The sequence below is a fragment of the Otoolea muris genome (assembly GCF_943193115.1).
GTDB lineage: Bacteria > Bacillota > Clostridia > Lachnospirales > Lachnospiraceae > Otoolea > Otoolea muris.
Genome location: NZ_CALPCY010000015.1, coordinates 1 through 57,671, shown reverse-complemented (window position 1 = coordinate 57,671; position 57,671 = coordinate 1). Strand labels below are relative to the sequence as shown.

The window sequence follows — 57,671 nt, the reverse complement described above, 5'->3', positions numbered from 1 at the left end:
CCTATTTTTTGCAACATATCGTCTGCATTAATAATTTGAAATGGTTTAGAGAGCAGCTCAACATTAAAGACATTTCCTATAATAGATGATTTTGAAAGCACTTCTTTGAGCGTATTATCAAGCCGATTATAGCGCTGCAAAATAAAATCTTTTAAAACGTCTGTCAAAATGCTGGAAGGTAGCTTATCACATATGTATTTCCCCTTTTCAAACCGGATATAATGTTCGCCCTTCAAAAAGTTTATTGCTATATTCAAATACATAATATTTCCAAATGAAGAATCCAAAATATATGCAAGATTATCATTAGATATCTCTATGTCGCCCAAAATATCAAAAAAATAACATTTTAATTCATCAAACAATAGTCTTTTAAAACATATGAAATCCGTATGGCCTGGAGACAGTTTATAAAATGGAATAAGCAAATTTGTATCTTTCTCAATATCAAATTCAAATATAATAAAGGTCTGGCAATGTGGGAACCGACTCAATAACATTTCTGTTGTTTCAAGAAGAAACGTGGATGTCTGAGAATCCAAATATTGAAACTGTTCAACGTAAATGATCATTGGCTCCTTTTTACAAATAGCAAAAAATTCTCTTTTTGTTTGTTCTTCAAAACTTAGATCGGAATCCAGGGACAGACAATCTATATCCAACTGCAACGCATGTAATACTGGTTCAAGTTGGAATCGATTTTCTGTATCAGGAGAAATTTTTATTATTTTTTTCTTGTTTTGTAAAAAATATTGGGTGCAGCTCCGCTTTCCCAATCCTTTTTCTCCATAAACAACAACTACATGCGATTTAGTCTGAAGCTTATAAATGTTTTCCATAGCTTCCAACTTCTCCACATTAATTTTAATATTATAATTTGCAGGAAGAGGTTCAGGGATTTCTTTTTTCTTATAAGCCTCTGTTACATGTTTGGCACCCTTTACCTTTTCAAATATCATCTGTGCGATTTCCTGAGGTTTCTTTTTTCTTGCGTCAATATCAGCAATGCTTCCTGCAATGCCAGGGACTCTCGTGTCATCAAACCGAACCGGAAGAATATATTGCTGGAAATCAGGACGCGATTCGAGCATATTTCTTTCCAAAGCAGATTTGACTTCCAGGTTTGTCCATACTTTTTTAACATATTCTTCTGAAATAAACGGGACGAAATACATGGCTTTTTCAAAATAGACACTATCCAAATACTGAGTAAGGTTTTTGCCCCATATATTAACTTGTTCATTATAATCATAAAAGTGCCTGACATTAAGCTTTGTCAACGCCTCCGATACTTTTTTGACATAATCGCGTTGTTCTCCCGCAAATGAAAGCGCTACTTCATATTCAAAGTTATCTTTTTTCATTTAATCCCCCATATAGTCCATATATTGTGGATAATCATATATTATCCATCACAAATCCAGCTATCCCCCGCTCCCCCTCTCACTCAATCGCCCCCAGCAGCCGCCTAACCATCAGCCTGTGATTCACATTATAAAACAGTCCCTCATTCAGCTCCTTCCCCCAGGGATTCAGATCCGACCATCCATTCCCGGTAATCCTCTCAAACGCGTACTCGCTGGAGCGCCCTCCCACCGTGCCGACCAGCGCCACCGGCACGTTTACATTCCTGGCCAGCGCTGCCTCCGCATCCACTCCCTGTTGTGTTTTATCGACTTTTATCTTCCCTCCCAGACAGATTAACAGCTCGCTTTTCTCCACACAAATCATCCGTTCCCGCATCTCCTGCAGCCCGTCTGATAATATAAGCGTGCATTGCTCCTGCAGCTCCTCCAAATCATAGCCTCCAGCGTACGCCCTGTCCATGTGCATCTCAATCGAATATTTCATGTCTGAAGCATATAATTTACCTATATCAAAAATCAGCTTCTGAAAAGTCGGATGCGCCCCAAATACCAGGGTATAACCGCCCTTTATAATTTCTCTGGCGTAGATCATCACAGCTTCTATCAGCGAATTTTTATATATCTCGTCGCCGTCCGGAAATGCGCCTGAGAGAATAATCCGTTTATTGCGCCTCTGCCTTTTTATCCCGGATACGTTTTCAAGGTTCGTAATATAATCGTCGAAATTTTCTTCTGTCACTTTACTGTCGCTGCATCGTTTTTCCCTCCGCCCATGGTTTGATAACAAAAACAGCCGGTCATTTTTTTCATAGGCGTCTTTTTTCCTAACCTTTTCCAGAAATGCCGCGACGTCCGCCTCTTTCGGATTTCTTCCAAAGCATTGGATGTAATGTTTTCTGATTCCGCTGGCGTAAATATCCTTCATCGTTTCTCTGTACTCTATTTCATACGCCAGTATGGAATCCCTGTCCGCCATCAGTTTGATTTTATTATCATATTTTAATTCATTTAAATATTCGACGTACGAAAATACCTGGTTTGATGAATGCATCATAAGCTGAAAGCATTTTTCCTCTATCTCATCCGCAATTTCGATCAGCCGTTCCTGGCAGTCGAATTCTTCACTTCTGTAATGCAGCGCCGGCTTCTCTCCCGGATGAATCGGCATATCCCTGTACGATGCATTGTCAATTTGAATCCACAAAACGGGGATGTCATTGATAAGGGCATAGCACAATTCTTTCATAATATAACAGGATTGATGCGCCTCTTCTGTCTGCAAAAATATCAGCACATCACTCAGTGATAATTTATTATCAATATCGTGCTGCGCGTCCTCCCCGACTTCGACATTGATGACATCCCTGTATACATTCCGTTCTCTTGTCAAAAGCTTCAGCTCATCGGCAAGCTTTGCCGTGATGTGCTCCCCGTCTGTGCGGCGGTGGCTGATGAAATACAGAACTTCATCGCGGTATAGCGGAGATAATGTCTGAGCGACAATCTTTCGCGCAAAGATCTGGGCGATTGCCCGCATATTGTTCTTCATCGGACTTCTGTTTTCATTGCGGCACGACACGTCAAAGCTCTGCCTGTCTGACACCGGCCCGGGGGGACGCCTGCACTCCGGATTCCTCTCCATTGCGATTGCCCACACTCTGCACTTCGCATCATTACATTTTTTTACCAACTTAAGAAACAGGTCGCAGTACCTGCCATCCAATGCGTTGAAAAATATAAGAATATCATTTCTGTCTATCTCTCCTGACAATAACCGATTGATATGAAACGATGTTGAAATATAGGTCATATCCGTGACATATTCATCTAAAATTTCGCGGCATGACTGAAAAAATCCGGCGGCATCCTTATGATTTCCTATTGTCAATTTTGGATCACAAAAAATAACGTTCATGATTTCTCCTCAGGTATATTACTCCTGCCCTAATAGAGCGCTCTGTTTTTCTGTCAAAAATGAAATGGGGGCTTATTGTTTTTATGCAACTGCACTAAAAATGCACAATCATTTGTTCCATTATAATACATATTCCGCCATATATCTACCTTTTATTTTCAAATATCAACGACAAAAAACAGTAACACAGTGACAGCAAAAGCCGCGGCCGCCGATAACCGTCCCAATCATCTGAACGGTTATCGGCGGCCGCGGCGGTATCGTCAATGCGATATAAGCGTTCCGGACACTCTGTCTTGCCCCCATCCTATGTATCTCACATATCCCCCGGCACAGCATCCATTCCGCGTTGCATCCTACTTTACCGTATAATTTAAACGCACCGTAATAGACGCCGTCTTATCCTTTGCGCTGGTGTTAAACGTTCCCCCATAACTGTATTCCTCCGTGCTGGAATAAGCGCCTGTAATCTGAAATACACCCAGGTTTGCGGTCAGCAGTTCTCCTGCCTCACACCCCGCATTCTGCGCCATGATGTCAATCCGCTCTTTTGCATTTTTCGTCGCTTCCTCAATAAGCTGCAGCTTCAGCTCATCCAGCTTCGTATAATAATATTCCGGCGCATCGGACATAATCTCCACTCCCGAATCGATCAGCTCCGTGCACTCATTGGATATAGCAGTAATCTTCTCCACATCCGGAGAACTCACCTCAAAGGACTGGGTCAGCTCATACCCGTCATCCTCGTAGCCTATGCATTCCCCTTCGGTATTATAGACTTCTTTGGTCAGTTCGCTGATATATATGGCGTAAAATGTCATTTCATCCCCGGATACGCCCTTTTCCTCAAAGTATTTTTTTACTATATCCGCATTTTTCTCAATTTCCCGGTACGCCTCCCTGGACGTATCTCCACGCACAGAAAAATTTCCCCGCCAAACTGCCAGATCAGATTCAAAATCCACACTGGCGGAGCCGGTAGCCGACAGGCCCTCTCCCGCTTTGCCAAGCTTTGCTTCTTTTAAGCCGTTTGTGCCGATCATCACGCAGATAATCGCGCAGATACCTGCAATGCAGGTGATAATCACGGATTTATATGCTTTCATTTTTAACGTTTACCTCCATTTACCGCTGACGTTTGCCTGTGATTTACCTTTTCCTTTATTTATGATATGGCTCTCCATATCATACCTAAGTGCGAAAAATCTCATAATATTATTTCAGGCAGAACACAAAAAATGCTCTGCTTGAAATATTTAACATATTTCTTTTAAGTACGTTTCTGCTGTTTCTTCTGTCAGACCAAACTTTTCACAGATTTGTTTCAGAATAACGTCACTTGATATTTGTAGCTCTTTCAGTGTTAAAATCATAGCTGTTATTCCTTTATCAATTCCCTTTTGAATTCCTTTCTCCTCCACACCCTTACTTAAATTACACATAAGCGACACCTCACTTTCTGAGAATATCAGTTAAAAGATGAAGGCTACGCCTTTTCCACTTCTTTCAAGTATATTTTTGCTGCTTCTTCTGTTACTCGAAATTTTTCCTTTAACTTTTTTATTATTACATCTTCTGATAACATTACATCTTTGTAAGCAGTAATGGCTCCATAAATCTTCCCTTTCTCCTCCACACCCTTACTTAAATTACACATAAGCGACACCTCACTTTCCAATGTCTGAGTCATTCTGATATGAAAATCTTCCTCCAATATCTGGCACTTGTCCTGTGAACCTGTCTCCGTGGACAGAAGCACATTCAACAATTTCAATAAATCTGTACCCGAATCTCCCTCTTTCCCAAGACAAATCATGACAGCCGCCATCAAATCATAATCCGCTTTCCGTTCCTTTACACTGCCCACCAGATTTTCTTCCGCAATGTAATAACGGGTAATGCTGTTTTCACGGCTCTTTGGCGGATTCATACAAATCCATATGCTGTATACTTTTTTGATATTCTCATAGTGGGAATTTGTAAACTCTGTTCCATATTGGGCGGAAATCATCCGGCTGCAGTAATAGATTCCCCTTTTTATCAATGGATAACCCGGATAAAAATCATTTTGGGCTTCTATATTGATAATCAAACGAATCAATTCACCGGATACAGGAGCTATCGCGAAAAAGCGGATATCATAGGTAACAGTTCCCTCCGTCAGAGAAGTGTCCTCGTTTCCAGCTCCCTGTATCATAGAAACACGGTTGGTTTCATCCGCTGCAACTGCCACTTCTCCCACCTGCGGCGTACCTTCAATATATTTTTCCGCAATCTCCTCCACATCACAGTCACGGTATTCTTCCAGGCAGTTCTTCATAATCCATGCCAGAATAATCTTCTCCGAAAGCAGCCGCTTGCAGGCCGCATCATAACTGGCTTTCTCATCAGCCACACGGATGTTTTTTGCTATGGTAGTATCTGTATTCGTGGCCTCACCTCCTGCTTTTACTGATATTTTATCATATTTCATACGAACAGACCACAAAATTTTTCAGTCTTTTAAAATAACCAGCTTATTCTGATAGCACTCCACAGACACGCTGCAGCCAATTTCAAAGCCCCACTGCTCCACCCAGTTCCCCTGCAGGATAATCTGCGGCACATTTTTCCCATTCCTTGTTGTAAATGAGTATGCTTTCATCCTCCGTGTAGCCACGGTATAACCCGAACCCCCATCCTCTGCCACCATACAGTTATTTAACTGAAATCTTTCCATGACCTGGAACATTCTTGACAGCATGGTTTCCTTTCCAAATCTGCACGTTTCCGTGAAATTTTCCCTTCTTCCAGAATCACCATGGATGTTTCCGTCTGTTTTCCACGAAGTTCACATAGCTTCCGGTTTAATTCCTCCCTGCGTGTTAAAAATTCCTCCCTGGAAATCTCGCTGTCTTCGTAAAGTTCATGGTTTCTCTGTTGGCGAACCTTGATTTTTTGCAGGTTCTTTTCCTGGACTTCCCGTTCCTTTATGGCGTTTTCCTTTAAGATTCTATGCTCCCGGTTAACCCTGCCCACAACCTCTTTAAAGAATTTCTCGTCGCTTAACAGTTTATCCAGTTGATTGTACACAAACGTGTTCGCTTTTTCTACCCGTACCATATTGCTGTGGCATACGGTGGTTCCTTTATTTTTCCAGTTCCCACAGGCGTAATAGGTAAGCTTCTGTTTGCTGCCGTCTTTGTTTCGGTTCGTTGTCCTGGAAATCACCATGCCTGCGCCACATTGAGGACATTTTAGGATACCTGTCAGCGGATATTCCCCGTCGTAGATTCTGGCTGGCTTTCCATTCTTTTGGGAAATCATAAACTGAACCTGTTCCCATAACTCCTCCGGTATGATTGCTTCATGTTTTCCGTCTGCAACAATAGGATTGGGATTGATATTGTTCCTTCGTTTTTCATTCCAGTCTCTCCTTACGTCATAACGCACCTTCCCAATATATACCGGATTTGTGAGAATTGATTTTATCTATGCCACTGAAAAAGCGTTATCCAGCTTAGTTCGATAGCCTTCCCTGTTAATCCGTCCCACAATAGCCTTGTATCCCTTTCCGGAGGCATAGAGCTGGAACATAAGGCGCACTGCCTCCGCCTCTCGTTCCACCACCTCCAGTCTTGACTTTCTTCTTCCATGGTTTTCCGTACCCTCCATTGTCACCCAGCAATATCCAAATGGTGGAATCCCACCGCACCATTCCCCGGACATGGCTTTTGCTCTCATGCCCATTTTAACATTCTGGGCAATGGTATTTCGTTCAAATTCGCCAACCAACGCCATCATCTGAAACTGCATTTTCCCGGCTGGCGTGCTGGACTCAAAAGGTTCTGAATAAGATTGGTAGCCGATTCCATATTTCTCTAACGTTTCTACAATTTTAATGGCATCCGATAATTTCCGGCTGATTCGGTTTATCTTCCAGCTCATGACCAGATGGAACTTCTTTTTAGAGGCGTCCTCCAAAAGCTGCTGCATGGCCGGTCGGTGGCGGATATCCTTTCCACTGATTCCGGCGTCTTCATAAACCATTGCCACTTCATAATTCTTCTGCTGGCAGTATTCACGGATTAAACGCTGCTGTTCCTCAAGAGAATACCCTTCTTCTGCCTGTTCCTGTGTTGATACACGACAATAAATTGCTGCTTTTTTTATCATTGTGTCAGACATTTGTTGTCCCTGCCTTTCTATCTTATATTTCAAATCTATAATATATATTCTATCTATCCTTCCAGACCGGGAGCCTGAAACTCCCAGTCTGTATTTTTCTTATGTAATTACGATTCCTTCTCTTTTAAATAGAACTCAACAATAAGCTGTGACAGGATTGACATAAGCGTTTCCAGCCATTCCTCCTGTTTTAACTCATTCATCTTCCAGATTTCTCCAATATACAGGCATGATTTTTTTAAGCGGGACAATAAAGACGGTAAGGACGGTCTTTTATCAAAAAAAATTTTATATATTAAGTAATGCTGCTTTTTTTATCAACAGACTTCTCCACCTTTTTTCTGTTTTTTATCGTCCTTACTGTCCTTATCGTCTTATTCTGTGTTCTCTCTGCTGATTTTTACAAAACGTTTTCCGTTGTTCTTCCCTATCTCCACGGAAATCCCAACATTGTGCAGTCCGGCCTCCAGTTCTTTTAATCTCCTTGATAAGTGGTTTGCCTGTTTGATTTTATTGCTGGCATGCATTCCTTTTTCATAGAGCATATCAGACAATTTTGCGCTCAGTTCGCTCATTTCCCCTTCAAAATTCCCGGATTCCTCCAGATAATCCATGACCGCCCCGGCAACCTCATCTTCTTCCAAAAGCCCCTCGTTCAGACGGGTACGGTTTTTCTGATATGCCTCTAAAAATTTCTCCTGTCCATACCCCATAGCCTCTGCTACGGCACAGCCCCATTTTAAAAAATCAAGAAGTCGGTCGTCTATATTCACTTCTATCAAAGGCTGGGTTTCCATAGCTCTGGAAAGACACTCAAACATTCTATAAAGGATACAGGGCTTATCCGCTTCAAATTCTTCCATGACGTCTTTTTTGCTCCTGCGTTTTTCTGATGATATGGCTTTCATATTCAGAAATACACAGCGGTCAACGAAATCGGAACGGTCGGAAAGCAGATGGATTCCATTCATATACACAACAGACTTTATATTAATCTCGCACAATTCGCTGTCTGAATACTTCTTTCTCTTAACCGCTGTTGCCCCCGTCACTGCCTGGCAGAAAATATTTGCCTGGCTTTTTGTAATGGAATCCATGTTGTCCAGACAGACGATATCCTGTGATTCCAGAAGAAGCAGAAAGTCCTCCTCATTTTTCGGCATGACCGTTACATTGTTGCTGGATATATCCAGACAGCGTTTATCCATTTCCATGGAAGTGGTCTTTGAGGAGCCTTTGCCGCCTTTGTAGATAACGATAGGCTGCTCAATCCCTGTTATGAGCCTGACAACCAATATAACGTTATGAAGAATCCGGTCTGACTTACTGGCAAAATGGTAATATTTACTCATCAGTTTCCTAAACGATTCCCCTTTTGCGGCATAGGCTGTGGGCGTAAGGTTTTTCTTGTTATCAACCTGACCGGCGGCTCATTGCAGCATTTCGTTCCCGACTCGTCAATACAAAGCACAGCGGAATCTTCGTTCGCCAGGTTATAATACAGGCGGCCCTCATGGAAAGCAAACCGATTGTATACCGGATATTCCTTTCCCTGGCAGTGCGCTTTTGCCACAAGAGTTTCCATGACTGCCTGAATCATATCATTCCGGCCGCCCCGGTTGTAGGTCTGATAATACAAATTCCTCAGCCACATCTGGTAATATTCCGATTTAAGCGGATAATTCACAAAACCGCCCTTGTTTGGAATCTGGATAAAAGCCTCCCCTTCTGTGCTTCGGAACGGAATATGCCCCTGCTCCTCTATCAGTCTTAAAAGAACATCCACCGGGCTTTCTTTTTCTGCTGACGGAAGATTCTCTGTCTTTGCTTTTTTTGCTGACGGCATAGGCTTCTCACCCTCCAGCATACGCCAGAGGGTTTCCCAGTTTTCTTCCTTACAGCTATCATGGTGACAGCCAGCCGCAATCCCACCATCATCAAACTGTATGACATAAGCCCCATTGTCCTTGGAATGTTCCTGATTCCATGGGCAGGATTCCAAAACATAGCACATACCATTCTCTACCTGCTTTTCCCTTGCGACGGGAATCTCTTGGGATTCCAGCCATAAACGCAAATCAAACTCCATCCTGCTCCCTGATATGCTTCTGGCAGGCTCACGTTTCTCATTTCTATTCACTGTTTTCTTTTTATTCCCTTTCTCCACACACTGCGCCGCAATCTGCTGTAACAGCTCAATCGCTGCCGGCACTCGTTTCTTTGGTGCGTACAGGATTTTGGAACGCCTGTGTGGACGTTCTTCTGTGGAGTCTCCCTTGCAGGAAACTGTACCATAAAGCTTTGTAATTCTGGCCGCATTATAGGTTGTTGTATCGACCTTTACCTGCTCTGTAGAAAACCTTGAATCCAATGCGCCAAGAAAGCCCTTTGCCAGACTTGTCATTTCCGGTGTATTGGGAAGTTCCACAGGATATAAAAGATAAAAGCCGTTTCCGCTTAATGCGGTTACAGGCTCCGGGAATCCACAGTCTGTTAAATAACCCTGAATTTTCCTACCCAATTCCTCAGACAGCTTTAACTCCTGCTCTGTGCTGGAGATTCCGGCCGGACGTTCCGGGTCTAAGTCAATGAGAATCCATCTGCGGCAACGGATTTCCTTGTCGCTGGTTGTATTCTTCGCATAACTTTTTAGATGGTTCTTGCCTCTGGCCTCAATTCCATCGCTTAAAGCGTTCATTGTGATGTAAATATTGTACTGCCTGTCATAACGCTGGATATGCTCAATCAGCTTATCTACATCATTGTAATAGCCTGAAAGAGTCCCTTGTTTGGTGTTTAATATTCTCACTTCTGTAAATACTCCTGACTCTATCAGGGTTTCAAATGTTTTTCTCACTTCGCTGTGAAGTATATTAGAATCTTTCATTATTTTCCTCCTGTTATTTTTTGTAGCTTTATTTTACAGCCTCCAAAGGCATAATACTCTACCCAAAAATCACTTTTTTATAGAAAAAAGGGGAAGGTTTGACTAACACGTTCTTTATTGTTCTTTATTCCATGTCATTTAACATTTAATTCTCATCTCAGAACAATACATTATAGCACCATTAACAATTTATCCATTTTTAAGGAGGAAGATTGAAGATGAACAATCCAAATGTAAAATTTATAAGTAAGGAAAAACTTCTTAACAGCCCAGAAATTTACCATAAAGTTAATAGTAGCAAAACTGCAGATGAAGGCTGCAATAATAAATGGAAACAAAGTTTATTCCAGTTGTTTTTTGAAATCACAAAAAAAGATAATGACAATTTATCCTTTTTACAGCCCCTGGAAAATTCCGCTATCAATGCCCACCATATTTTTGTAACATTTTTATCTTAACTGCCAATTATTATACTTCAGATAAAATTACCTATAATAAAATCAGAAACGTTTTAAAATATTATGACTCTTCATCGATTCAGGATGTGAAGTTTTTTTCGCCCAGATTATTCATGCCGGAATTTCTGACTTTCCATCGGCACAGCAAATGCGCATACTCCAGATTCGCAGTATTCTTTTAAAGCTATGTACACTTAGCACAAGAATCAATTTTCCATACATAATGAAAATGAAGCATATCGATTTTAAAAAATTAGCAAAAGAATTATTTCTATATATCTTAGATGAGAACAAAGAATCCATTGACTTTGACAATCTCAAGGTTTTTAAAAGTATAGATGATTTTGATACCAAATTAAATTTATGGTAATATTTTAAATCAACAAAAAAAGAATATGTGTTGATTGACCGCCAATCCCCACATATTCTTTTTGCCCCTACTTTCTCCGTGTTCTGCCGCTCTGCTTCGCACACTTTGACGCTGTATAGATGGAAATTCCCAGTCCAACGCCTGCCGTCACGGATTCAATAATAACGGTGGATGCTATGGTACTTCCCACAGCCGCTAAAAATCCTAAAATCATGCTTCGACTCCTTTCCGGTAAATCAATATGATTCCATAATCATTGTTGGTAAGATACAGGGCTTCTACCCACTCTGTGCCGCTGACCGTGACCGTATCAAGATATTCATACATAGATTCCTGGATATAATGCTTCTCCAGTATCTGCCGGCAGGCTTTCTTTGCGGCTTCATCCAGTTTCGGGATAACAGCGCAGAAGCCGCCCATGCCGCCCTGCACATCTCTGTCCGCTCCATAATTGCTGTCCAATATGGCAACCTGTGAAGCAAGGTATTCCAGTATCTTTTCCGGCAGATACGTTTGCAGAACCGGATAAGTTTCCCAGTAGTCCTGTTCCGTTCCAATATAATAATAATCCTTCTCCCTGTTCGATTCCTCCGGCATTGGCCTGAACCGGTTATTTTTGTCTTCTATATCTGATTCATCCACAATTCCATAACCTCCGCACAGATAGCCGCCGTCTCTGTCTTCTTCGCCAACCGCATAGAAAATCATCCGTCCACTTTCTTCCGGCATACGGAATGACCTCACCTCTATGGTATGTTTCTTCCCTGCCAATTCTTCGTAATCGGCAGCAGACAGCATCTTCCGAAGTCCTTCCCATTCATCTGCCTCCAGATAGTCTGCGTCAGACAATATGGAAACATTGCTCCATCCTGCCCCCGGTGTGATGCCTTCTCTGTTCTGCACATAGTACAGAAAATGTTCCCAACTTTGAAATCGAATCCCTGTCACGCTTCATTCCTCCTGTAATCACTCTGTTTTTTTGTTGTATAGATTAACGGAATCTTCTGGCTGCCTATTTTTATGTATGACACATACCAGCTTCGGAGCTTTCCTCTTCTGCTTCTTGTCAGTATCTCATCAATATCTTCCTTCACTTTTATCTTGTTGGGGTACATTCCGACCGCCTCTTCTATTCCATACCAATCGTCATTGAGCTTATCCAAGCACAGAACGAGAAAACCTTTTTTCCCCAGTTCCTTAGAACAAAGGATATAATAAATCTTCCTCATCACTTCTTCCGGTACTTTCCGTTTTCCCAGATAATTATTCAGTTGCTTCAGCAGGCGCCACTGGCTCACTGTTCTGATTCGAACCGCTTTCTTCATCTGTTTTCTTTTCTCCTTCCTCTTTTATGGGTTTTCTTATTTTCTCTGACTGCTTTCCATCTCTGGCCTTTGCTGTTTTTTCTGGCACTTTTTCGCCATCCGCCTTTTTCATGCCGTCTGGCATCTTTTCATCACTCGTTTTTTCCTTCTCAAATACAAACGAACGTAATTTCCATCTGCCAGGAAAATATCTTCCGGCCATCAGGGGATGGATTGCTGTCAGTCTCTCATATTCCCCCTTATCATCCACAATATCCACCACTTTATCTTTATAGCCGCTCAGAAGTTTCCTCAGATATGCCTTTTCCTCTTTCACAAATTTATTTGTCAGGAATGTATTGCCATATCCAAGCAGAATCGTGTCAAATCCACGCTTTAATACCTCTTCCAGATATTTCCTGTTCTCTGTATTGTTTGGCACCTCTGAGGGCTTTAGACGCTGCTTAAACAGTTCTCCATAAAGATTGCAGATTGTTACGGTGGTGTAGCCCATAGGAATTAAATTATTCAGAATAAATGTAGTTGTGGTATCTATTATGCTGATGTCATCACTGGCCGGATTCAGACCAATTACCAGAATACTCTTCTTCTGTCTGCTGTCTTTGCAGGTGAAAGTCAGCTCAAACCGCTTTTTCTGGCTCTTGTCAAATACGCCTTTTCGTTCTACCGTCATTATGTTGGTTGTATATCGTTCCATCTTATGCTCCTTTTTGCACAAAAATAAGGCAGATAACATTTCTGCTATCCGCCGTTTTCGGAAACTGCCACGCTTTTTCTGTTATGCCGACAGTGTTTCCAGTGCCGCCAGTACGCCCACTGTTATGACACATGCGCTCAAAAAGATTCCTGCGTGCATATCTATCACCTCCTGTCAGGTTTTATACATAGAGATAATATATATTTACACTATTTTATTTTCTTAAAATCCGCTTATCTGAAATTTATCTGCAGCATATAATCATAAAATGCACCCTGCAGGCTGTCCGGCATATATTCGTATCTTTCATCTGCCATATATTCATTGATTCGTTCTCTGGCCTCTTCAATCTCTCCGTCTTCTATCAGTTCCCCTACTGTTTCAGCTACTTTGACTCCTTCATTTCCATATTCCTCTAATGATTCCACCCTCTCTTTTAGATTTTCAACATCAGCTTTGAATCTATCATACTTTTTATAGCTCCCATTCATTTCATCCAAAATCGCCTTGATTTTTCCCAGGTTCATTTGGGAATACTTTTCCATTTCTTTTTCAGTGGCTTCATAAAGTTTGACATCTTCAATCAGTTTGGATATTTTCTTAGATATTTTTTCTCCCTTTAGCTCTATCTCATTTGCGTCCTGCAGTGCAGCATAGTAATTGCCCTGCTCCACCTGACTGACAATATCTTTTTCTAACTCACTGGCCTCTCCCGACATGATTATTTTTCCAATCAATAAAAGTATCACTACAACAACAGCAATGGGTAAAATCTTCTTCATATAAAATTCTCCTTTGGTTTCTTATCTACAATGTCTTCATAGTATCTTTTTGGCATATTTACAGTATGAAAGCGGCAAACGCCGCCACTTTCACACTGATTTTTCACTTCTTCGTAGTTCTATATGTATCACTTCCGGCAAAACAGATTATCCGAATTTCTTAACCATATATACAATGCCGGAAATTGCTGCCACCACCCAAAACAGCTCCCATAAAAATCCAATCACATAAGATAACAGCCATACAAGAACCACTATTCCGACGACTGCCGCAAGAATCAACAGTATCTTCTTCATGATTTCTCCTTTTGTCCGCAAGTTTATTTTTTGAACAGCTTTCCAAGCCCTTTTATCATACCCATTCCACTTTTCGGGTTTAAGATTTTATCCTTCTGCTTTTCCAGATATTGAACTGCTTCGGCTGTATCCTCCTGGACTAACCCAAGTTTCGGCAATAGCTCCTCTATACTCTTTCTGACCTCCTCAATTTTTTCCAGAGATGAAGTGTCCGCTTTTTTCATTGCCTTTAACAGTCTGTCTTTTCCGGCCTGCTTGCGGTCTACTTTTTTCAGCAGTCCTGTCGTACAGAATTTTTTGTCAAAATCAGATAAGTATCCGTTTATCTTGTCTAAATACTTCTGCTTTAATTCGGAACAAAACCGCTCTTCAAACTCTGTTCTTCTTTCCAATAAATCAGCCTCGTAGTCAAGCAGCGATTCAGACGTAGGTGGCGCAATCTCGCCAAAGAAAGCCTGTAATGCCTGTAACTCTTCACGGGCGAAATCAGCAGAGTCTCTGGTTGTACAGACAACGCCATCCACTGTCCGATACTGCAGGTCAAAGTCTTCCAGTCTTTGATTGATATATTTCATACAATCCAGTTCGTCTGTAACAGGCAGACTTAAAGTCCCGCAATATTCAATCAGCTTTTCCTTTGCTTTTACGGAATCTTCTTCGGTTTCTCCCTGAATATCTTTTACATATCGGAGTGCCTGACGGTCTTTGGAATCCTGCAGGGCAACGCCATAATAATCTGCCAGTGTTCCCAGTTCTCCGCTTTCATCTCCGAATACAGAAAGCATATTTTCAAACAGTTCCAGATTATATGGATTCAGTGCCAAAATTTCCTGATAGATTTGATTTACTTTCTCTTTTGGAACTGCGCCGCTTTTTATGTTATTCAAAAGTCTTTGTGCGGTCGCTATATCGTTTTCAGACGGTATACTCCAAAGCGTTTCCTGCCTTGCGTCTGAAATAAGTTTTATCAATACATGATGCAGAGCAAATGCCGCTTCAAAAACGCCCTTCTCAATAACTGTCCTTGTTTTCGTGTCTGCAAATATCTGTTTCAGTTCTGAATTTGCCACCATTTTGCTGACGGAATTTGCTCCGGCGTTCCATATACTGTGTCCTATACCTTCTGCAATGTTCATCATTCCCAGTTCTGCCTGATGTGCATAGTTGTCTACAACCGTACCGCCAAAACTGCCGCCTTCCCATCTGGCACGATTATCTTTCCGCTCCTGACGATATTGTTTCTGTGCCTCCAGGTCTTCATTTACAGAAATGATTTTATCACAGACAGAATCCGAAGCCTCATAAAAGGGATTCAGATATCCATGTTCATTTGCATACTGATAAATCGTGTCATAGTCCCAATCATAACGTTCAATACTGATAAGCTCTTTCTTGATTTCATCAATCACAGGACAGATACTCTTTTGAAAGTCAGAAGAAGATTTCCGCAGAATATCATCGCAATTCGTATAGCTGTCATAAAGAGCAGAAAACTGTGAAACAGCTTCTTTTGCCAGATTGCTGTATTTTCTCCGAAGAACCGTATATAGATTTCTCTCTTTCGGAATATTGACAGCCCCAACAGAACATGAATATTCCACGCAATGACTTTCCTTTTCCAACAACTCATTCATTAACATACTCAAATCTCCTTTATCTTTTTCCTGTAAACCTCTTACTTTATATTGAGCATATATATACCCCATATATAAATATACCATACAACTCTCAATCTTACAATTAAATTCTGGTTAAAATATAATAAAAACCGGAGGTGCCGCCATGCCCAAGAAAGAAAATCCTTTACGCCAGCTTCCTGTCAGTTCAGATGGTTATGGCGATATAAAAATTCACTTAGCTGAAATATTAGAAGAAAAAAACATTTCTCTCAATCAGTTATCCTTTCGCACAGAAATGCAGAGAACACAATTAAGAAATTACAGGGATAACAAGATACAACGTCTGGATATTGATATTCTGAAACGCCTGTGTTATGTATTAGAGTGTAATCTGACTGATTTGATAGAATATATCCCGCCAGAAGAAACACAGACTCTGCAATAAAACCTACGTTGTAAGAACTTTATTGTCACGAACAGTAAAACCCCATGGAAGCCTGAAACTCCCATGGGGTTAAAAATATAACTCTTATTCTCTTTTATTCCCAAGAACATCCGTTCCTTTTCGCCTTTACTTATGATATGGCTCTCCGCTCATAATCCTGTAACTCCGGTAAATCTGCTCCAGCAGAATCACCCGCATCAACTGATGAGGAAACGTCATTCTGGAAAAGCTGAGCCTGTAATCCGCCCTTTTTAAAACCTCCGCAGAAAGCCCCAGGGATCCGCCGATTATAAACTGGATATGGCTCTCCCCCCGCACTCCCAGCCGTTCCACAAATCCGGCCAGTTCCACAGAGGACAGCATATTCCCCTCAATCGCCAATGCCACTACATATGCGTTTTCCTTCACATGCGCCAGAATCCGCGCGCCTTCTTTACTGCGTATCTGCTCCTCTAATGCCTCCCCCGCCCCGTCCGGCGTCTTCTCATCCGGCGTCTCCACAATTTCCAGCCTGCAGTAACGGCTCAGCCGCTTTTCATATTCCGCGACTGCTGCCGTTAAGTATTTCTCCTTGATTTTCCCCACGGTTATCAATGTAATTTTCATTTGGAAAGCTCCTGTTTCAGGAAGGACAGCAACGTTTTTCTCGTGCGGTCCTCCGCTTCCTTGCGCCGGGTCTTTACTTTTTTCACAATCGTTCCCTCCGGCTCGCGGCGGATATTGTATACACGGCGCAGATATTCCTCTACCTCGTTCCACGCCTCGCGGCTCTCCGGAATCAGGTCAAGCCCCATCTGGAACACATGGAACATCCCGTCATAAACAGATAAACGCACTTTCACCCCGGCTTCCCTGGCCTTTGCGGCTGCCCCCGCCGTATCGTCCAAAAGCACCTCATAGTTCCCGACCTGCATCAGCATCGGCGGGAATCCGCTGAAATCGCCAAACAGGGGGGATAAGTACGGGTTCCTCGGATCTGCTCCGCCGATATAGCTGCACTGATACAGCATATTCTCCCTGGAATTTCCAAACAGGGGATCAATCTCATAGTTTGTCTCATACGAAGCGCCGCTGAGGCTGACGTCCGTCCAGGCAGACATGGTGATGATGCCTCCCGGCAGAGGCAGCCCGTGATCCTTTGCATACAGGCACAGAGCCAGCGCCAGGCCGCCCCCGGCCGAGTCCCCAGCCACCACGATGTGCTCCGGCTCATAGCCCTGCTCCTTCAAAAGCCACTCATAGGCGTGAACCGCGTCCTCCAGGGCCGCGGGAAACGGGTGCTCCGGCGCGACGCGGTAATCCGGCGTCAGGACATCCGCCCCGTAGCTGATCTTTGAATATTTGACTGCAAAACGCCGGTAAATATTTTTCATGGGGCCAATATAGCCGCCTCCGTGAAGCTGCAGGATCACGCGGCCTGTTACGGCCGTCACGGGTTTTAAGTATTCCATGACAAAGCCGTCCGACTCCACCAGCTCATAAAGATACCCAGCCGGACAGCGCCAGGCCGGCTCCTTTGGATTCCTGCGGAATTCACCTGTCTGTATGGGCTTTTTTAAGGCCGTTTCCATCACATCGCTCATCATATCCCGCGTTAAAATCCCAATTTTACTGACGTTCTTTTTGCTCATATTCATTCGCTCCCTGCTGTCATTATCGTTCGCCTTATTAAAAATAAAACCGCCGCTTCAGCTCCTTTTTTATGCTCCAGTCCCCCAGAATCACCGTGCCGGCCAGAACCGCCACAGACAGGATTACCACGATCACGGACAGAAGCGGCTTCGTGATCAGGCCTCCCCACCAGAGGAAAAGCGGGATAAAGCTGAATACTGTGATCGCAATCTGATACATAAAATAGCTCTGCCAGTTCAAACGGTTTAACAGGATCAGAAACACTATAGCGATCACATCAAACAGTATCAGGCACGGGATCGCATAGTTGACCGACCATCCCTTCATCCCGTACATATAGTCGATTAAAACGAGCAGCGCCTGCGCTCCCAGGGATTGGCGCACCAGTATCCCCGCTATGTTGGCCCTGCGCATCACCGAATACCGCACCGTCATAGCCGCATAGGCGATCCCTCCCATCACGAGCAGGGACCATCCCCGGTTCAGGCAGCCATAGGCTGCGTAATTCGTGATCCCCATCAGGGCCGCGGCTGTCAAAAGCGCCAGATAAAACAGATTGACGATCTTTTTAAGCTTTCCCCTGTCATGGCTGACCGACGGGTAATTTCCCTGATCATGCTCCCTATCCGCCACGCCGTTGCTCTCCAGCTCTGCCTCTACGCCTTTCTCTCTCAAAAAGCGGAAGAAATAATCCTGGAGATCCATATCTTCCATCGCGCTGTTAAACGTAATACACAGCTTTCCATTGCAGGCGATCACGCCGCATTTCATCCGCTGCCTTCCCGACACGCCCAAAAGAAGCTGAAAGCCCCTTACCATACCGGCCAGATCCTCTCTTAACGCCACCGGCCCCAGATTTGACAGCGTCATCGTATAGGCGCGGCTGGTCTTAAAGAAAATCGCGCTCAGCGCAATATTCTTGATCCAGAGCGGAATGATCCGCACATACCATTTCTTTTCATTTGAGACATTATAGGAAATCGTCTCCTCCAGCTTATCCTTTACGATCTTCTCGTCCATCTGCCGGCTGACGTGGCCGAGCAGTTCCTCAAAATCACGCGGCGCAGGCCCGGCCGGCCAGGAAATATTGACCACCGAGAAAAAATTGGCCATGGTATCCGACTCAAAAAAGGTCCGGAGATTGATGGGCAGATTCAGGGCCGCAGGCCGTTTCAGCGTGCGTCCGTCCGTATAAACCTGGATAACGGACCACAAAAGCGCCGCCGCCAGATATTTGGTGATACTGACCCCGGCATGCTTGCCAAGCGCCCTGATGTCATCCAGAGCGACCGTGCCGTGCAGCACGGACTGCCAGTCCAGGGGAAGGCAGTCTCCGGTAACGGCAAGCGCCCGCTCCGTCTCGTAGCGCTTGTGCGGCCGTTCCCTGTAATACGTGAGATAGCTGTCTGCGGACACGGCCCGTTCCCGGATGCGCCGATCCGCCTCCTGACGCGTCCTCTGCCCGCTAAAGGCCGCATGCCCTCTCCCCGCCGGCGGCGTCCTGTCCGCAGCCTCTTTCGCTTCCCCGGGGGCATGCCGTTTCCCGCCGGATAAGCCTGCCTGCCCCTCTCCGCTTTCCCGCTCTTTTTTATACTGTTCCCCCGCCGCCAGCTCCAGATACCGCTCGGTCAGATACTTCATAAAATTCAGCGCGCCCAGCCCGTCGGTCAGACCGTGGAACACTTCAAAATTGATACGGCGTCCGTAAAAGCTTACTCGGAACGGAAAACGCCCGCTGACGTGCGGATCAATAAATTTGCAGGGATACGTCTCCTCATGCTCAACGACCGGATCCCGGTTGTTCGTCTCAAAATAATTCCAGAAAAACCCCTTCCGGAGCTTTACGCGGAAATTTTCAAATTCCGGCAGCGTCGTGTCAAGCGCCTGCTTTAAAAGCTCCGGCGAAACCTCATCCTCAAGCGCCGCCGAAATCCGGAATACCTGGCCAAAATCCTCTCCCGCCACCGCGGCAAACAGCTTTGCCGTATTATCCAGCTTCCTCCATTTTGCACCCTGAGCATGAACTCTCTTTTTTTCTCTCTTCATCTGACCTTCTTCCAGCGCGCCGGGCAGAATTCGCAGCGTCCCGTCTGTCCGGCCCGGCCGCCTGATTAAATAAATAACATGATACCAGGGTCAAAAGGTCTAAAATCCGATGCTGGCTCGCTTGCAGGAGGATTTTTGAACCTGGGACCCGCCAAAAACATGAAAAAGGAGCCCGATCAGGGCGAATTTTGAATGTTTTTGAGGATTGCGGGAGCACAAAGTGCGGAGCAATCCGATATCAAAGGGGGCAAAAGATCTTTTGGCCCCGACATCATAACATGTCCCGCGGGAATAACAGCCGTCTAAACAACCCTGAAATAATACCCCACCCCCCATTTTGTATGCACATATCTCGGATCACTGGGACTCGGCTCGATCTTTTCCCGCAGGCGCCGCACATGCACATCCACTGTGCGCACATCGCCCCCGGCCGCCGCCCGGTTGCCCCACACGCTTCGGAGCAGTTCCTCTCTGCTGTACACCTTGTTGGGATGGCACACCAGAAGCTCCAGAAGATCAAACTCCTTTGCTGTCAGATTGATCTCCTTCTGCGCGATAAACACCCGGCGGCTGTCGCGATCCAGCCTCAGCCCGCCCGCCTCAAACACCTTTGTCCTCTCCCTGTCTCCTTTTCCTGACTTCTTCGCATTCCTCCGCATGATAGCCTTGATTCTGGCCTTAAGCTCTAAAATATTGAACGGCTTTGTTATATAATCATCCGCGCCGTACTCCAGGCCCAGAATCTTGTCCATATCTCCGCCCTTTGCTGTCAGCATGATAATCGGCATCTCCGAAAACTCCCGGATCGCCTGGCAGACCTCAAGCCCGTCGCGCTTGGGAAGCATCACGTCCAGAAGCACGATATCATATTCTTTTTCCTTTGCCATCCGGATCGCCTCCTCCCCGTCGTAGGCGCAATCCACTTCCATATTATCCTGCTCTAAACTGAATCTGAGTCCTTTGACAATCAGCTTTTCATCATCCACAACCAAAACCTTCACCATGTCTCCACCTCAACCTCAAACTGTGATGTCCTCTTTTATCTTCTGAAATGCGGCTTCCTTAATGCCGGAAACCTTCATGATATCTTCAATTTTCTGAAACGGCCCCGCCTCGCGCCGGTAGGCCAGTATCGCGTCGGCCCTCGATGCGCCGATCCCCGTAAGGGTCATCAGCTCTTCCCGGGTCGCCGTATTGATATTGACCCGGCTTTTTTCCAAAGGGCCCGGAACAGCCGCAGCCGCAGCGCCCGGAATCAGGCCGCGGGAAAGAAAGCCTGCGCCCGCTTCCGTGACAGCGCCGGCTCCCAGCTCCTTTGCCTCCTCCTGATCCGGCACATAGACCTGCAGGCCGTCCTCGAGAGGAAGCGCCATATTCAGGCTCTCCTCCGACGCCTCGTCCGTCAGGCCCCCGGCAGCCTCCACCGCCTGATATACGCGGCTTCCCTCTGCCAGCCCATAGACGCCCGGATCCTTTACCTCGCCGCAGACGTGGACGTAGATCAGGCGCGAGCCTTCCGTTTTCTGAAACTGCTCTCCCGCCGCCCCGCCTCCTGCTTCCCCGGCCGGGCTGTAAACGCCCGGATTTTCTGAGCCGGCCGTATTTCCGAAAAGGCCCGCATTCAGCGCGCTGTCCAGATGAGCGCCCGCATCCGGATTCAGATTACTCCCCGGATGCGCTTCCTGCCCGCCGGCTGATACGCTCTCATCTGTCTCCAAATCTACCGCTTCCGCGCGCTCCGGGCCGAACACTCCGTAGTCTTTCGTCCTGTCCTGTTCTCTGCATCCCCCTGCAGAATAACATATGACGCAAACCAGCAAAACTATGCCGACCGCGCCTTTTTTCAGATGCTTTATCTCTCTTTGTTTCATATGTATGTACCTCCCGTAATCATCCGGAAGATACTGTTCTGCCTGTATTCTATTCTAACTAAATACCCGCCTAAAAACAAGCGCAAAATAAAATTAATATCGAAAAATGATGATTCCCGCGATTGCGATCAGAGCGCCGATGGCCTTTCTCCACTCAAAGCCTGTTTTCTCTACGCCGAACAGGCCCATCACCTCAATCGCATAGGCTACGACGATCTGCGAGACTACGATCAGAAGCGCTGATTTGGCCGGCCCTAAGGAAGCCACGCTGCGGATCACGGTATAGGTGATAAACGCCCCCAGAATACCCCCGGCCAGCATATATTTAGGCTCCACCTGGAACAGGGCGCCGATCTCCTGCCGTCCTGTTATAAGCCACATGATCAGGCAGGCCGCCAGGGCGCTGAGCTGGACCCAGCCGGCCGCAACCCATATGCTTGTCTGCTTGGTCACCGCTGTGTTAAAAACACCCTGCACGCTCATCAGAGCGCCGGATATCAGAGCAATCACAAATCCCCACATAATAAAAAAACCTCCGTTTCTTCTTCGTTCAACCTTAATCTTAGTATCCCGAAAAACGGAGGTTTTATTCTCTTTATTCGATTGCAAACTCTGCCGTAATAAACGCTTCTATTTCCAACTGCCCCGGCATCACGGCCATCGCCCCGGCGGCCATATCCATCGCCGCCTCTTCCTTTGCCGTGGAAAATCTTGTATTATACCGGGCTTCCTGGGAATCCGCGTACTCATCCAGCTTCACCAGCGCCCCCAGCTTACAGCCGCCCGCCTCTGCCATCGCCTGGGCCTTGATCCTCGCCGCTTCCACCGCGGCCGCCAGAGCCTCCTGATACGCCTCGTCGTACCTGCTGGACAGATACGTAACCGAATCAATCGAATTGATCCCTGCATCTACGGACTGGGATAAAAGCTCTCCCACATCCGTCAGGGGAATATCGGACACAGTCACGCGCGTCGTCATCTCATACCCGCTGATTGTCTTCCCGTTCTCCCAGTCATAGATAGGATCCAGGCCGTAGCTGGAGGTCTGTACAGACGTGTCGTTCACGCCCTCCTGCTTTAACAGGGCCAGCACCTTCTCCAAATCCGTATTGTTCTGCGTCTGGCACGTCTGGGCGTCCGACGCCTGCGAATACACGCTGTATATCACCTGAGCCATGTCCGGCTCCACCTTTACCTGTTCCCTGGCCGTAACGCTGATCACCTTGCTGTCCGCGCTCTCTACCTGAATCTTATCCGGAACCCCTGTATTGCCCGCCGCGCACCCGCTGAGCGCAAGTGCCCCGCCTGCCAGAATGAGCGCCGCCAGCCCCGTCTTCCATCGTTTCATAATCATCCTCTCCTTTTCCCGGCATAACCGCCTTTCACCTTGACTGATAGAATCATTATACCGGAAAGGAGCCCCGGATGCTTTTCTTTTCCCTTAACATTCCATATCTTATTTCTGAAAAAAGCGATTCAGGAACCGGGCAGGCTGCTGTTCAGGAAACGCTTCCTTACATGGCAAGCCCGCATTCAAACGCGAGAACCATATATTTTTCCGCATTGGTAAGGCCATAGGACATTAAATCTCGGATTTCCCATGTTTCCGAGCTGAGATTATCCGCTCCATATAAAAACTGAATAAACGGAATCCGCCTGTATCTTGAAACCGCCAGCATAGAAGCGCATTCCATTTCCACGGCCAGACACCCCTGCTGCCGGCGTTCGCGGATGGCGGACAGGGTTTCCCTGTAAATGGCGTCCGAAGTCCATGTTTTGCCTTTCACATAGGAGCAGCCGCAGTCTGTTAAAACACGCTCCAATATCTGCACAGAACGCGCGTCTGCTTCGATTTCCGGGGATGGCGCTATATAATGGTAGCTTGTGCCTTCATCACGGACAGCGGAAACAGGGATAATGACGCTGTCTTTTACCTTATCATCGTCCAATACCCCGCAGGAGCCGAATAAAACAAACTTTTTAGCCCCCATGGCAATGATTTCCTCAAAACATGAAACACAGGCAGGCGCGCCTACCATCGAACGGTAAAACGCAATCGCCGTATTCCTGTAATTGATTTTGTAGACAGGCAGTATGCCGTTAGCCGAGCAGAGTTCTCCTATCCTTTCCGCCTTATCCGAAGAGGCAAATTTTTGAATGATGCTGTCGGAAAATGTGGAAATACAGATTTCCGGAAAATTCTCGATCTTTTTTGTCGTGTCAGACGGGCCGAATAAGGCCGGTTCTGATATTTCTGTTCTCTGAAATATGGTATACAATTTACACGCCCCCATTCCTGCTCGTTTTTGTGTGCAAACCAGCGCCCGCCTCCTGCCGCGCCGCGGCCCGGACGAGATGGGCGGCCAGGACGGCCGTCGTCACAGCGCCGATCCCGCCCGGAACCGGTGTCGCGCAGGCCGCCGTATCTGCGATGTCCTCAAAATCCACATCGCCGCACAGACGCCCGTCCTCATCCACATTGATTCCCACATCCAGGACCACCGCCCCGTCCCTCACGAAACGCCTGTCAATCATTTTTGCGCGCCCCGCACAGACGGCCAGGATCTCTGCCTCCCGGCAGGTTTCCTCCAGATTGGCTGTCCGCGTATGGCATATGGTCACCGTCGCATTTTCCCTCAGAAGCAGCATGGCCAGAGGGCGGCCCACAACCATGCTCCGGCCCACAACCACGGCCCGTTTCCCCTCTGCCGCAATGCCTTCCGCCTTTAAGCAGGCGATCACCGCCTCCGCCGTGCAGGGCGCAAAACCCGTCTCGTCCCCGCAAAATACCTTTGCAATATTCACCGGCGATATCCCGTCCAGATCCTTTCCCGGATCAATCAGATGCTCGATCTCCTGCTGGCGGATCTGTTTCGGAAGCGGACGCATCAGCAGGATCCCGTGGATCGACGGATCCGCGTTGAGCCTCAGAAACTGCTCTTTAAACGCCTCATGCGCGATATCGGCCGGGTACACGAAGCTCTCTGCCTCAAGGCCAAAGGATCGCGTCTTCTTTAACGCGCCTGTCTCATAGGAAATATCCGCCGGATTGTCTCCCACGCGCACGATCGCAAGCTTTGGCGTCTGCCGAAGCGTTTTTACTGTTTTCTGCGCCTCTTCCTTTATCTTTGCCGAAACTCCGGCTCCGCGAAGTGTAATCATATGATTTTATTCCCCCTCGTTATATCATTTCCAGAACATATACGGTTAAAATAGCCGCCAGCGCCACAACCACCAGGCTCTTTCCCTTCCAGCCCAGCCACACGGCCACAAGCGTCCCGCCCGCGGCGGAGTACAGGTGTCCGGTTGAAAAAAACACATCCGGAAACGTCAGGGCTCCCAGCACTGCATAGGGCATGCAGTCTAAAAACGAACGGATAAACCGGGATTTGATCTGCTTCCTGAACACCGTCACCGGAAGGACTCTCGGAATATAGGTCACAAGCGCCATTAACGCCACGCAAATCAGCACCCTCTCAAGATCCATTGTCACTCTCTTCCTCCTTTGGAAATAACACCGCTCCCAGAGCCGAGGCCGCTATGGTCGCGGCGATCACCCTGAAGCCTGATGAAATAAAGCCAAACGCCGGGATATATTTTAACAGGCATACCATTGCCACCGCCGCAAGAATCACGCACAGTACGGCAAAGGACTGGCGCGCCGCCGGAATAATCAGCGCGATGAACATGGCGTACAGCGCAATCCCCATCGCATTTTGCAGCGCCTGCGGGAGCAGGGTGGAGATCGAGCCGCCAAACAGGGTGCCCAGATTCCAGCCCAGGATGGGCATCATCATCAGCCCTATCATATAAGAGGCGCGCAGGCTTCCCTTTTTCAGCGAACTGACCACAAAGGTTTCATCCGTGATCCCAAAGGCAAGCGCCATCCTCCCAAGCGTCCCTGTCGCTTTCTCAAGCCTCTGGGACAGGGAAAACGACATCAGCATATACCGCAGGTTGATGACAAAGGTCGCCAGCGCCACCTCAAGATACCCGGCCCCGGCCAGAATCAGGTTCGTTCCCGCAAACTGTCCGGCGCTGGTCAGATTCGTCAGAGAAATCAGACATGCCACCCACACAGGCAGCCCCCCTGACACCGCTAAAAAGCCAAACGTAAACGATACGGGAAAATATCCCAGACCGATGGGAATCCCGCTTTTCAGGCCCTCTGTAAAAGCATCTTTCCATCCCGCCTCATGCGTCATACTGTTCATTCAGCCATTCCACTCCGCTTACGATCCCATCCTCTGTAAACGGAAACTCCTTCCATGTTTTCTGCTCGTCCGGCGTCGCCAAAAAGGCATACGGCTCCGGCCACCACGTCACCCGGAGAACTGTCTCCTTCCCTCCCCCGTCCGCGGCTTCCTCTTCTTTCGCTTCGCGTTCCGCCTTTTCCATGCGGTAGCGCATCCCCTTATAGCTCCCGGTAAACCGTTCCTTTTTCAGGAAATTAATGGGCATCACGTCCCGGCGCTCAATCATTCCCACGCCCCCCTTTCCCTGTCTTTTTATTATCCGTGAAACCGAACCCGGCGCACCACGGCCTGCAGGGTTTTCCTGCCGTTATACTCGTTAATATCCGGATAATATACGATATCCATCACCCGGCGGCCGGCCCGTTCCTCCTCAAATGCGTCCCCGTCCCCGAAATAGATGGCTTCCACCGCGCGCCCCTGTTCCTCCTCAAGCGTCATGCGCACGACATTGCGGTTGCGCCCGATCACCCTGGCATTCCGCACGCGCAGGCCCTTTTCCGCAAAAAGAGGCTTTTCATTGCCCTGCCCGAACGGCTCTAAGCGATCGAATTCCCTCACGAGGCGCTCTGTCACATATCCCATGGGCATCGGCACGTCGATCCACACCTTTGCCTTAAAATCTTCCTCTGTGAGGCCGGAACAGGCGTTTAGCCGCCTGCGGAATTCATCGATATCTTCTTCCTTAAGGGAGAGGCCGGCCGCCATGGGATGCCCTCCGAACTTGAGCAGCAGATCCTTTACCTCCGACAGCTTCCGGAACATGTGGTACCCATCAATCGAGCGCCCGGAACCCTTCACCGCCCCTTCGCTCCTTGTCAGGATAATGGACGGTTTCTGATAGTATTCCCGCAGGCGTCCCGCAATAATACCGGCCAGGGATTCATGGCATTCCGGCAGGAACACCACCAGCACGGAATCGCCCTTATAAAAGGCGTCAACCAGGATCTTCGCCTCCTGCGTCCCCTGCTCGGTCATGTCCTTTCGCGTGTCATTCAATTCCTTTAACTCCACGGCCAGGCGGTCCGCCTCCTCCTCGTCCTCGGAAAGAAGCAGGGACAGGGCCAGCTTGGCTGTCTGAAGGCGTCCCCCGGCATTCAGGCACGGCCCGATCACAAAGCCGATATGGTAGGCTGTGATGCGGTCTATATCGAGATTATTCTTCTCCACCAGCTTGCGGAGTCCCACGCTGCGCGTCCTGGCAATGCGCTTTAAGCCGTATTTTACCAGAATCCGGTTCTCGTCCTGCAGCTTCATCACATCGCCCACCGTCGCAATCGCGGCAAATTCCAGAAGGGCCTCCCGCTCCTCACCGGGGATCCCGCAGTCCCGGTAAAGGGCCTCTGCCAGCTTAAACGCCACCGCGCCGCCGCAGATCTCCGGAAACGGATACCCGCAGCCGGCCTGCTTGGGATTCACCACCGCGTCAGCCGGAGGCAGGATCTCTTCGTCCCCGTCCGTGGGAACCTCGTGGTGATCCGTCACCACTACGGTCATCCCGTACTGTTTTGCCAGCGAAATCTGGGAAAAAGCCGAGATCCCGTTATCGCACGTCAGAATCGTGTCCACACCGTCCTCATGGGCCTGCTCAATGATCGCCTCATTGATCCCGTATCCGTCCTTAATCCGGTCCGGTATCTCATAATCCACAAAAGCCCCCAGGCGACGGAACGCCTGATACAGGATATAGGTCGAGCAAACCCCGTCGATATCATAATCGCCCACAATCCGGATCCGGCTCCCGTCCGCCGCCTTTTTCTTCAAAATCCGCACTGCTTTATCCATGTCTTTTAACAGATACGGATCATAAAAATCCGCCGGCGTCCCGTCCAGATAGCGGCGGATCGCCTCATCTCCCTCGATCCCGCGGTTGCGTATGATCCGCGCCGTCACGGGATCGATCCCGAATTCCGCCGAAATCCGGTTAAAATCCGCCTTTTTTGTCTGAAGCATCCATATCTCTTCCGCCATTTCTCTTCCTTTCTTTTGTGTACCGCTTGGGAACTGCGCTTCAAAATCTGTACTTCTTAAGCTCCTTCCTCCGCTCCCGGTAATCGGGCAGAATCCGCTCCACCTCCGCCCAAAAACGGTCAGAGTGGTTCATCTCGCGCCGGTGCGCCAGCTCATGCACCACCACATAATCCAGAAGCTCCTCTGAAACCAGGGCCAGCCTCCAGTTAAAATTCAGGTTCCCGGCCGCGCTGCAGCTTCCCCACCTGGTCTTCTGGCTGCGGATCGTGATCCTTTTATAATCCACGCCCATCCTCCCGGCATAATAAGCAACCCGATGCATCAGCACCGGGCGCAGGCCGTCTATATATGTATGGATCTCCTCATCGGTAAAGACCGGCCTCTGCTCCTTTTGCTCCATCGCCTCACGGTAATGCGTTCCGATCCACCGCTCATGCTGCGCGGCAAACCGCATCGCCTCCTGTTCCGGCATACGGTATGGCATACGGAATATCAGCCTTCCGTCTGCCGAAACCTCCATGGCCATCGTCTTCCTCGATGAACGCGCCACCTCAAACGGAATCTCCATTGTCTCACCAGAGTCCCGGGGCATCCAGGGGTTCAAAATCCGCAAAAACCGCATATAGCTTCCCCTCCCTTTCTTCCGTCGTCTGAGCCGCGTCCTCCATCACCTTAGCCAGCCGTTTTCCAAACGCCCCCATCGGCGTGTCCGGATCCGCGCGGCGCGCCAGCTCCACACAGACATTCTCCTCAAGCTCTGAGCTCAGCATATCATAAAGAGCGTCCAGGTTCTTCCCGTAATGCTCCGGAAAATGAAGCTGTTCCATCAAGAACGCATGAACCTCCTGCTCTGTCTCCATCTCATTTAAATCAATTTTCAATAACCTCATACCATCCCGCCTCCTGCGGATCGTACGGAACGCGCTGCCGGACGCAGCCAAAAAGGGGACCGTAAGCGCTGTGCTAATACAGCTTTTCAAAGCTTTTATAGTGATCCTCCGTATAATAGATCAATCCGTCATTTGAAAAAACAATCCTCTTTGCGCCGCGGTACGTTCCGTCAAAGTCAATATCGCACTCAAACCACACGCGCCCCTTCTGGTCCGGCAAAAGCCCCTCATAGTTTCCAAACCTGCTTCCGCCGATATTCATGCCCGGAGCCACGTCCCAGAGGTTCCCCTCCCTGCTGACCCAACCGGCCGCTTCCGCCTCTTTTTTCGTGATAAAATTCTCCGGAAGCTGCCCGTATGTGTGGAGGTAAAGGGCCACCTCCTCCTTTGTGGTATAATGGCCATCCTCTGATACAGACAGGGACAGATGCCCGCCGTCCGCCTCCTCCGGCCCGGATTCGCCCGGCTGTGAAGCTTCCGCTCCAAAATCAGCTTCATTCTGCGCCTGCTGTTTACCGCTGCCTGAACCGCGTTCCCCCGCATCCGCCGCACGTTCCCCGGCATCAGTGTTCTCCGCCGCCGCGGACGCGCTCTTTGCCGCCGCTCCCGGCGGCGTCTGGTTTGCGGGACGGCACCCAAACAGAAGAAACACCGCCACGAAAAATGGAATCAGCCACTTCATGGCAGCCTCTGCTTTTTTCCAGTAATCCCTTAACATAACTATCCTCCCTGTGAGTCCGGGCGCCCTGTAAATTTTTGTCTCTTTGGCCATGCCCGGCCGCTTTTCCAAAAGCCTTACAGTCTATTTATTATATCGATCCCGGGGGGAAATGTCAATGTATGGAGCTATGGCCGCTGCACTATTTGCTGCAGCCCAGCCAGAAGGCTGAGCTGTAACCACTATTTTATATCCCTTCTCCTGAACACAGAAACAGACACAGCAAATGATATAGCAAGAAGCACGATAAGCAAAAGCGGCGCCGCGTGCGTAAGGCGGATCAGAAACTCCTTTTTGACAGGCAGCGGCCTCCCATCCCTCACCGCCATAAAAACAAGCAGCCACGGAAGCACCCACAGCAGCATATTGACATACCTTGCGCGATTCACTCCGATTGCATAAATCAGCGGAATTGAAATAATCTGCATCAAAAACAGCACTCCCATGATCGCCGCCACAGAAGCGGACAATTCCGGGAAAGCGCCGGCCCCCGCCCATCCCCATGCCCCTGCCAGTATCAGGGATACCGCCGCCAAAGCAATATCCAGCAGAATGATAAACAGATACTTTGCCAGAACCATCTGAAAACGGCTGACCGGCATGGCGGCAATATAATCATTGCAGCGATACTGCTTATCATAGTGAAACGAATTATAGCAGTTCATCAGTCCCATGATGGAAATCATCATAAAAGCAATGGAAATATTCCGGAAGATGCCTGTATACACGACAAAAAACGCCAACAGTACAAGCCAGCTCTTCATCTGCGACTTAAGGACCGCATATTCTTTATATAATAATCCTTTCATATCCCATCATCTCCTCTCCCCGCGCCCCGTTCGCGCACATCTCCCTTTGCCAGATACAATAAGATCTGCTCCAGCCCCGCCGGCTCCAGGATGATATCAAAAGGCGTTCCGCTTATCCCCCGTCTTCCCCGGTCCCACTGTGCATCTTTGTCCGCCAAACGCGCCAGCGCCTCAGCGCCGAAGCTGTTTTCACGAAGCCCCTCTGTTATAAACCGTCCCTCTGCCTCCAGCGCCCGGATCTCCTCGCGGCTTCCCTTAACAATCCGGTATTGCTCTAAAATCCGATCCTTTTCCCCGCAGAGCATCAGCCTTCCGCGGTGCAGGAAGGCCGCATAATCCGCTGTCTTTTCCAAATCACTGATAATGTGCGAGGAAATGAGTACGGAATGTGTCTCATCCATCACAAACTCCCGCAGCATGTCAAGCGCCTCCTCCCGCACCATCGGATCCAGCCCGCTTGTCGGCTCGTCCAGTATCAAAAGCCGCGCTCCGTGGGAAAGGGCCGTCGCCAGCGCCAGCTTCATGCGCATCCCCCGTGAATAATCCTTCAGCTTTTTCCCCGGCGCAATCGAAAACCGTTCCAGATATCTCCCGAACAAAGGCGCGTCCCAGTTCTTATAAAGGCCGCCCATCATTCTCCCAATCCCGCGCGCGTTTAAAAAATCCGGAAGATGCAGATCCTCCAAAACCAGGCCCACATATTCCTTGAGGGCAGGCTTATCCTCGCCCGCCTTCTCCCCGAACATCCTCACTTCCCCCTCGTCCGGGCGGATCAGCCCCATGACCGCCTTAATCGTCGTGCTCTTTCCCGCCCCGTTTTCCCCCATCAGCCCCAGAATGCTTCCGCCCGGCAGCGTCAGGTTTACATGATCCAGCGAAAAATCAGCGTAATGCTTCGTCAGATTCCTGATTTCAAGGACTGCGTCCCTCTCTCTGCATTCATTCATCTCTCTTCACATCCTCCGTTTCCATCATACAGCGCCTCCAGTACCTCCTCCAGCTCTTTCAGGGAGATCCCTGATATCTTTGCCATCTCCACAGCGCTCAGAAGGCTGGCCTCAATCTTTTTAAACTGCTCCTCCCGCATCAGCTCCCGGTTCCTGCCTGTGACAAAGCTTCCCTTGCCCTGAAAGGACTCAATATACCCCTCTTTTTCCAGCTCCTCATACGCGCGTTTCGTGGAAATAATGCTCACGCGCAGCTCCTTTGCCAGAAAGCGCAGAGACGGCAGCGCAGCGCCCTCCGCCAGCCCCCCTGACAGAATCGCATTCTTGATCTGGCCTGCAATCTGTTCATAAATCGGTTGATCACCCGAATTACTGATAATAATTTTCATGGTTTCACTCTTTCCTGCCTGTTATCGATCGAATCTTCTGCACTATGCGGACACCCGCTGACGGACTGAGGGATAAAGGCAAAACAACTGTATATATACTGTTTATATTAATTATATACAGTATATATACAGTTGTCAACTGGTTTTATTATGGTATTTTATGGCTTTAACCCAAAAGCTGCGCCAGGAAATTACAACCGCCCCTCCTGATCCAGAAAGTCCAGAAACGCCTGGCACCCTTCCAGAATATCCTCATACGCCGTGTCAAAATCACCGCTGTACCATGGATCATCGATATTGCGCGGACTCGACGAAAAATCCAGCAGGCGGCACACCTTATGCATCGGATCCCCGCCCAGAATCCGCTTCATATTCAAAATATTCCGCTCTTCCATTCCTAACAGATAATCATATTTCTCATAATCAGCCCTCGTCACCTGCCTCGCGCGCTTTCCTCCGCACGAAATCCCATGCTCCTGCAGCTTACGCCTGGCCGATGGGTACACCGGATTGCCGATCTCCTCGGTGCTTGTCGCGGCCGAGGCGATGTAAAAATGATCCTCTATTCCCTTTTTGGTTACGGTATCCCGAAAAATGAACTCAGCCATGGGGGAACGGCAGATATTGCCGTGGCAAATAAATAATATTTTTATCATCTTGAATATATCCTTTCATAAGCCTTTAAACCTTGATATATCGGGCTTTTTGGCACTTTTCTTCAATTTTGTATTTTGCCCGAAACATACGCAATTCTTTATAATTCTACGCAAATTCACGGGCAAATGGTGTAGTAAGTGGTGTAGTAGATTGATGTATTTTCAACCTGATTTTCTCTTCTTTCCCTGCATATCGGTTTCTTTAAAGTCAATGATTTTCGCCATTTGCTCTGCCGCCCGGTCGAAACTTGCATGAGTGTAAACATTCAATGTAACACCTACATCAGAATGCCCCATTACATATTGCAGGTTTTTGATATCCATATCGGCATTTGCCATGTTTGTACAGAACGTATGACGGAACACATGGGGCGTGATATGGGGCAGCGGCTTATCCGGATGCAGCTTCTTGTATTTCTTCATAGCCCAGCGCATTTCATTTTCGATATGCAGCGCCACTTTAGGCTTATCGTCTTTATCCAGCAAAAGGAAACTGCTGTACCCGTCTACAATGATTTCTGTTTTCACTTTTTTGCGGCGGGCAAGGATATTGCTCAGACTTTGATAAACTTCTTCTGTCATGGGAATGTAACGGCAACCGCATTCTGTCTTGGTTTTTTCGACATAATACTTTCCGCCTCTCTCCCGGACAAGCTGGTGATCCACTCGGATTCTCCGGTTTTCAAAATCCAAATCTCTTTTTGTCAAACCGCAGAACTTGCTGACATGCATACCGGTTCCCAGCAACACAACAAATTCATCGTAATACTTCGCATAAGTTTTATCCCTCCGGATAAAATCCATCCAAAGCTCCTGCTGTTCCTCCGTCATGGCAATCCGCTTCTGTGAATTGTTAGGAACAACATCAACCAATTTGAAATCAAAGGGATTTCTGCGGATAATATCCTCATTGTATGCCATTTGAAAGGCTGGCTTGATAACGCCCCGGACGCTTGTAATGGTGCTGTATCCTTTCCCTTCGCCGTGAAGCTTCATAATCCACTTCTGGGCGTCTGATACTTTGATCTCCCTTATCTGACGATAACCGAAATCTTCTTTCTTGACCAAATTCAGCACAAAATTGTAACCGACTTTCGTGTTGTAGCGAACTCCCTGTTTCAGACTGATGTATCGCTCTAAAAGGTCTATTACGGTAATCTTTCCGGCAGCATAGTCAATTCCGTCGTCAAGCTGCTTTTGAATCGTCTTTTCTTTTTGCCGCAGCTCTTTCAAATCAGAGGAATAAATGGTCTGGCGCTTGCCACGGATATCAGTATAACGATATTGATAAATCAGGTCTTTTCTTTGGCTCTCTCCTGTCCGCAGGATTCTCCCTTTATTGTCTTTTCTCTTCTCGGACATTTTCAAACTCCTTTCCGTGATGGAAAGAGCCTTGATATGACTCATTCATTGTACCATATCAAAGCTGATTTTACACCACAAGTTTCATAAAAACCGCAAGAAATGAGATAACTGCTATTGTCAGATAGAATATTCCTGCTCGATATACTGATCGAACAAGCGGCGTTTGATTAACCGCTTATTGCCAACCCACAGGACAAACCGGCAGTTCTTCTCATTTGTAAGCTTGCGCAGTTAATTAATGCCAATTCCAGAATAAGCTGCCGCTTCTTCCAGACTTAGGTTACTCTTTTCCCAAATAGGAACTTCTTTCATTGGCTTTCGCCTCCCTCCATGAGTTTCTTTAACCGATGCATTTTCTGCTGTGCGGTCACTCTGCGGAAGTTCCCGCCTGTAAAGCAGACAGGTACGCACATTTCAAGCATCCTGTCATAAATGCGTGCGTGGGCTGTGTCCTGCGGGTGCTGCATCTGCTCCAGCGTGAGGTTTGTTGTCGTAATCAGTGGCTTATTACTGCGGTATCGGCTGTCTATCACGTTATAGACCTGCCCAAGACCGTATTCCGTACCCCTTTCCATTCCAAAATCGTCAAGGATAAGCAGAGGATAGGCGCACAGCCTTGTTATGTATTCATTCCTGCCTTCTGCACTGGTAAAGAGGTTATTCAGTATCATAGCAAAGTTTGTCATGCAGACGGGTATTTCCTGCTCCATAAGGGCATTAGCGATACAGCCTGCAAAATAGCTTTTTCCGGTACCAACATTTCCCCATAACAAGTAGCCGATATTTTCAGACTTCATTGTTTCCCAATACTCCACATAAAAATGCGCTTTCTCTATCTGTGGGCAATTACCGTTGTCATTCCCAAAAGTCCAGTGCCGCATAGCCGGATCAGTGAAGCCGTCCCGTTTCAGGCATTCAACCTCGTCACTGTGTTTTTTCTCTAATTCCTTTTTTTCCAACCTTTCACGTTCTGCCCGGCGACAGTCACATTCAGACGGGTGGCGGTCACGCCCGAATAAAGCTTTGCCCTGGGGAAAATAAGCTTCTTTGGGTTTATGGCATTTCCCACAGTACAGCAACCCGTCCTCCCCCCCTTATAATCCTCCGGTTTCTTTGTTGTGTCCATCATATCCAGAACCACGTTATCTAAAACATTGCTCATAAACTGTCCCCCTCACTATATGAATAATCAGATATCCCTTTCTTTGGCGCTGCCTTTCCAATATCCTCCTGCGCCCATTTGTAAATCGTGGCGGCATGGTTATGGTATTTCCGTCCACTTGAAGCGATATATGCGGATAAGTGGTCGATGTAATATTCCCATTTGTCAGGCAGTTCTGATTTCAGGCTCTCAAGCTCCGCATCAGAGAGAAAAACATTACAGAATTTCCCATAAGCAGTGTGGGTGGATGTTCCTTTCTCTCCCTCTTTTTCTAATTCTTTATCTATCTCTATCTCTTTCTCTACGCTACAAATCTGTTTCAAATTATTACAATCCATTTCAGCTGTGTTACATTGTAACAGCCTGCCCTCTGTGACATACTGTTTTTTCCGTTCCCTATGCGCCCTCACACGCATCGCTGAAGCTGTTTCCGTTCCGATAATTGACGGGACTTCCGTAAGCTGATACTCGTCATCATCACAGATTTCTATCAGACCATGCCGCCGTAAAAATGCAAGTGTCAGCTTTACGTTCTCTGCGTCCTCGTCAAGCGCAAGCGCAATCTCCGAAGCGAAGTTGTCCTCCGCTCCCTCAAAGTAAAGTTTCCCCTCGTCCTTTAGTAATAACAGCATCATTTTCAGGTAGATAATCGTATGTGTGTCACCGCCCGCTATGGATCGTAATTTCTTGATGCGCTTGTCTGAAAACCAGTCTGCTTTCAGCTTTAGCCAGTAATATCTCTTTGCCATAAATGCCTCCTTAAACGCACAAAAAGGACAGCACAGACCTTTCCCATAGATCTGTAACTGCCCTTTCGCTGTGTTAATGATAATAATTCAAAATCCCACGAAAACATCTGCAAACAATTGGGAAGAATTGCAGAATCATATATGGGATTATGTATTCAGTTTTTGATATACTTGTACTAAAGTTTCAGCTTATAAGCCCCATATTTTTGGAAAACACGTTCCAGGATTTTTTATCTTCTCCCTCCGTCTCATCATACATTTTTTGAGTTTTCTTGCTCGTATTATGTAAGTGTATTGTTGTACAGCTTATAACTGTCCATAATAAAAATTCCACCACCTGCTCCCTACTTTGTGTATATGGGATAACCATAGGCGAGGGTTAAAATGTCGTTGCATATCGTGCGAACGAAAACGCCAAATCCCTTGATGTAACGTGACCACTGACCCCAAGAATATTGACAATTTCCATTCTGCGGTCTGTGGCGATCATATACTTTCCTCCCTTCGTTTAGCCCCTTATAATAGTAAATGGTAAAGGTGCAAAATTCCTTCCTATTTCAAAACTTTTCAGAATTTTTTCAATCAGTATGGGCGGTAACGCCTGTATTGGTTTTGAAACAGTCTGCCTATGCATACTAAACCCGTTTGTATTCCATTTCTGAAATAGCAAGCACTGCCTATGGACGTCCATAGGCTAAAATAGCAAGCACTGTCTATGTCATAACATAGGTTCATTTTTTCAACTTTTTCCTGCCAGAATCTATTGGAAAATCTGCTTGCTTTTGGTTGCTAAGGGATATATTCCCCTAACCCCTTTTTGAAGAAAATACATGACTTTTTTATAAAAAAGACTGACATAAAAAATAGCAGTTCCCAGTTTGTCACCGGCGATCCGCTGAAATCATTATTTATAATTATTATGCCTTTGTTCCTCTGCCACCGTGTTTTCCTCTGGTTATAACGAAGAGTGCGATGCTGCTCACGGTTCCAACTGCACCAAGCGCACCATTTCTGATTTTTACCGCGCGTTCTCTCCTGCAGTTATCACAGATCTTATGCTTATTTGTACTCGAAAGCTCGCATCCGCACTTCTTACAATACATTATTTCACTATTATCAGCAACCTTATTCTTGGTCATCATTTTCACCTCCGTCATCTGTTGCTGTCAGCAAATCCCGCATCTGAAACTCTATCTGCCCTGAAGATATATCAAACGACGATATTCTTGTAGCTATATCTGAAAACTCATCTACAATCTCAATTCTTTTCTGTGAAGAATTTTCATTGAGCAGAAGCAATGTATCTCTCTTATTAAGACCATTGTCTTCAATAAATGTTTTGAACTCACTTAAACATTCGCGACACGGCTCATACTCCCCAAGCATTGCATAACCTTCGCATTCTATTTGAACAGCATTCGTTATATACACAAGGGCTTGGAAGGAATCAATAGCTTTTTGGCTGATATCTCTCTCACCCTTTGGGGATAGTATCAGCTGAAGATCGCTCTTATGAGAATGTTCAATAATATGACTTATATTCTGAGAGAAATTTCGCATAAGGGTTCTCTTCGCATCTGTCGCGCTGTTTACAACTCCTATTAAAGCAATTTCTCTCAGCTTTGCATCCTGTATCATCCGTGCCTGCTTCAATTTATCACGGGAACTTTCGGCCATAGCCAGCCGATCATTCTGTAGTTCAATATGTATCTCTCTAATGGCGTCTCCGACATACTCAATCTCATCTAATATCTGTGCCATAACAACATGCGTAGAGAGATTATTCAGCGACTGTGTCAGGTTTGGCGTAAGGGACATGTCTTCTAACCGGACTTGCTTTACAAAACCGTCAGCATCTCTGATTGTCGGAAGAATTTCTCCCTGTTTATCAATCGTAAAGCGGTATATTCCTTTATCGATCAAGTCTTTAACATAGCTATCCATTTTGGCAATCATCACATGCTTTTTATTTGCCATAGCCCCAATGACTTCAGCAATAGCCGGAAGCTTAACCTGTATCGTTTTCCAACTACCAAAATATTCGATAAGGGTTTTATTGTCCTCATAGGAAATCACACTCAGATCTCCCCTATTAGGTTTCCACTCCTCAATATCATATTCAAAGATTGGAACAATCTCGTATTTATCTTGTTCGCTAATGGGCCGTTCAGCATCTGCACTCTGGAAACCGCAATGAGGACACTTTGTCGCCCTATCAGAGATTTTAGTTCCACATTCTGGGCATAGAATCAAACTCATAATTCTGATACTCCTTAACGATAGTTACTTTCCTTGCAGAAACTCCGACATCTTGCCATATCCACTGATATAAGCACCCTTTTGAGCTCTTGTCAGTGCTACATATAGCAGACACTTTTCAGCAGTCATTGTTTCCTGCTCACTGACTGCATCCGTATGGTCAATTGCCGAAGCTAACGGAATAATCCGATTGTTGGCCGCCACAACAAACACATACTGGAACTCCAGTCCCTTAACCCTGTGCATCGTAGCAACACGGATTCCATCCAGCCCACGATCATCCGCCTTATTTCCCTTGATCTCATAACAGCGGATTCCGCTCGAAGTGAAATGAGCGATGTAATCATCCAGCAATTTGTGCGTCCTGGCGACAACACAGATATTTTTTGCGGACACACCGCCATCAATCAACCCTTTGACTTTTGCCAGGATTGCATCAAATTCCTCATTTGCGTTCGCTGTAGCAATTATCTCCGGAACTAATCCATGCGTAAGGGACTGACAACGGTCCCCAGTGTCGAATGAATCGTCAAGATCATCAAAGGATATTCCATTCAGTAAAGCAAATGCCGCCTTCCGAATCTCTTCCGTTGTTCTATAATTGATTCTCAGAACGCTGCTTCTTCCTCTGATATTGATTCCACACTTTGACAGAGCAGCCTTGTTTTTATAAATCCTCTGGTGCGCATCGCCGACTATAAAGATATCGTTCTCGTGCTCTTCACCGGCAATTGACCTGAGCAGATGAAATGCATTTGCGCTAAGATCCTGTCCCTCATCAACGATGACATGCTTATACCTCGTTTCTGAGGATATTTTTTCTATTAACAACCTGCACTCATACATAGCAGTGTTGATATCTCGGACCTGATTTTCCTTCATCAGATTCTGGTATGCTTCAAACACCTTCCAGATCTGCATTCTCTTCTTTCTATCCAGCCTGGTACCGCGTCCGGTTCTGCTTGCCTTTACATATTTCTCTAGCGAAAACGCCTCCTGTGCGACAACAACACGATTGTATTCTTCTTCATAGAAACTTACAGGGAATTCACCGGAAAAATCCGTTCCCAGCACCGCTTCTTCCCAGAGATTATCAGCCTTTTCTTCGTAGACAATCTCAGCTGGATATCCATGCTCACGAAGGAACTGAGATACCCACGCATCAAGATTGATCACATCAATTCTTCTGATCTCATCCAACGTACAAATCTTTCTCAGATTATCCTTGATATCAGAGGCCAGGTTTGCTGTATAAGTAGTAAAAAGGATTCTTTCTTTATCCTTCAACTCCGTTGCCAAATGCTTAGCTCTGTGCATTGCAACAACAGTTTTTCCGGTGCCTGCACCACCAAGTACTCTTGCAGAACCAGAATAGCTTTTATTAACAATTTTTCTCTGTGTCGGATGAAGGAATACTCTCCATTTTTCAAGTGGCTCTGCCATGACTCGGCGGAGTTCTTCTTCCCCTTCAACAACCACAAAGGATTTTAGCGATAACGGGCTTTCCAACGCATCCGCCAGGTTCTCTGTAGGTTCACTGCCCTCCTTCTCTTCTCGGAAGAGCTCAATTACCTCATCAACAGGGATGCCTTCAACAACCCATGAAAGCGCCTCAAATGTATCACCTGAGAAGCTGCTTTTCTTATCATAAAACTCCTGTGCATCTCCGATAGACCTCACAAATGGGATCTGCTCTTCCGGAACTCCAAGCTCAATTAGACCCTTATCCGTAAGTTCCGCAAACAGTACAACGTCCTGTGCTGCCGGTTCCACAACCGGTGTTGTCACAATATCAAATACCTGAATGGCTCCAGTCTTCGGATTGATCTCACATTTTTTATTCCTCGCCCAATCATAGGCCTCATCATGATGATCGACCCAGAGAAGCAGATAAACGCCCGTCTCAGGCTGTCTTACGGTGATTCCACGGTAGGTATCATCAATCCGTACAGACCAGATTTTTTTGTCCATTCCGCCATTAATTTTTTCATAGTTGATTCCCGGAGACTGTGGATTATTACGGAACTTATTGATGAACTCTGTAACCTTCCCCTGAATCTGCCTCGGCAACGCTGCAAATGCCGTAAGAAAATCTGCGGATATTGCTACCTTTGCTGCTACCTCCATCTATCACACCTCCTTGAACGTATCATCTATCTCATCCGATACGGTAAATATTTTCCAACCTGAAGCTTTGGCCTTTTCAATATTTGCAGCTTGATCTTCGGTCATAAATCCAATTTTACTCTTAGTCCATGCCAGCTCAATTTCAGCGATGACTTCTCCGGATGCATCCGCGAGCTCATACCCCGCCTCTTCAGGTGCAGGAATACCACGCATTTTACATTCATCAGCAATACTCTTACTGATATCATCAAACAACATGGATTTTATTTCATCCCAGACTTCCACGGATATTTCAGACGGTACAACATCTTCTGCTGAGGTTTCCACCTTGCCATTAGGCAACGCTGAATATGTCTGATTATCGAGTCCCGTATAGCATACAGCGATAAACTGATCATCAAACTGCATCACATTAGAGAACTGCCAAAAGCCATTCCACTCCTGTTCATACTTGTCCGTTCTGGAATCTTTACGGTCATCCAGCACAGCACAAACCGAAACAGATGCATTTCTGTCAGATTTCATCTTCGCTGCCAGAATTCCGGCATACATGTAAAGATGTGTATTATCACTCCGTGGAATCCACGTACCAAAGAATGTCCCCGGCTGCACGAAATCATCCCCTGTATAATGAGTCTGCCCGTTCACCTTTCCGGTAATGTCATTCCAATTGATGAAATCAATAGTACTTGCCGCCTTTGCCGGTTCCAGAAGGGATAGAGATATACCATGTGCATGCGCCGCAAACAACTTATCAGATCCATCCATTTCCAGATATCTCATCAGCAATTCCATAGCAGACATCTTGTTTGGCCTTAAAGCATCCGCTTTGGCTGCACTGATCGTAGGCTGATACATCTTTGCACCGGATGGCATCTTCTCGTAGGTCAATGTCGGCGTGAAATAATCTCCCTGCTGGGTAAACACAGACTGTACATCTCTCCAGCTGAGACTCCATACACGATACCTTCCGCTTCTTCGGATTGCTTCCCTCTTTAATGTGTCATCTGCGACTTTATCCTTATGATAGATAAAGCCATCTGTAAAGATTGCGACCGGAAGCTTATCTGATTTCCCAACAGGACTAATAATGAAATCCGGCTTACAAGTAACCTTGACACCCTGAGTAGCATCAAGCAATACCTGAGGTTCAATCTCCCAAGTCTGATCATTGATCTTTAGTATGTATCCTTCCTTGCCGGAAATGAGCGACTTGGAAATATCCACCTTGCGGTTCTCATTTCCCATTTGAGCAAGAGCTTCTACAAAACGCCGCTCCAGTTCACTGTCAAACAAAGAGTTGACGGGAACGTTGGCTAGTTTCCCTATATTTGTCAGATTGTCTTTCCCGCTCAGAATAGATCTGAGAATCTGGATTGCTGTTCTTCGAGAAATGTTGCCAATATTCTGACTCTGCCTATATGCATACAAGCAATGATAGCAACCATCTTTCTGCGGATCTTCCTTGCAGGAACACTGTTCCAGTTTCTGAAGCGCACGTTCGAAGATATCGATGAGCGAATTCTTTTCATTCATCAATTGCTTCAAGTATCCCGTACCGCCAGGAACAGAATCATATATTACAAGATACTGCTTCCGGTAATCAGCATCCGGAATCGGTACTTCGCTAACTGTTGCCCGCAAGTGATCCACATTACCAAAGTATTCCTTCATACCAAGCATAAAAGTAGCTGTGAACGACTCTGTTCGTACATTAGAAGAATCCATTGTTGTGGCCGGAATCAAGATACGCAGCGCCTCTGTTGCAAACTCGCGGTAAAGGAATAAGCACTCTTCAAATGGATCATTGCTGAATGCAGGCATCTTCCTGGTCTTACAATAGAAAGTGTGTACTTCTTTTCCGTGATCTGGCTGAATCTTTCCGCAGTACTTACAGAGCTTGAAGCCCTTTCTGACATCTTCAACACCAGACACAGAAAGCTTCTCGCCCACGATATCGCTTTCACCGAAATTGATTTCTCTAAGAGTAGCTTTCTTTACAAACTCATATCCAAACGCAAACTCTTCATTGTCCATCTGGTAAGCACTTGAAATATCATGATCTTCGTCTACATCTACAAGCAACTGCTTGCAGTAGAATACATTTGACCGGTCATCGCTCTCATCAGAAATAAGGCTCTTGGTATAATCCATATTGGAATAGACCATCTGCACCTTCAACATATTGCGGACCTGTCCAGAATCCGCCCATGCAGGACTTCCGCACTGCGGACAGCATGCAGTATTCTTTCCTGCCTCTTCAATCTGTGCATGAGAGCAGTTTGGACACAATCTCCACTTGGCCGACTGGGAGCTGGTCAGATCAATCTGGTCTATTGTCAGCTTTCTACCGTCAACATAAAAACTGTTATTCGGTGCAAATTCGCTGATAGCTGCAGAAGCACTGCGGCTATATTCATAAACAGACTTTCTATATTTTTTCTTTGTTTCACCCTCTCCGGCATCTGCCTCATCCTTACGATATAGGACAGCTTTCAGAATGATTCCGGCCTCCGGGAAGGCATAGTTCGGAAGCAGACCTTCATCAGACAGGAAATTGAACACATCTTTCTTGTTCAGTTCCTTTAACACGTTGATGAGAGCTGCCTGCTCTGCCTTCAGTTCCTTTATCTCATCCTCATAGGAAGAATCTTTCGGCTTGCTTTCCAGATCCTTCACCATGTCTTTCAGTTGCTTTATACTTGCTGACAAAGAATCTCTCTGCTTTTTCATCGCCTCAAAAGCTTCAAGAATGCTCATATGCATCGGACTCTTTTTGAGACGGTCACCCTGGGCAAATTCTTTCAGTTCCTGCTTTGCTGTATCATCCAGGTATTGAACAAACAGCTGGATGAACGAATTCAGCAGATGTGTAAGATTATTCTGCACGTAGCTGAGGAAATTAAACGGGAACATATCCATCGGATGGTTCTCTAATTTCCCAAGGATTATACCGATATTTTTAGGGATAGACTGTTCCGGTACTCCGCGTTTCACCCAGGAATCCATGCAGTAGGCAACAAACTGACGTTCCAAAACGGCTGAAGCCTTCAGGAAAATCTTCGGTGGCTGCACATTGCCTTCCATCATATCCAGTGGATCCGCATAGAAGTACAGATCATGAGGTCTCGCAGCTGCAACAGCCAACGTCAATGCATTTCCATCTTTACGCCCTGCACGTCCGGTACGCTGCAGGAATTGTGCCTGAGCCGGAGGCATGCTGCAAAGAATGACTGTAGAGAGGTCACCGATATCGATACCCATCTCAAGCGTAGGTGTACAAGACAGAACATTCGGATCCCAGACCTTCTGTCCGTCCTTACTCCGCTTGAAGTCTACCTCCAGCGCTTCTCTGTCATCACGTTCCAGCAGGCCGGTGTGCTCCTTAGCATTTATTCTGGCGATATCACCGGATGTGAATAGTTTTCCGTAATAATCCAGTTCATTGCTCCCTTCTGCTTCAAAAGAACCATTGCATACGCTTCTCATGCAAGGAGCACCTTCCCATAAATCCTTATTCTCTTCAGAAACAGCATAACCGATTCCACAGGTGTCGCACTTAAGCTGAATCACCTTGTCCGTGATGTATACACGGTCCTTATCCAATCCATAGACAACATAGTCCGAAGCCACCTGAATCGTTACCACCAGACCAGACTTCACCAGCTCCTCCAGAATAATCTGGCTGATCATTGTAAAAGTCGATGGCTCAATTATGAATTCATCACAGCATGATGAAATCCAGTCTGTATATTTTCTCTCTGCCACAGTATCGAAATTGAAATTCCGTTTTCCCGTAGGATTATTCTGCTTAAAAATGAATCGCGGCGTATTTCTTCCGGACTGCCTTCCGGGCATCCAGCTCACTCGATCATTGGAGAGTAGATATGTATTCCCGTTTTCTTTCAAAAATAGATAGAAGGTATCATCATCAAAGGCGCCGTTCTGCCGCATGATATTTATATAGCCAGCAACCATCTGCTCATATCGCTTCGCAGATGTGTTCGGCAGTGATCCGATCTCATTGGTCACACGCTCATATACATTACTGGCAACCTCCAGAAGTTCTTCTTCCTTGAATGACAGGCAGGAACAGCCGGACTTCTCCAATGTACGTCCAATACGGCTTGTAAGACCGTATTCTAGCATGATCTCATAGGAGACCCTTTTATCTATATCACACATCAGCTTTTTGGCAAGTGCATCCTTACCAAGCTTACGATTCTGGATCATTTCCTCATAAGCACGCATCCACATCATATTCGGTGCAATGAAAAGGCTGACAAAACTTTCATCGTCTATCTGAGCATGCCAATAATCGATGAACCCCTTTGTAAAATGAGCAAGTGACTTCCCTACACCACCGTTTTCTACATAGCGCTGCAGTGCACTTCTAAAGCCAAATCTCCATGTTCTGGCATTAAAGAATCCGGCACGATGTGCAGCATCCTGGACATTATCTGAGAAAGCCAGTGTCTTCTTGTCATCGTTGAACTTTGATGCAAACAGCTGTGAAATGCTCGTGCTAATCTCCGTTGCACTCCGAAGACCCATCAAGGAAATACCGCGCTTTGATCCGCAGAACGGGCACACAAACTGCTTATGATTCTTAGAACCAGTGGTCTTGATTGGATTCGGAATCAGGACTTTAACCGTATCAGCGCCACAATTATCGCAAGAAGCAGATGCATCTTCCCCAATCTTTACCTGTAGACATTCTGGGCATAGCTGCGCTTCAATGAACCCCCACGGATGATCACTCTCCTTATGAGGGAACATCATTACAATCTTTTCATCAGCCTTAAAATACAGGTTATAGAATGCTTCCAAACTTGTTATGGTTGCATTCATGCGTTCACTTAGTATCGACGTCCATCCGGTGGCTCCGCAATCACGGCAGTTGACCACAGGCAGGTATTGCTTTGCCTGCTGCTTATTCAGATCATGAGCTATCGAGTACGTAACCATTTTCGGTGACACCCTTGCCACCAAGCGGCGCAGTTCTCTCATCCAAAGCTGAACCTGGACATTTAAGAAAGGTCGCAGACTTTCTGCCGATCCAGTTCTGGCATAGGAAATAAGCGCCAGAAGTGCATTTACTGCCTCTGCCGGATCTTCCATTTCTTTTAATGCCGGGTAATTGACACTCAGTTCATCAACAATGGCTGAAACCTGATAATAATTCCCTTTTATGAAAGAAATCATCGCCTGCATAAAGCTGTGGTGCATCAGCTGCTCACCTAAGGCAATCTTTCCCTCCGGTGATGAAATATCGATATCCGGAAGATTCATCCACGCCTTTACAGCTTCCGTAATATAGGCTTCTTCATCATCCTGCTGAGTCAGCGTAATGAGTTTCTTAATCTGCTCATTTTCCGGAATTATAAAATCCGTGATATCAGAATCCGCAAAGAACTCTGATGGCGACAGTCTATCCTCTGTGATTACTGCATTGTCTTCAAATGGTTCTCCGAAAATCTCAGATGCATACTCCAGGATTCTCTTTCCATTGTCCTTGGAGCCCATCGTTGCAGATGTTCCGATGCAACAAAGATAGCCCGTCGGTGTCCAGAGACGCGATTTCAGACGCCGAAGCAAACATGCCAGATCTGTACCCTGCGCACCGTCAAAAGTATGTAATTCATCGACAGCAATATATTTCAGCGTATCCGGTGCATTATCCTTCCAAAGACCGGCATCCTTCGGACGAACCAATAGATAATCAAGCATCTTGTAGTTTGTCATCAGAATATCTGGCGGCGTATTAAGCAATGTCTCATGATCCGTGATGACATTATCTTCGCTCATCATGCGGCTCGGTGTATGCTCACGACCACCAACATACATACCAACAGTCACATTTCCTCGAAGCTCCGGACTTTTATGAATAAGGTCTGCTATACGTCTGGCCTGATCTGTTGCCAGCGCGTTCATCGGGTAAATAATGAGCGCTTTAATACCATTCTCACCTCGGTGTTGATAACAGTATTCCAGAATAGGATACAGGAAGCACTCTGTCTTACCAGAGCCGGTGCCTGTTGCAATCAAGGTGGATTGTCCATCGTCACCGGTCAGTCTCTGAAAAGCCGTATCCTGATGAACATACGGGAGGTATGCAGGACGGATTGCCTCAAAGTAGTCTGGCATTTGCTCTGCCACCCGGAAAGGAAGGCGCACAGACACATAAGGTTCGTGATAAACAGAGTCCTTTGTATCTAGCATATTTCTAACGGAACCTCTAAAAGGCTCATTCGTCATCGGGAATGTAGTCTCTATATAATCCCCAATGCCTTTTTCCAATTGCTTGGCAAGTATGGATGGTAACATACTGTATAGCCTCCTTTATCTTGTGTTACTGCTCGAAATTCTTATATTTCTCCTTGAAGAATTTCCATGCAGTCTCATAATCCTGTTCACGATCACAACGATCAAACGGAGCGACGTATTCAATCGTTCTTTCTACAGGGCCACCAGGCATGGTATCGTCTGAAATGGTGCGAGTAAAAACATATCCTGCTGGAGCATTCTTCATAACATAATCCCATGAGACAGTACCATGTTGAGTAGGAGTGACGACATTAGCTTTCTCAAATTCTGTTCGGGAAAATCCAACGCCATTAAGACTGCGGTTGTTAGTAAAAGCTATTCGTCCATTTGCGTCATACCAAGTGTCCGCCTCATAGCTTTGTAACACAGGGAATTGAAGGCGGTAGATAGTTATGAGCTGTTCTAGGGTTATGTCTAGAGCCATTGCTGTCAAAACATCAATTTCTACCAATGCCTGCCGGCGTTCATAATCGGTACGGAGAGGAGTGCCCCAGGCCCACTCGGAGGTTAAAGTTGTAAACTTTTCAGGACGGAGACGTGGATCGGACTTAGACCATGTCCCATCCTGATATTTTTCAGCCCAACACATATGCCAGTAATCAGCATATGCTTTTGTTAAACAATTTAACATTAAGGCCCTCACTGTAATATTCCAATTTTTCTCTGCATTAAGCAGTGGAAATATTGAAATTGTACTCAAATATATATCTGACTTCCCTGTGCATTTGATAAAGAAATCATACGGTATGCTTGCTTCACATCCAGCAAGAGTTGCCATGTCCACACTGTTTTTTAGCGATAGTGAAAAAACAGTGTTGACATGTGCTATCGCCCTCGGGGCGATAGCACATGTCAACGTCCTTTCACCACCTTGATTCAACATTCTTCTCGAAAGTAATCTGTATGTATTCAAATAATTTTCCCCCCATCCAGTGACAGGGGCACAATTCCCATAATTCTCTCTATCTATCCGTGGACCATAATTACATCTCTGTAAATATGTCTCTGGCAAATTTGTTAAATCGATATTATCAAAATCGCTATTCTTCACACATATTCTCCGCGATGTCTTAAACAACGGATTAGCAACATTTGTATGAGGCCCAGAATAAATCATGTCATATTGACTTTCTGGAAAGTGGACATTTCTATAAATAGTCCCATCCTTTTGCGCACCTGTTTCATGCCACATTTCACTTGCGAAGACATCATCCATAATACTTCCTAAAGTCATTTCATGCTTTGCAAACTGCTCAAGGACACTTACAAATTGGCATACATGAAGCACTGGCATTTTTGCCGATTTCCAATTATTACTAAGATCAAATAGTTTTGCAAACAGCATCAATTCTTTTTTTGTCACATGTATGATACGACTTGGATGGCCTGTGGTGTTCCATTCACCATTCTCATCTTTGATACCCGGAATCGGTGCAGAAGGATTGCTTTCATAGCACTCTTCGATGCTTTTCGCCTCGTAAAGATTACAGATGGTATCGAAAGAGGCCATCTGTGGATCACCGTACACATTCAAACTAAATTGTGTATGGTGATGCACTTCGGGAAATAGTTTTCGCTCATTCGCAAACATAAAATGTTTGCGAAGTCTCGCATACAATTTTTCCCGAAGTGCCCCACCCCTTGGATCGTCATAGACGCCCTCGGGGTGCAAGAATGCGGCTACACCACATTCGTTGTTAAACATCCATGCCTGAGGCAAAAAACATTTGTATAGATTAACGGCACCTAAAATATCTGGATAATTCTGCATTGCACCTAAAAAACTCTTTTGGCCAGATATAGCTTCATATTCGAAAAAATACAATTCCCGAGTCAAGTCATTTGCAAGTGCTTCACCCCGATGATGTGTGGTCTGGGTAGCAGTCAGTTTCTTCACAGCAAACATAGGATTCCTGTCAGACAGAATGCCTTGCTCATTCCACTCAACTTTTATCCATGGTGGATTCCCGATAATCAGGTCAAATCCTCCTCTCTCTGCAAAGAGGTCTGCAAATTCTAATTCCCAATGCATAAAGCGATTCTGTTCTGCAATCTCATACACTAAATTTAACCTTGGATTTTCCTTACGTAGATGCGGAATATCTACAATAGAACCAGAACCATACGTTGCAACGATATCCAGTGCAATCTGTTCCATCTCTGTTGGAAACAGGGAATATTGTCCATCTTTCGCAGTCTGGCTAACCTGGACGGATCCCATTGTCCCTTCCAGAATTAAGGACATATCAAAAAGAAATTCACTTCTGCTTGGCAGTAAGTCAGCTTTATCAATCGGCCAGAACCAGAGCGCACACCAATAATCCATAGCAAACTTCAGTCTCGCATATGGACCGGCGTTTCTCATATGTTCAGATTTATACAGTTCACTCAGGATTTGATCCTTCTGTCTGATCGTTGTATGAGAATCCGCAGCATCATCCTCATATCCATAAACAGACAGGGAATCCTGGGTTTTAGCCTCCACCTCTTTCCTGAGATTGATCTGTGCTTCCCATAATTCATCAATAGCAGTAGACAGACGGAGCAACGTTACCAAATCATCCTCACTGTATGGCTCTGTGAATTTCTTACTCCACTTCGCCATTGCTTTGATTTTATCCGGCTCCAGCGATTTGATGACTTTATCAGAATAGCTGCACATGCCAGGATCTCCCAACAGGAAATGATATACCTGCTTTCGCGGCATGCGTTTTGTTCCAAGCGGCACTCTGTCCGGTGCATTCTCATACCAACGGAGTCCCTTTGATGTAGTACTGAGGGATTCCACACGGTACACTTGTCTTCTTGCTCCGATCAGCGAGTTGCCGTTGATCAGTTGCGTTCCAAACCACGGCACAAAGCCGCCTTCATAGATCGTATTCAGCCAGAGTGATACTTCCGCCAGTTCTACAGCAACAGGATTCAGGTCGATGCCATAGACGTTCCTGTCCGCCATATACATCTTGACCTTCTGCAGTTCTTTCAACCGGTCATTTGCAGGGATCATCTCCCCACGCTCTTTCTGTTTTTTATCCAGATACGCTTCCGCAAGCTGTGTGATGGCTTCATTCAAGAATGCTGCGGATCCCATTGCCGGCTCACAGATGGTCAGATGTAGGATTTCATCTGCAGTCTTTCCTTCCAGCAGTTCTTTCAGCGCATACTTGACCAGGCATTTCGTCAGAACTTCCGGTGTATAATAAGAGGCAGACTTTTCCCTTTCTCTGCCGGCCAAACGATAAATAAAAGTCCCCTTCTCGTATTTGCGGAGCTGACCCTTCTTATGCTTCCCATCCGGATCATTCTTCTCATAACGAACGCGCTCATCTTCGGTATACTGATCCAATTCATCTTCAGTAACGAAGTATCCAACGTCCAGTTCATTAAAACTGTCTCCAGCACGCTTTACTTCAAAAAGCGTCGTCTCAGCGATAAATCCACGATAAGAAAGCAGGGCCTCATACACGGATCCCATCTGGTTGATTCCCAGATTCGCATAAGAAATACGCCCACGCCTGTCATTCCGCCGCCCAGTCTCACGTGTAAGGCTCATAAGGTCTATAATCCGAAGCATGCAGGAATTGCGAAGCTTCGACTTTGTAATCATCTTTGTATAATCAGGATCAAAGATATGTGCCTTAAGTGGTGCAATTACGAACATATCGTGCAGGCTCTCTTCCTGAGAATACTTCAACAGATCTTCCTCAGTCTCCGGATATCCGCTATAAATCAGGTTGTACAGTTTGGAAAGTGTCTCATGAAGGAAATACCCATCTCCAACCTCAGTCACGTCATCTCGGATATCATCAGCAATGTCTCGAAGATTATCCAAAGAGTATCCAGACTTATATGTCAGATTCTGGATCGGTGCATACCCAAGTTCCGGTCTTGCCTCAATAAAGAGCACAAAAAGCATACGGTACATATACCGCAGGCATTCTAAGGTCAGGTCGCCGGCATCTACCGGATCTGTTTCCAGATTCCTCCCCTGACGAGTAACCATATCGTAAAGTACTTCGTTTCCAAGAATCTCTATGCTTTCACGGAGTGCATACTTCAGATCCTGTGATACCCCTGCAGCATGCTTCTGAGAATTAGCATCCAGTTCGTCCAGGAGTGCTGTTCCGTCTTCAGGGCACAAACTATTTCTATGCAGAAGAACTGCCATCGCCTGCAGTGTGGATTCTTCGTGACGACTGAATATATCCTCAAGTTCAAATTGCAGATATCTCTTCTCATTCCACTTATTTCGGTCGATGAGCGCAATCTGGTTCATGTCAATCAACAGAATAAAGCGTGGAGGCTCTGCCTGACCAAACAGGATCTTTGTAATGAGATCCTCATTCGGAATATCGGTAAGAATATTGGCCGGTACTGAATACAGCCCTTCTTCTGCTACTTCATCTGCAGCAAAACAAAACTTGTCCAGAATGGCAGCTTCTTTATCATCAGAGGTTGCAAGCAGAATCCATAAGGCCGGTGCTCCATTCGCCTTGGTAAGTTCCAGATATACCGGTGCCTTAAGCGTATCATCAATCTCTATCCATTCCGGCTTCGCTTCCGGATATCCCAGAGCTCTTAAGTACATATCAGCAAGCGAGCGAATATTAGCCAAAGTCTGGGTATCGAACTTGGAACGAAGGAAACGATCATGAGCCGGGTAATACTGCCGCGCCACATCGCGCAGGAGCGCCCATGGTGTCCTGATCTGTTCACTCTCCTTCGCCCCTGCTCTCCATGCAGAGATCGTCTCAGAAGCATTCTCTTCAAAGATTGATGAGAAATAATGATTTGTGTAATATTCGTTTTGGTTGGTAATTCCGGTTAAATCCATGCTCATCTTGTTACCCCCTTTATTACCGCCATAATCCGAATATAGGGATTATTCTGTATCGACATGGTGTCTGTAACCCAAGTTGTAAACTTATCAAACAGTTCATCTACCATACGTTCCTGCTCGCTTTTCTTTCTTTCACTTTCAAACAAGGACAGCTGATAGTATTTATGACGTGTCTCCAGTTCAGCCAGCTTGTCTAATTCTTCATCCAAGAGCGGATTGATATGGCTTTGATAGCTCTGATAGTACCCATCCAGGTATTCCTTTGCATGTTCAACAACATCCGGCAGTAATCCTTCTGCTGCAGTCACATCAGCCTCTGTTAGGCTTGCACTGTTCGGGATTTTTGTGCTTCGGAATCCGGTATGCGCAAGCAGTTCGTTCATGCTCAGGCTCTTTACAAATTTGCCATTCTCATATTGGAGCCCAAACCATTCATCTACCAGCGGAGTGGAACGCTTGTTAGGAATGCTTCCCGTAACGATGAAAATGGTCTCTTCCGGTTTCATCTTATCTGGAATGCCAACAAACGGAGCTTCTCCACGTCCATACAGCAGACCACCCTTATCGTTTACCCAAGTAAAGAGCGGATGCTGCTTCCAAAGATACTGAACCTTTGGCCAGGCTGTTTCTGCCATGTTATTCTGCATGCTTCTCTTCATTTCTCCCATGCAGAATTCCTTATCATCTGACAGTCTTAAATAATCACCCTGGGGCATAGCTTCATCCGGAAGAAGAGCCATAAGGCGTTTTCTCATATCTGGTGTCACTGTCACTTCCATACCAGAAACGAACTGAAGTTTTTCTACTGGATGGCTTTCAGACTGGTTCAGATAGCTCATAGCTAAATAAAGATAATTGGTATCTGAAAACAGTGTCTCATCATTTTTGACTTTTACCGGTTCACTTGTATCAGCAGAAGCAGCCATCAACGCCTCAAATGGATCAAACTCTGCTTCCCCACTGTCAAGAGTCTCCGAAAATGCATCAGCATCAGATCCATTCTCAATCGCATCCGATACCACCAGTTCTTCGTCTTCAATAGAGAACTTACCGAGCAGCAGCGCCGGATCCCCAATATTCTTAAGTGCCTGTTCTTCCTTAGTAATCAGGATCTCAATAATCCTCATATCACCTTTGATCCGCGGATTATTGCTTTCAATCATCATATAGCGAATATTCGGACGTTTCTGCTGCCCATAACGGTCGATACGTCCGTTTCTCTGCTGGAACACCATAAGCGACCACGGGATATCAAAATGAATCATCCTGTGACTGAGATAATGCAGGTTAAGCCCCTCTGATGCGACATCAGATGCAACAAGTACTCTAACCGGAGCTTCCTCACGTCCAAAATTCTCAACGATCGTCTGCTGCTCCGCATCACTCATCGCCCCGGAAATCTCCTGGATTGCATTTGCTGGCAGCTTCAGATCCTCCCGAAGTCTTGCAGCCAGATATTTCATGGTTTCAATTCGCTCTGTAAAGATAACCACACGATCATCTGTCGCTCCGGTCCAACCGTATTCTTTATCTTTCAACAGAGAAAGGAGCTGCTGATATCTCGAAAAATCAGCAGGAGTAATATTCTCCAATGCCCTCTTCAGTTCTTCCAGCGCACGGATGTCCTTGATTTCATTATCTGTATACTTCTTACGAAGCTTGTTAAGTCTTGCATCAATACTCTTGATGCATGCTGCCGGACTGGAAAAGAGCGACTTTTCCAGACTGGTTTTAAAAAGTTGTCCCTGAGCCTTGGTTTTGCTCAAGTCCATTTGCAGCTGCATCTCAGCGAAGATATCAAAAGCAATTTCTTCCTTGCCCGAAGCTTTGCAACGCTGTAATTCAATTCTTCTTTCTAGGAACGAACCGCTGACCTGATCCTTCACGTCCTTTTTGAAACGACGCACACACAAGCCTTTGATATCATCCTTGGTGTAATCATCCGGATTCGCTATAGCTGTAGGATCCAGCATATTCATCAATGATGCAAAACTCTTGGCACGTCCATCATGAGGAGTCGCTGAAAGCATAATCATAGTATCTGAACGATCTGCAAGCAGTTTGGCTAATCTTGATCGCTGTGCCTGATGATTGCCACGCTCTGCAACATTCTGAGCCTCATCAATTACAATGATATCCCAGTACGCCTTCTCCAAGTGCGTTCTATATTCGATATCTCTCTTCAGCGTATCAATAGACACGATTGTCTTATCGTAATAGCTGAACGGATTATAATTTGATGGTAGCTTTGTTCTTATATCATGAATCTTCTTTGAGTCCAGACGCACCAACGGTATCGTGAAGCGATTCCACATTTCTTTCTGGAACTGTGTCATCATACTCTTGACCGTAACGACCAGAATCCGCCTGCCCTTTCCTCTGGCAATCAGTTCGCTCATCAGGATACCGGCTTCCAATGTTTTACCAAGGCCGACAGTATCTGCGATCAGGATGCGCTGCCGCGGTCTGCGAAGCGAAATCTGAGTAGGCTCAAGCTGATAAGGCATTAAGTCCATAGCCGCCTTATCTCCGATATGTAAATCCGTATCTGTTGGGATCTGCTGCCTCCACTGACTTTCCAGATACAGCTGCGTCCTTCGGAAAAAGGATGACCCATCAATGACAAGCTTTACATCCTTTGGATCCACCACAGCAATCTCTTCCAGATCAGTCAGAAAAACTGCCTCTTTGTCCTTTACCAGCGGCGATACACCTACACAGTACAGGGCATTATTCCCCATGTTGTTCTTTTCGACCTTCTTGACCATCCATTCCTCATCTCGAATGATGGTTCTCATCCCCGGTGCGTAATCTACCATAACAATTTATCCTTTCAATCTTCCGCGCTTTTGGGGAAAAATCAGCCTTTTCTTCTACTGGAACCATCTCCATGATGTCAGAAAAATCGCATTCCAAAGCATTGGAGATCTTCACCAAAACATCTGTCGTGATATTGGCATTCTTGCCAAGCTTCGCCAGTGAAGCTGTACTGATTTCACTTTCCTCCTTCGGTTTTGTACGATTCCACTCATATAGTTTTTAATGTTCTATTAGCACTTGATTAAGGTAACAACACTTTATTTTATAATCCACTTTCCCTTTTGACTGCTTCCTTCTCTTTCGATCACCCCAGACAAACGCATTTTCCGCATATGATATTTAATCGTATCATGCTTTTCCCCAAGCATTTCTGCAATCTGGCTTTGGGACAATGCCGGATTATCCTTAATGACTTTTATAATCCGCATAGGAATCGAATTCTCAATATACTGAAAACCAACTTGGGTAGTACTTTGGGTAACAGCTTGGGTAGTATCTTGGGTAGTGTCAGTCATCAGACTTCTAAACGTCACCATAATGTCCTCTTTTTTAACCGCATACTCTGGCATGGGATTCCCGGCCTGCGTGCAGCTGTCCTTAATTTTCTCAATTCCCCGTCCCCATGCTTCGATAAACCCCGCACGAAAGAAAGTATTCGCAATGAGTGGATTATATGGTCTTGAACGGTGACTTCCCATCAAATCATCAACCGTCCAATCATCAGGAAACACACAATCGTTTGCAATTATGATTTTATCCGCATAAACCTTGATTTGAATCGGTATCAATTTTCCATAGAATTTGTGCGCAATGGCATTAAAAACAGCTTCTCTAATCGCCTCCTTTGGAAAAGGATAAGTTTCTACCCTTGTAACTCCCTGATAAGAGATTTCTGCTTTCAGGTATTTGGTAAAAATCAAATCCACAACTCTATCAGCCTGTGAAATCAGTGACCCATGTATTTCATCCTGGTACCGCAATTCTGAATCTGTTTCAAAATAGCCAATTTTTACATAAGAACCTGGTATCCATTTCTCCGGATTATGATGAAATAGTAAAATCGCCGCCCGCTTGAGCATACCATGGTCAAGCAGATTTAAACTATCCAGCAATTGCTCATTGGAAGAATCGACATCTTTTTTGTCCATTCTTTTGCTAAGAACGGCCTGTTCACGAAAAATATCAAAACTATCATTCCGCAAATCCCTTACTGCAACATCCTGTATGGGAACACTATCCCAGGTAATGCCAGTCTTTTTTAAGAGGAACTGATTCAATGCCTGTCCTTTAAGCAACTGCTTTGTGCTTCCGCTCCGATAATGATATTCTCCCCTGTAATTCACAGGATAGGTATTGGGGCTGACACAAATTTCAATGTATTCTTTTTCATCTTCAGCTAACAAGTTCACATCTACGATGATTCCCAAAATATCCCTTACTTTGTTGGGAATATCTTCCATAAGTTTCTTACTGTCTTGAATGCCAATGACAGTACCATCATCATTTGTACCGATATAAATCTTTCCGCCCTGCGCATTGGCAAATCCACATATCCATTTGAGATATTCATCCCGCCATGATTCTTTCCATTCAATATTCTGACTCTCTGCCATGAAAGCACCTCCAAGTCAAATTGGGTAGACAACATCTACCCAATTCATATCATAACAAAATCTTCTACAAAATACTATATCCTCATAAAATCTATTTTAATTTTCTGATTGTCATTTCAAGGCTCTTTCAAAAATGGTGTAGTAGTGGTGTAGTAAATACCTTATTGAAGCGTGAAATCATTGATTCTACAGGCTTTTTCGGAACATTTCAAGATATTGCCGTGGCAGACGAAAAGTATCTTAATCATAATAAAAATTCCTCCTGAAATGTATTGATTTGCTGTGTTTTGGCACGTTTTGCGAGATTTATTTTTTAAGTGTAACTGATAAAAAATCACAGAATGAGCCAAACGGGGCAGAATGTGGCAAGTTGAAGCCATGAAACGTAGTAAAAATTAGGGGTTTTTACTACTATGATATTTTAGCATAAATCTTGCCGCTTGTGATATAAATCATTAACTACCCATCCTCTGTTTCTTCCTCATCAATTGGTTTCTGCAATATCGCATACTCACAAACAATATGTACAAATTCATTAAAAAAATTTGTATATCCAAGATGTTCTTTTCCAAAAGAATATCGAAATCTTCAAATAGTCTTGAAATGTTCGTAAGGTTAAATTTCAGCGTTTCATCATCCTGATGTGCTTGTTCACAAATTATTTCTGTCAAAGCATTTTTATGGCAACCGGGCATTTGCTCAAAAAGGCATTTAAGATTATGAATGCATTCATATGAACCCATTTCCTTAAATATCAGAAATTTAAGAGCTAATTCTACTGCCAGCGCCCCATTTACAACAAGCGGCGATGTGAGCGTTGGAATGCCTTCGCGCCGTTTTATATAATCATCAATAGCTTCTATATTTTTATCTTTATTTTCACTAAGTGTAGGTAATTTTTCGCATTCTTCCAGTTGCTTAAAGAAATAATAAAAGCTTTCTCATTCAAGCACCATTCGTTTGATTGTCAGTGAGTTATCACTATTTCTACATTGTTCAAGGTGTTCACAGACAGCACATTTAGGTTTGGGAGTGAACGGAACACCGGTAAATACACGTTTTGAAGACATTATACACACCTCTCGAATTGCCTTTCATCAAATCCTAATCTCTCTTCCTTATACTAAAATTCACGAATAATGCTTCATCTTAATATTCTTTGATACAAAGTAATCAGCTCGATATACAAAATCAGGATACTTTGGATGTGCAGTTCCTTTGGGCCTATCTATTATGATTTAAGAATTATCTGACAATTAGTCTGACATTCTCCAAAAATCTTCATTACCATCGTTCATTGATTCTCCTCCAATGCAAAAATCGGATTTCTGCCATACGCTGCGCGTTCACTCCCGCCCAATTCCTGCTCTGTAATCCGCTTTCCAATATTCCAATAGGTAAGCGGCATTGCCTTACCGGAGGGGACAGACTTTACAAAAATCCTTTAGCCGTGACAGTCATATTCATATCCGAATCTCCCCCCTCATTTTATTTGCGGGCTGCCAGCCGTATCAGAGGGCCGTTTCCCTCTTAATAAATAACAGCATGTACGATCTTTTGGAATTGCAATATATTTTGATTTGCAGTCAGCCAGCAGCCTTTCCTCTTTTATCAGCCGATACTGCCAGTTTTCCATATGGGCAGGCTTTTTAAAGTCATCGATGATTTCATCATAGCTTTTAGCAATCAGTTGAATAACTAATTTTTTAAAATACTCCTTAAAATCTTTCAGGCCAATGAAATACTCAATTTCCCTGAATGAAGGAAATAATTTCCGTTTATCTGCTTCCCCGGCATACCAATATGAACACCAATAATTATAATACTCAAACTTCCCACACCGATTGGTGTGCTGAACCTTGAAAAATCAATACTTTAGTCCATAAAAAAGGCACAAA

General features: G+C 45.8%; 48 protein-coding genes and 2 pseudogenes (1 of these 50 running past the window's edge). 2 read left to right on the top strand and 48 right to left on the bottom strand.

Features of this window, described 5'->3' with window-relative positions; all coding sequences use genetic code 11:
• From NFS31_RS11150 to NFS31_RS11105, 10 genes and pseudogenes are all read right to left on the bottom strand, one after another.
• Positions 1 to 1,364 carry the 5' end (the start) of a TIR domain-containing protein gene (locus tag NFS31_RS11150; RefSeq protein WP_251494883.1) on the bottom strand. It extends 1,483 nt beyond the left edge of the window, so only the first 1,364 of its 2,847 coding nucleotides appear in the window; its start codon is at positions 1,362 to 1,364; its stop codon lies beyond the left edge, outside the window.
• A 79-nt stretch (positions 1,365 to 1,443) separates the two neighbouring features.
• Positions 1,444 to 3,282 (bottom strand): TIR domain-containing protein, encoded by a 1,839-nt coding sequence (locus NFS31_RS11145; RefSeq protein ID WP_251494880.1) that lies wholly within the window; start codon positions 3,280 to 3,282, stop codon positions 1,444 to 1,446.
• 356 nt (positions 3,283 to 3,638) lie between these two features.
• Positions 3,639 to 4,388, bottom strand: a complete 750-nt coding sequence (locus NFS31_RS11140; protein WP_251494875.1) for an SIMPL domain-containing protein — start codon at positions 4,386 to 4,388, stop codon at positions 3,639 to 3,641.
• Between the two features lie 150 nt (positions 4,389 to 4,538).
• Positions 4,539 to 4,724: a hypothetical protein gene (locus tag NFS31_RS11135; protein WP_120419743.1), complete on the bottom strand. Its 186-nt coding sequence runs from the start codon at positions 4,722 to 4,724 to the stop codon at positions 4,539 to 4,541.
• Between the two features lie 44 nt (positions 4,725 to 4,768).
• A complete protein-coding gene (locus tag NFS31_RS11130) occupies positions 4,769 to 5,755 on the bottom strand; it encodes an Rpn family recombination-promoting nuclease/putative transposase (RefSeq protein ID WP_251494871.1) in 987 nt (328 codons plus the stop codon).
• A gap of 21 nt (positions 5,756 to 5,776) precedes the next feature.
• A complete protein-coding gene (locus NFS31_RS11125) occupies positions 5,777 to 6,001 on the bottom strand; it encodes a SymE family type I addiction module toxin (protein ID WP_251494868.1) in 225 nt (74 codons plus the stop codon).
• Entirely contained in the window at positions 5,983 to 6,588 is a 606-nt protein-coding gene (locus tag NFS31_RS11120) for a recombinase zinc ribbon domain-containing protein (RefSeq protein WP_275563887.1), read from the bottom strand. The genes NFS31_RS11125 and NFS31_RS11120 overlap by 19 nt, the downstream gene beginning before the upstream one ends.
• Positions 6,589 to 7,437: pseudogene (locus tag NFS31_RS11115) on the bottom strand (recombinase family protein); the annotation flags it as partial.
• A 386-nt stretch (positions 7,438 to 7,823) separates the two neighbouring features.
• Positions 7,824 to 8,801, bottom strand: a complete 978-nt coding sequence (locus NFS31_RS11110) for a hypothetical protein (RefSeq protein ID WP_251494865.1) — start codon at positions 8,799 to 8,801, stop codon at positions 7,824 to 7,826.
• Positions 8,801 to 10,336 carry a hypothetical protein gene (locus NFS31_RS11105; RefSeq protein WP_251494862.1) on the bottom strand — a complete coding sequence of 512 codons (1,536 nt, stop codon included), beginning with the start codon at positions 10,334 to 10,336 and terminating at the stop codon, positions 8,801 to 8,803. The genes NFS31_RS11110 and NFS31_RS11105 overlap by 1 nt, the downstream gene beginning before the upstream one ends.
• A 218-nt stretch (positions 10,337 to 10,554) precedes the next feature.
• Between NFS31_RS11105 and NFS31_RS11100 the strand changes: the two genes are divergently transcribed.
• The gene (locus NFS31_RS11100; RefSeq protein ID WP_251494859.1) at positions 10,555 to 10,794 is read left to right on the top strand and encodes a hypothetical protein; all 240 of its coding nucleotides are present in this window, start codon (positions 10,555 to 10,557) and stop codon (positions 10,792 to 10,794) included.
• 437 nt (positions 10,795 to 11,231) lie between these two features.
• On the opposite strand, the gene NFS31_RS11095 is transcribed toward NFS31_RS11100, so the two are convergent.
• From NFS31_RS11095 to NFS31_RS11065, 7 genes are all read right to left on the bottom strand, one after another.
• Complete coding sequence (locus NFS31_RS11095; RefSeq protein WP_016287310.1) at positions 11,232 to 11,378, bottom strand: hypothetical protein; 147 nt, start codon at positions 11,376 to 11,378, stop codon at positions 11,232 to 11,234.
• Positions 11,375 to 12,112: a hypothetical protein gene (locus NFS31_RS11090; protein WP_251494857.1), complete on the bottom strand. Its 738-nt coding sequence runs from the start codon at positions 12,110 to 12,112 to the stop codon at positions 11,375 to 11,377. The genes NFS31_RS11095 and NFS31_RS11090 overlap by 4 nt, the downstream gene beginning before the upstream one ends.
• Positions 12,109 to 12,393, bottom strand: a complete 285-nt coding sequence (locus NFS31_RS11085; protein ID WP_251494855.1) for a hypothetical protein — start codon at positions 12,391 to 12,393, stop codon at positions 12,109 to 12,111. Before NFS31_RS11085 ends, NFS31_RS11090 begins: the two co-directional genes overlap by 4 nt.
• A gap of 34 nt (positions 12,394 to 12,427) precedes the next feature.
• On the bottom strand, positions 12,428 to 13,186 hold the full coding sequence (locus NFS31_RS11080; protein WP_251494852.1) for a DUF1643 domain-containing protein: 759 nt from the start codon (positions 13,184 to 13,186) through the stop codon (positions 12,428 to 12,430).
• Positions 13,187 to 13,419: 233 nt separating this feature from the next.
• Complete coding sequence (locus NFS31_RS11075; protein WP_251494850.1) at positions 13,420 to 13,968, bottom strand: hypothetical protein; 549 nt, start codon at positions 13,966 to 13,968, stop codon at positions 13,420 to 13,422.
• 147 nt (positions 13,969 to 14,115) lie between these two features.
• Entirely contained in the window at positions 14,116 to 14,265 is a 150-nt protein-coding gene (locus NFS31_RS11070; RefSeq protein WP_016303146.1) for a hypothetical protein, read from the bottom strand.
• A gap of 23 nt (positions 14,266 to 14,288) precedes the next feature.
• Entirely contained in the window at positions 14,289 to 15,905 is a 1,617-nt protein-coding gene (locus NFS31_RS11065) for a hypothetical protein (protein ID WP_251494849.1), read from the bottom strand.
• 142 nt (positions 15,906 to 16,047) lie between these two features.
• Between NFS31_RS11065 and NFS31_RS11060 the strand changes: the two genes are divergently transcribed.
• Positions 16,048 to 16,329, top strand: a complete 282-nt coding sequence (locus tag NFS31_RS11060) for a helix-turn-helix domain-containing protein (RefSeq protein WP_120398397.1) — start codon at positions 16,048 to 16,050, stop codon at positions 16,327 to 16,329.
• A 126-nt stretch (positions 16,330 to 16,455) separates the two neighbouring features.
• On the opposite strand, the gene rlmH is transcribed toward NFS31_RS11060, so the two are convergent.
• The 31 genes and pseudogenes from rlmH to NFS31_RS10900 form a co-directional block, all read right to left on the bottom strand.
• Positions 16,456 to 16,935, bottom strand: a complete 480-nt coding sequence (gene rlmH, locus NFS31_RS11055; RefSeq protein WP_251494847.1) for a 23S rRNA (pseudouridine(1915)-N(3))-methyltransferase RlmH — start codon at positions 16,933 to 16,935, stop codon at positions 16,456 to 16,458.
• Positions 16,932 to 17,960, bottom strand: coding sequence for an alpha/beta hydrolase (locus NFS31_RS11050; protein WP_251494845.1), 1,029 nt, complete (start codon positions 17,958 to 17,960; stop codon positions 16,932 to 16,934). Before NFS31_RS11050 ends, rlmH begins: the two co-directional genes overlap by 4 nt.
• Before the next feature lie 37 nt (positions 17,961 to 17,997).
• A complete protein-coding gene (locus tag NFS31_RS11045) occupies positions 17,998 to 20,007 on the bottom strand; it encodes a DUF6320 domain-containing protein (RefSeq protein ID WP_251494842.1) in 2,010 nt (669 codons plus the stop codon).
• A 302-nt stretch (positions 20,008 to 20,309) separates the two neighbouring features.
• Positions 20,310 to 21,011: a response regulator transcription factor gene (locus NFS31_RS11040; RefSeq protein WP_251494839.1), complete on the bottom strand. Its 702-nt coding sequence runs from the start codon at positions 21,009 to 21,011 to the stop codon at positions 20,310 to 20,312.
• Between the two features lie 15 nt (positions 21,012 to 21,026).
• Complete coding sequence (locus tag NFS31_RS11035) at positions 21,027 to 21,878, bottom strand: helix-hairpin-helix domain-containing protein (RefSeq protein ID WP_251494836.1); 852 nt, start codon at positions 21,876 to 21,878, stop codon at positions 21,027 to 21,029.
• Positions 21,879 to 21,971: 93 nt separating this feature from the next.
• On the bottom strand, positions 21,972 to 22,400 hold the full coding sequence (locus NFS31_RS11030) for a DMT family transporter (protein ID WP_251494833.1): 429 nt from the start codon (positions 22,398 to 22,400) through the stop codon (positions 21,972 to 21,974).
• A 73-nt stretch (positions 22,401 to 22,473) separates the two neighbouring features.
• Complete coding sequence (locus NFS31_RS11025; protein WP_251494831.1) at positions 22,474 to 23,226, bottom strand: SIMPL domain-containing protein; 753 nt, start codon at positions 23,224 to 23,226, stop codon at positions 22,474 to 22,476.
• A gap of 166 nt (positions 23,227 to 23,392) precedes the next feature.
• Positions 23,393 to 24,157: a nucleoside phosphorylase gene (locus tag NFS31_RS11020; protein ID WP_251494828.1), complete on the bottom strand. Its 765-nt coding sequence runs from the start codon at positions 24,155 to 24,157 to the stop codon at positions 23,393 to 23,395.
• A gap of 1 nt (position 24,158) precedes the next feature.
• Positions 24,159 to 25,040, bottom strand: a complete 882-nt coding sequence (locus tag NFS31_RS11015; RefSeq protein ID WP_251494826.1) for a bifunctional 5,10-methylenetetrahydrofolate dehydrogenase/5,10-methenyltetrahydrofolate cyclohydrolase — start codon at positions 25,038 to 25,040, stop codon at positions 24,159 to 24,161.
• Positions 25,041 to 25,059: 19 nt separating this feature from the next.
• Positions 25,060 to 25,365: an AzlD domain-containing protein gene (locus NFS31_RS11010; RefSeq protein WP_251494942.1), complete on the bottom strand. Its 306-nt coding sequence runs from the start codon at positions 25,363 to 25,365 to the stop codon at positions 25,060 to 25,062.
• Positions 25,355 to 26,092 carry an AzlC family ABC transporter permease gene (locus tag NFS31_RS11005; RefSeq protein ID WP_251494824.1) on the bottom strand — a complete coding sequence of 246 codons (738 nt, stop codon included), beginning with the start codon at positions 26,090 to 26,092 and terminating at the stop codon, positions 25,355 to 25,357. Before NFS31_RS11005 ends, NFS31_RS11010 begins: the two co-directional genes overlap by 11 nt.
• On the bottom strand, positions 26,073 to 26,360 hold the full coding sequence (locus tag NFS31_RS11000; RefSeq protein WP_251494821.1) for a hypothetical protein: 288 nt from the start codon (positions 26,358 to 26,360) through the stop codon (positions 26,073 to 26,075). Before NFS31_RS11000 ends, NFS31_RS11005 begins: the two co-directional genes overlap by 20 nt.
• A 29-nt stretch (positions 26,361 to 26,389) precedes the next feature.
• The gene (gene recJ, locus NFS31_RS10995; protein WP_251494818.1) at positions 26,390 to 28,102 is read right to left on the bottom strand and encodes a single-stranded-DNA-specific exonuclease RecJ; all 1,713 of its coding nucleotides are present in this window, start codon (positions 28,100 to 28,102) and stop codon (positions 26,390 to 26,392) included.
• A gap of 40 nt (positions 28,103 to 28,142) precedes the next feature.
• Positions 28,143 to 28,724: a M48 family metallopeptidase gene (locus NFS31_RS10990; RefSeq protein ID WP_251494816.1), complete on the bottom strand. Its 582-nt coding sequence runs from the start codon at positions 28,722 to 28,724 to the stop codon at positions 28,143 to 28,145.
• Positions 28,675 to 28,992: a barstar family protein gene (locus NFS31_RS10985; RefSeq protein WP_251494813.1), complete on the bottom strand. Its 318-nt coding sequence runs from the start codon at positions 28,990 to 28,992 to the stop codon at positions 28,675 to 28,677. The genes NFS31_RS10990 and NFS31_RS10985 overlap by 50 nt, the downstream gene beginning before the upstream one ends.
• A 73-nt stretch (positions 28,993 to 29,065) precedes the next feature.
• Positions 29,066 to 29,710 (bottom strand): ribonuclease domain-containing protein, encoded by a 645-nt coding sequence (locus NFS31_RS10980; RefSeq protein WP_251494812.1) that lies wholly within the window; start codon positions 29,708 to 29,710, stop codon positions 29,066 to 29,068.
• A 182-nt stretch (positions 29,711 to 29,892) separates the two neighbouring features.
• Entirely contained in the window at positions 29,893 to 30,519 is a 627-nt protein-coding gene (locus tag NFS31_RS10975) for an ABC-2 transporter permease (protein WP_251494810.1), read from the bottom strand.
• Positions 30,516 to 31,466, bottom strand: coding sequence for an ABC transporter ATP-binding protein (locus NFS31_RS10970; RefSeq protein WP_251494809.1), 951 nt, complete (start codon positions 31,464 to 31,466; stop codon positions 30,516 to 30,518). Before NFS31_RS10970 ends, NFS31_RS10975 begins: the two co-directional genes overlap by 4 nt.
• Complete coding sequence (locus NFS31_RS10965) at positions 31,463 to 31,855, bottom strand: GntR family transcriptional regulator (protein ID WP_251494806.1); 393 nt, start codon at positions 31,853 to 31,855, stop codon at positions 31,463 to 31,465. Before NFS31_RS10965 ends, NFS31_RS10970 begins: the two co-directional genes overlap by 4 nt.
• A gap of 191 nt (positions 31,856 to 32,046) precedes the next feature.
• On the bottom strand, positions 32,047 to 32,511 hold the full coding sequence (locus tag NFS31_RS10960) for a low molecular weight protein-tyrosine-phosphatase (RefSeq protein WP_251494803.1): 465 nt from the start codon (positions 32,509 to 32,511) through the stop codon (positions 32,047 to 32,049).
• Between the two features lie 162 nt (positions 32,512 to 32,673).
• Positions 32,674 to 33,873, bottom strand: a complete 1,200-nt coding sequence (locus tag NFS31_RS10955) for a tyrosine-type recombinase/integrase (protein ID WP_251494800.1) — start codon at positions 33,871 to 33,873, stop codon at positions 32,674 to 32,676.
• 311 nt (positions 33,874 to 34,184) lie between these two features.
• Positions 34,185 to 35,038, bottom strand: a pseudogene (locus tag NFS31_RS10945) (ATP-binding protein).
• Positions 35,035 to 35,787 carry a phage replisome organizer N-terminal domain-containing protein gene (locus NFS31_RS10940; RefSeq protein WP_251494797.1) on the bottom strand — a complete coding sequence of 251 codons (753 nt, stop codon included), beginning with the start codon at positions 35,785 to 35,787 and terminating at the stop codon, positions 35,035 to 35,037. The pseudogene NFS31_RS10945 and the gene NFS31_RS10940 overlap by 4 nt, the downstream one beginning before the upstream one ends.
• A gap of 917 nt (positions 35,788 to 36,704) precedes the next feature.
• Positions 36,705 to 36,929, bottom strand: a complete 225-nt coding sequence (locus NFS31_RS10935) for a hypothetical protein (protein WP_251494794.1) — start codon at positions 36,927 to 36,929, stop codon at positions 36,705 to 36,707.
• Positions 36,913 to 38,046 (bottom strand): zinc ribbon domain-containing protein, encoded by a 1,134-nt coding sequence (locus tag NFS31_RS10930; protein ID WP_251494791.1) that lies wholly within the window; start codon positions 38,044 to 38,046, stop codon positions 36,913 to 36,915. The genes NFS31_RS10935 and NFS31_RS10930 overlap by 17 nt, the downstream gene beginning before the upstream one ends.
• A gap of 24 nt (positions 38,047 to 38,070) precedes the next feature.
• On the bottom strand, positions 38,071 to 40,173 hold the full coding sequence (locus NFS31_RS10925; protein WP_251494788.1) for a UvrD-helicase domain-containing protein: 2,103 nt from the start codon (positions 40,171 to 40,173) through the stop codon (positions 38,071 to 38,073).
• 3 nt (positions 40,174 to 40,176) lie between these two features.
• Positions 40,177 to 46,500 carry a DEAD/DEAH box helicase gene (locus NFS31_RS10920; protein WP_251494764.1) on the bottom strand — a complete coding sequence of 2,108 codons (6,324 nt, stop codon included), beginning with the start codon at positions 46,498 to 46,500 and terminating at the stop codon, positions 40,177 to 40,179.
• 25 nt (positions 46,501 to 46,525) lie between these two features.
• Positions 46,526 to 51,340 (bottom strand): Eco57I restriction-modification methylase domain-containing protein, encoded by a 4,815-nt coding sequence (locus NFS31_RS10915; RefSeq protein ID WP_251494762.1) that lies wholly within the window; start codon positions 51,338 to 51,340, stop codon positions 46,526 to 46,528.
• Positions 51,337 to 54,159: a DEAD/DEAH box helicase gene (locus NFS31_RS10910; protein WP_251494760.1), complete on the bottom strand. Its 2,823-nt coding sequence runs from the start codon at positions 54,157 to 54,159 to the stop codon at positions 51,337 to 51,339. Before NFS31_RS10910 ends, NFS31_RS10915 begins: the two co-directional genes overlap by 4 nt.
• Complete coding sequence (locus tag NFS31_RS28470; protein ID WP_331482595.1) at positions 54,116 to 54,334, bottom strand: helix-turn-helix transcriptional regulator; 219 nt, start codon at positions 54,332 to 54,334, stop codon at positions 54,116 to 54,118. Before NFS31_RS28470 ends, NFS31_RS10910 begins: the two co-directional genes overlap by 44 nt.
• Positions 54,335 to 54,417: 83 nt before the next feature.
• Positions 54,418 to 55,773, bottom strand: coding sequence for an ATP-binding protein (locus tag NFS31_RS10900; RefSeq protein WP_251494759.1), 1,356 nt, complete (start codon positions 55,771 to 55,773; stop codon positions 54,418 to 54,420).
• Positions 55,774 to 57,671: the final 1,898 nt, after the last annotated feature.

What these genes read in the sequence shown, in the direction of transcription:
- NFS31_RS11105 (WP_251494862.1), bottom strand. Translation starts at nt 10,336, where the DNA reads ATGAAAGATTCTAATATACTTCACAGCGAAGTGAGAAAAACATTTGAA.
- NFS31_RS10980 (WP_251494812.1), bottom strand. Translation starts at nt 29,710, where the DNA reads ATGTTAAGGGATTACTGGAAAAAAGCAGAGGCTGCCATGAAGTGGCTG.
- NFS31_RS11045 (WP_251494842.1), bottom strand. Translation starts at nt 20,007, where the DNA reads ATGAAGAGAGAAAAAAAGAGAGTTCATGCTCAGGGTGCAAAATGGAGG.
- NFS31_RS10935 (WP_251494794.1), bottom strand. Translation starts at nt 36,929, where the DNA reads ATGATGACCAAGAATAAGGTTGCTGATAATAGTGAAATAATGTATTGT.
- NFS31_RS11040 (WP_251494839.1), bottom strand. Translation starts at nt 21,011, where the DNA reads ATGGTGAAGGTTTTGGTTGTGGATGATGAAAAGCTGATTGTCAAAGGA.
- NFS31_RS11030 (WP_251494833.1), bottom strand. Translation starts at nt 22,400, where the DNA reads ATGTGGGGATTTGTGATTGCTCTGATATCCGGCGCTCTGATGAGCGTG.
- NFS31_RS11060 (WP_120398397.1), top strand. Translation starts at nt 16,048, where the DNA reads ATGCCCAAGAAAGAAAATCCTTTACGCCAGCTTCCTGTCAGTTCAGAT.
- NFS31_RS11140 (WP_251494875.1), bottom strand. Translation starts at nt 4,388, where the DNA reads ATGAAAGCATATAAATCCGTGATTATCACCTGCATTGCAGGTATCTGC.
- NFS31_RS11075 (WP_251494850.1), bottom strand. Translation starts at nt 13,968, where the DNA reads ATGAAGAAGATTTTACCCATTGCTGTTGTTGTAGTGATACTTTTATTG.
- NFS31_RS11005 (WP_251494824.1), bottom strand. Translation starts at nt 26,092, where the DNA reads ATGAACAGTATGACGCATGAGGCGGGATGGAAAGATGCTTTTACAGAG.
- NFS31_RS11065 (WP_251494849.1), bottom strand. Translation starts at nt 15,905, where the DNA reads ATGTTAATGAATGAGTTGTTGGAAAAGGAAAGTCATTGCGTGGAATAT.
- NFS31_RS10915 (WP_251494762.1), bottom strand. Translation starts at nt 51,340, where the DNA reads ATGAGCATGGATTTAACCGGAATTACCAACCAAAACGAATATTACACA.
- NFS31_RS10990 (WP_251494816.1), bottom strand. Translation starts at nt 28,724, where the DNA reads ATGCGGTTTTTGCGGATTTTGAACCCCTGGATGCCCCGGGACTCTGGT.
- NFS31_RS10970 (WP_251494809.1), bottom strand. Translation starts at nt 31,466, where the DNA reads ATGAATGAATGCAGAGAGAGGGACGCAGTCCTTGAAATCAGGAATCTG.
- NFS31_RS11025 (WP_251494831.1), bottom strand. Translation starts at nt 23,226, where the DNA reads ATGAAACGATGGAAGACGGGGCTGGCGGCGCTCATTCTGGCAGGCGGG.
- NFS31_RS10975 (WP_251494810.1), bottom strand. Translation starts at nt 30,519, where the DNA reads ATGAAAGGATTATTATATAAAGAATATGCGGTCCTTAAGTCGCAGATG.
- NFS31_RS11010 (WP_251494942.1), bottom strand. Translation starts at nt 25,365, where the DNA reads ATGGATCTTGAGAGGGTGCTGATTTGCGTGGCGTTAATGGCGCTTGTG.
- NFS31_RS11100 (WP_251494859.1), top strand. Translation starts at nt 10,555, where the DNA reads ATGAACAATCCAAATGTAAAATTTATAAGTAAGGAAAAACTTCTTAAC.
- NFS31_RS10925 (WP_251494788.1), bottom strand. Translation starts at nt 40,173, where the DNA reads ATGGAGGTAGCAGCAAAGGTAGCAATATCCGCAGATTTTCTTACGGCA.
- NFS31_RS11110 (WP_251494865.1), bottom strand. Translation starts at nt 8,801, where the DNA reads ATGAGTAAATATTACCATTTTGCCAGTAAGTCAGACCGGATTCTTCAT.
- NFS31_RS11015 (WP_251494826.1), bottom strand. Translation starts at nt 25,040, where the DNA reads ATGATTACACTTCGCGGAGCCGGAGTTTCGGCAAAGATAAAGGAAGAG.
- NFS31_RS10930 (WP_251494791.1), bottom strand. Translation starts at nt 38,046, where the DNA reads ATGAGTTTGATTCTATGCCCAGAATGTGGAACTAAAATCTCTGATAGG.
- NFS31_RS10955 (WP_251494800.1), bottom strand. Translation starts at nt 33,873, where the DNA reads ATGTCCGAGAAGAGAAAAGACAATAAAGGGAGAATCCTGCGGACAGGA.
- NFS31_RS11145 (WP_251494880.1), bottom strand. Translation starts at nt 3,282, where the DNA reads ATGAACGTTATTTTTTGTGATCCAAAATTGACAATAGGAAATCATAAG.
- rlmH (WP_251494847.1), bottom strand. Translation starts at nt 16,935, where the DNA reads ATGAAAATTACATTGATAACCGTGGGGAAAATCAAGGAGAAATACTTA.
- NFS31_RS11000 (WP_251494821.1), bottom strand. Translation starts at nt 26,360, where the DNA reads ATGATTGAGCGCCGGGACGTGATGCCCATTAATTTCCTGAAAAAGGAA.
- NFS31_RS11095 (WP_016287310.1), bottom strand. Translation starts at nt 11,378, where the DNA reads ATGATTTTAGGATTTTTAGCGGCTGTGGGAAGTACCATAGCATCCACC.
- NFS31_RS11125 (WP_251494868.1), bottom strand. Translation starts at nt 6,001, where the DNA reads ATGGAAAGATTTCAGTTAAATAACTGTATGGTGGCAGAGGATGGGGGT.
- NFS31_RS10940 (WP_251494797.1), bottom strand. Translation starts at nt 35,787, where the DNA reads ATGGCAAAGAGATATTACTGGCTAAAGCTGAAAGCAGACTGGTTTTCA.
- NFS31_RS11135 (WP_120419743.1), bottom strand. Translation starts at nt 4,724, where the DNA reads ATGTGTAATTTAAGTAAGGGTGTGGAGGAGAAAGGAATTCAAAAGGGA.
- NFS31_RS11050 (WP_251494845.1), bottom strand. Translation starts at nt 17,960, where the DNA reads ATGAGCAAAAAGAACGTCAGTAAAATTGGGATTTTAACGCGGGATATG.
- NFS31_RS10910 (WP_251494760.1), bottom strand. Translation starts at nt 54,159, where the DNA reads ATGGTAGATTACGCACCGGGGATGAGAACCATCATTCGAGATGAGGAA.
- NFS31_RS10985 (WP_251494813.1), bottom strand. Translation starts at nt 28,992, where the DNA reads ATGAGGTTATTGAAAATTGATTTAAATGAGATGGAGACAGAGCAGGAG.
- NFS31_RS11130 (WP_251494871.1), bottom strand. Translation starts at nt 5,755, where the DNA reads ATGAAATATGATAAAATATCAGTAAAAGCAGGAGGTGAGGCCACGAAT.
- NFS31_RS10900 (WP_251494759.1), bottom strand. Translation starts at nt 55,773, where the DNA reads ATGGCAGAGAGTCAGAATATTGAATGGAAAGAATCATGGCGGGATGAA.
- NFS31_RS11080 (WP_251494852.1), bottom strand. Translation starts at nt 13,186, where the DNA reads ATGGAACGATATACAACCAACATAATGACGGTAGAACGAAAAGGCGTA.
- NFS31_RS11120 (WP_275563887.1), bottom strand. Translation starts at nt 6,588, where the DNA reads ATGATTTCCCAAAAGAATGGAAAGCCAGCCAGAATCTACGACGGGGAA.
- NFS31_RS10920 (WP_251494764.1), bottom strand. Translation starts at nt 46,500, where the DNA reads ATGTTACCATCCATACTTGCCAAGCAATTGGAAAAAGGCATTGGGGAT.
- NFS31_RS10960 (WP_251494803.1), bottom strand. Translation starts at nt 32,511, where the DNA reads ATGATAAAAATATTATTTATTTGCCACGGCAATATCTGCCGTTCCCCC.
- recJ (WP_251494818.1), bottom strand. Translation starts at nt 28,102, where the DNA reads ATGGCGGAAGAGATATGGATGCTTCAGACAAAAAAGGCGGATTTTAAC.
- NFS31_RS11035 (WP_251494836.1), bottom strand. Translation starts at nt 21,878, where the DNA reads ATGAAACAAAGAGAGATAAAGCATCTGAAAAAAGGCGCGGTCGGCATA.
- NFS31_RS10965 (WP_251494806.1), bottom strand. Translation starts at nt 31,855, where the DNA reads ATGAAAATTATTATCAGTAATTCGGGTGATCAACCGATTTATGAACAG.
- NFS31_RS11070 (WP_016303146.1), bottom strand. Translation starts at nt 14,265, where the DNA reads ATGAAGAAGATACTGTTGATTCTTGCGGCAGTCGTCGGAATAGTGGTT.
- NFS31_RS11085 (WP_251494855.1), bottom strand. Translation starts at nt 12,393, where the DNA reads ATGAGGAAGATTTATTATATCCTTTGTTCTAAGGAACTGGGGAAAAAA.